Source organism: Pseudomonas sp. PMCC200344, from assembly GCF_030053095.1.
In the GTDB taxonomy this organism is placed as follows: Bacteria; Pseudomonadota; Gammaproteobacteria; order Pseudomonadales; family Pseudomonadaceae; genus Aquipseudomonas; species Aquipseudomonas svalbardensis.
Genome location: NZ_CP125618.1, coordinates 4,586,743 through 4,644,413 on the forward strand (window position 1 = coordinate 4,586,743; position 57,671 = coordinate 4,644,413).

General features: G+C 58.2%; 54 protein-coding genes and 1 pseudogene (2 of these 55 only partly in view). 31 read left to right on the top strand and 24 right to left on the bottom strand.

The window, feature by feature from the left end:
• The 3 genes from QFW87_RS20930 to QFW87_RS20940 form a co-directional block, all read left to right on the top strand.
• On the top strand, positions 1-1,813 hold the 3' portion of the coding sequence (locus QFW87_RS20930; protein WP_283188767.1) for an acetyl/propionyl/methylcrotonyl-CoA carboxylase subunit alpha. It extends 149 nt beyond the left edge of the window; only the last 1,813 of its 1,962 coding nucleotides appear in the window; its start codon lies off the left edge, out of view; it ends in the stop codon at positions 1,811-1,813.
• 71 nt (positions 1,814-1,884) lie between these two features.
• On the top strand, positions 1,885-2,427 hold the full coding sequence (locus QFW87_RS20935; RefSeq protein ID WP_283181125.1) for an exonuclease domain-containing protein: 543 nt from the start codon (positions 1,885-1,887) through the stop codon (positions 2,425-2,427).
• Between the two features lie 69 nt (positions 2,428-2,496).
• Complete coding sequence (locus QFW87_RS20940) at positions 2,497-2,781, top strand: pyrimidine/purine nucleoside phosphorylase (protein ID WP_283188768.1); 285 nt, start codon at positions 2,497-2,499, stop codon at positions 2,779-2,781.
• An 85-nt stretch (positions 2,782-2,866) separates the two neighbouring features.
• Here the strand turns inward: QFW87_RS20940 and QFW87_RS20945 are convergent, their stop codons facing one another.
• Together QFW87_RS20945 and QFW87_RS20950 are read right to left on the bottom strand one after the other, a co-directional pair.
• On the bottom strand, positions 2,867-3,673 hold the full coding sequence (locus QFW87_RS20945; protein ID WP_283188769.1) for an MOSC domain-containing protein: 807 nt from the start codon (positions 3,671-3,673) through the stop codon (positions 2,867-2,869).
• A 91-nt stretch (positions 3,674-3,764) separates the two neighbouring features.
• Positions 3,765-4,700, bottom strand: a complete 936-nt coding sequence (locus QFW87_RS20950; protein ID WP_046049189.1) for a chemotaxis protein CheV — start codon at positions 4,698-4,700, stop codon at positions 3,765-3,767.
• A gap of 461 nt (positions 4,701-5,161) precedes the next feature.
• Here QFW87_RS20950 and QFW87_RS20955 point away from each other — a divergent pair, with 461 nt between their 5' ends.
• The 3 genes from QFW87_RS20955 to QFW87_RS20965 all read left to right on the top strand — a co-directional run bounded on the left by QFW87_RS20955 (position 5,162) and on the right by QFW87_RS20965 (position 7,524).
• Positions 5,162-5,632, top strand: coding sequence for a hypothetical protein (locus tag QFW87_RS20955; protein ID WP_283181128.1), 471 nt, complete (start codon positions 5,162-5,164; stop codon positions 5,630-5,632).
• Positions 5,633-5,974: 342 nt separating this feature from the next.
• Positions 5,975-6,868 carry a sensor histidine kinase gene (locus tag QFW87_RS20960; RefSeq protein WP_283184608.1) on the top strand — a complete coding sequence of 298 codons (894 nt, stop codon included), beginning with the start codon at positions 5,975-5,977 and terminating at the stop codon, positions 6,866-6,868.
• Entirely contained in the window at positions 6,865-7,524 is a 660-nt protein-coding gene (locus tag QFW87_RS20965; RefSeq protein ID WP_283188770.1) for a response regulator transcription factor, read from the top strand. Before QFW87_RS20960 ends, QFW87_RS20965 begins: the two co-directional genes overlap by 4 nt.
• Here QFW87_RS20965 and yegS read toward each other — a convergent pair.
• Complete coding sequence (gene yegS, locus QFW87_RS20970; protein WP_283188771.1) at positions 7,508-8,425, bottom strand: lipid kinase YegS; 918 nt, start codon at positions 8,423-8,425, stop codon at positions 7,508-7,510. The two genes, QFW87_RS20965 and yegS, sit on opposite strands and share 17 nt — an antisense overlap.
• 229 nt (positions 8,426-8,654) lie before the next feature.
• Here yegS and QFW87_RS20975 point away from each other — a divergent pair, with 229 nt between their 5' ends.
• Entirely contained in the window at positions 8,655-8,963 is a 309-nt protein-coding gene (locus QFW87_RS20975) for a hypothetical protein (RefSeq protein ID WP_283181131.1), read from the top strand.
• A gap of 66 nt (positions 8,964-9,029) precedes the next feature.
• Here QFW87_RS20975 and glp read toward each other — a convergent pair whose 3' ends face one another.
• Both glp and moaB read right to left on the bottom strand, forming a co-directional pair.
• Complete coding sequence (glp, locus tag QFW87_RS20980; protein ID WP_283181132.1) at positions 9,030-10,256, bottom strand: gephyrin-like molybdotransferase Glp; 1,227 nt, start codon at positions 10,254-10,256, stop codon at positions 9,030-9,032.
• Positions 10,240-10,779 carry a molybdenum cofactor biosynthesis protein B gene (gene moaB, locus QFW87_RS20985; protein WP_149629239.1) on the bottom strand — a complete coding sequence of 180 codons (540 nt, stop codon included), beginning with the start codon at positions 10,777-10,779 and terminating at the stop codon, positions 10,240-10,242. Before moaB ends, glp begins: the two co-directional genes overlap by 17 nt.
• A gap of 81 nt (positions 10,780-10,860) precedes the next feature.
• Here moaB and mobA point away from each other — a divergent pair, with 81 nt between their 5' ends.
• The gene (gene mobA, locus QFW87_RS20990; RefSeq protein WP_283188772.1) at positions 10,861-11,463 is read left to right on the top strand and encodes a molybdenum cofactor guanylyltransferase MobA; all 603 of its coding nucleotides are present in this window, start codon (positions 10,861-10,863) and stop codon (positions 11,461-11,463) included.
• Positions 11,464-11,539: 76 nt separating this feature from the next.
• Complete coding sequence (locus tag QFW87_RS20995) at positions 11,540-11,761, top strand: YgdI/YgdR family lipoprotein (RefSeq protein ID WP_282380102.1); 222 nt, start codon at positions 11,540-11,542, stop codon at positions 11,759-11,761.
• Between the two features lie 87 nt (positions 11,762-11,848).
• Here the strand turns inward: QFW87_RS20995 and QFW87_RS21000 are convergent, their stop codons facing one another.
• The 3 genes from QFW87_RS21000 to QFW87_RS21010 all read right to left on the bottom strand — a co-directional run bounded on the left by QFW87_RS21000 (position 11,849) and on the right by QFW87_RS21010 (position 13,533).
• Entirely contained in the window at positions 11,849-12,739 is an 891-nt protein-coding gene (locus QFW87_RS21000) for a pseudouridine synthase (RefSeq protein ID WP_283181134.1), read from the bottom strand.
• A gap of 71 nt (positions 12,740-12,810) precedes the next feature.
• Entirely contained in the window at positions 12,811-13,128 is a 318-nt protein-coding gene (locus QFW87_RS21005; protein ID WP_008145883.1) for a hypothetical protein, read from the bottom strand.
• A 168-nt stretch (positions 13,129-13,296) separates the two neighbouring features.
• A complete protein-coding gene (locus tag QFW87_RS21010) occupies positions 13,297-13,533 on the bottom strand; it encodes a glutaredoxin family protein (protein WP_111452360.1) in 237 nt (78 codons plus the stop codon).
• A 209-nt stretch (positions 13,534-13,742) separates the two neighbouring features.
• On the opposite strand from QFW87_RS21010, the gene QFW87_RS21015 reads away from it, so the two are divergent.
• Positions 13,743-15,455, top strand: a complete 1,713-nt coding sequence (locus QFW87_RS21015) for a monovalent cation:proton antiporter-2 (CPA2) family protein (RefSeq protein ID WP_283188773.1) — start codon at positions 13,743-13,745, stop codon at positions 15,453-15,455.
• Here QFW87_RS21015 and QFW87_RS21020 read toward each other — a convergent pair.
• A complete protein-coding gene (locus QFW87_RS21020; protein WP_283188774.1) occupies positions 15,452-16,660 on the bottom strand; it encodes an ammonium transporter in 1,209 nt (402 codons plus the stop codon). The genes QFW87_RS21015 and QFW87_RS21020 overlap by 4 nt on opposite strands.
• 306 nt (positions 16,661-16,966) lie before the next feature.
• On the opposite strand from QFW87_RS21020, the gene QFW87_RS21025 reads away from it, so the two are divergent.
• The 9 genes from QFW87_RS21025 (at position 16,967) to QFW87_RS21065 (ending at position 28,805) form a co-directional block, all read left to right on the top strand.
• Complete coding sequence (locus QFW87_RS21025; RefSeq protein ID WP_283188775.1) at positions 16,967-17,281, top strand: YqjD family protein; 315 nt, start codon at positions 16,967-16,969, stop codon at positions 17,279-17,281.
• Between the two features lies 1 nt (position 17,282).
• Entirely contained in the window at positions 17,283-17,672 is a 390-nt protein-coding gene (locus QFW87_RS21030) for a phage holin family protein (protein ID WP_008145878.1), read from the top strand.
• Positions 17,669-18,010, top strand: a complete 342-nt coding sequence (locus tag QFW87_RS21035) for a hypothetical protein (RefSeq protein ID WP_046054409.1) — start codon at positions 17,669-17,671, stop codon at positions 18,008-18,010. Before QFW87_RS21030 ends, QFW87_RS21035 begins: the two co-directional genes overlap by 4 nt.
• 123 nt (positions 18,011-18,133) lie before the next feature.
• Complete coding sequence (locus tag QFW87_RS21040) at positions 18,134-19,297, top strand: EAL domain-containing protein (RefSeq protein WP_283188776.1); 1,164 nt, start codon at positions 18,134-18,136, stop codon at positions 19,295-19,297.
• A gap of 69 nt (positions 19,298-19,366) precedes the next feature.
• Positions 19,367-20,695, top strand: coding sequence for a deoxyguanosinetriphosphate triphosphohydrolase (locus QFW87_RS21045; RefSeq protein ID WP_283188777.1), 1,329 nt, complete (start codon positions 19,367-19,369; stop codon positions 20,693-20,695).
• Between the two features lie 183 nt (positions 20,696-20,878).
• Positions 20,879-21,271 carry a response regulator gene (locus QFW87_RS21050; protein ID WP_056742438.1) on the top strand — a complete coding sequence of 131 codons (393 nt, stop codon included), beginning with the start codon at positions 20,879-20,881 and terminating at the stop codon, positions 21,269-21,271.
• 256 nt (positions 21,272-21,527) lie between these two features.
• Positions 21,528-22,154 carry a response regulator transcription factor gene (locus QFW87_RS21055; protein ID WP_046049241.1) on the top strand — a complete coding sequence of 209 codons (627 nt, stop codon included), beginning with the start codon at positions 21,528-21,530 and terminating at the stop codon, positions 22,152-22,154.
• Between the two features lie 8 nt (positions 22,155-22,162).
• Positions 22,163-25,807, top strand: coding sequence for a transporter substrate-binding domain-containing protein (locus QFW87_RS21060; protein ID WP_283188778.1), 3,645 nt, complete (start codon positions 22,163-22,165; stop codon positions 25,805-25,807).
• A 49-nt stretch (positions 25,808-25,856) separates the two neighbouring features.
• Positions 25,857-28,805: an HD domain-containing phosphohydrolase gene (locus QFW87_RS21065; RefSeq protein ID WP_283188779.1), complete on the top strand. Its 2,949-nt coding sequence runs from the start codon at positions 25,857-25,859 to the stop codon at positions 28,803-28,805.
• Here QFW87_RS21065 and QFW87_RS21070 read toward each other — a convergent pair whose 3' ends face one another.
• Together QFW87_RS21070 and QFW87_RS21075 are read right to left on the bottom strand one after the other, a co-directional pair.
• A complete protein-coding gene (locus QFW87_RS21070) occupies positions 28,806-29,288 on the bottom strand; it encodes a GAF domain-containing protein (protein WP_283188780.1) in 483 nt (160 codons plus the stop codon).
• Positions 29,285-30,175: an ATP-binding protein gene (locus tag QFW87_RS21075; RefSeq protein WP_283181143.1), complete on the bottom strand. Its 891-nt coding sequence runs from the start codon at positions 30,173-30,175 to the stop codon at positions 29,285-29,287. Before QFW87_RS21075 ends, QFW87_RS21070 begins: the two co-directional genes overlap by 4 nt.
• Before the next feature lie 166 nt (positions 30,176-30,341).
• Between QFW87_RS21075 and QFW87_RS21080 the strand changes: the two genes are divergently transcribed.
• On the top strand, positions 30,342-32,663 hold the full coding sequence (locus QFW87_RS21080; protein ID WP_283188781.1) for a response regulator: 2,322 nt from the start codon (positions 30,342-30,344) through the stop codon (positions 32,661-32,663).
• Here QFW87_RS21080 and QFW87_RS21085 read toward each other — a convergent pair.
• From QFW87_RS21085 to msrB, 3 genes are all read right to left on the bottom strand, one after another.
• Positions 32,647-33,108 (bottom strand): MarR family transcriptional regulator, encoded by a 462-nt coding sequence (locus QFW87_RS21085; protein ID WP_008145868.1) that lies wholly within the window; start codon positions 33,106-33,108, stop codon positions 32,647-32,649. The genes QFW87_RS21080 and QFW87_RS21085 overlap by 17 nt on opposite strands.
• On the bottom strand, positions 33,105-33,590 hold the full coding sequence (locus QFW87_RS21090; RefSeq protein WP_093224886.1) for a glutathione peroxidase: 486 nt from the start codon (positions 33,588-33,590) through the stop codon (positions 33,105-33,107). Before QFW87_RS21090 ends, QFW87_RS21085 begins: the two co-directional genes overlap by 4 nt.
• Before the next feature lie 104 nt (positions 33,591-33,694).
• A complete protein-coding gene (msrB, locus tag QFW87_RS21095; protein ID WP_283188782.1) occupies positions 33,695-34,090 on the bottom strand; it encodes a peptide-methionine (R)-S-oxide reductase MsrB in 396 nt (131 codons plus the stop codon).
• Between the two features lie 226 nt (positions 34,091-34,316).
• Here msrB and QFW87_RS21100 point away from each other — a divergent pair, with 226 nt between their 5' ends.
• Both QFW87_RS21100 and htpX read left to right on the top strand, forming a co-directional pair.
• Positions 34,317-35,528 carry a pyridoxal phosphate-dependent aminotransferase gene (locus QFW87_RS21100; protein WP_046056560.1) on the top strand — a complete coding sequence of 404 codons (1,212 nt, stop codon included), beginning with the start codon at positions 34,317-34,319 and terminating at the stop codon, positions 35,526-35,528.
• Positions 35,529-35,843: 315 nt separating this feature from the next.
• Positions 35,844-36,731, top strand: coding sequence for a protease HtpX (htpX, locus tag QFW87_RS21105; protein WP_008145865.1), 888 nt, complete (start codon positions 35,844-35,846; stop codon positions 36,729-36,731).
• Positions 36,732-36,797: 66 nt separating this feature from the next.
• Here the strand turns inward: htpX and QFW87_RS21110 are convergent, their stop codons facing one another.
• On the bottom strand, positions 36,798-37,451 hold the full coding sequence (locus QFW87_RS21110; protein WP_283181146.1) for a thiopurine S-methyltransferase: 654 nt from the start codon (positions 37,449-37,451) through the stop codon (positions 36,798-36,800).
• Between the two features lie 103 nt (positions 37,452-37,554).
• Between QFW87_RS21110 and QFW87_RS21115 the strand changes: the two genes are divergently transcribed.
• The gene (locus tag QFW87_RS21115; RefSeq protein WP_283188783.1) at positions 37,555-38,322 is read left to right on the top strand and encodes a class III extradiol ring-cleavage dioxygenase; all 768 of its coding nucleotides are present in this window, start codon (positions 37,555-37,557) and stop codon (positions 38,320-38,322) included.
• A 37-nt stretch (positions 38,323-38,359) separates the two neighbouring features.
• Here the strand turns inward: QFW87_RS21115 and QFW87_RS21120 are convergent, their stop codons facing one another.
• The gene (locus QFW87_RS21120; RefSeq protein WP_008145862.1) at positions 38,360-39,073 is read right to left on the bottom strand and encodes a UTRA domain-containing protein; all 714 of its coding nucleotides are present in this window, start codon (positions 39,071-39,073) and stop codon (positions 38,360-38,362) included.
• Between the two features lie 349 nt (positions 39,074-39,422).
• Here QFW87_RS21120 and QFW87_RS21125 point away from each other — a divergent pair, with 349 nt between their 5' ends.
• The 6 genes from QFW87_RS21125 (at position 39,423) to QFW87_RS21150 (ending at position 44,779) form a co-directional block, all read left to right on the top strand.
• Positions 39,423-40,490, top strand: coding sequence for an ABC transporter substrate-binding protein (locus tag QFW87_RS21125; RefSeq protein WP_283181149.1), 1,068 nt, complete (start codon positions 39,423-39,425; stop codon positions 40,488-40,490).
• 179 nt (positions 40,491-40,669) lie between these two features.
• On the top strand, positions 40,670-41,476 hold the full coding sequence (locus tag QFW87_RS21130; RefSeq protein WP_283188784.1) for an alkaline phosphatase family protein: 807 nt from the start codon (positions 40,670-40,672) through the stop codon (positions 41,474-41,476).
• A gap of 5 nt (positions 41,477-41,481) precedes the next feature.
• Positions 41,482-42,318, top strand: a complete 837-nt coding sequence (locus QFW87_RS21135) for an ABC transporter permease subunit (protein ID WP_283190939.1) — start codon at positions 41,482-41,484, stop codon at positions 42,316-42,318.
• The gene (locus QFW87_RS21140) at positions 42,305-43,105 is read left to right on the top strand and encodes an ABC transporter permease (RefSeq protein ID WP_283181151.1); all 801 of its coding nucleotides are present in this window, start codon (positions 42,305-42,307) and stop codon (positions 43,103-43,105) included. The genes QFW87_RS21135 and QFW87_RS21140 overlap by 14 nt, the downstream gene beginning before the upstream one ends.
• Entirely contained in the window at positions 43,102-44,091 is a 990-nt protein-coding gene (locus tag QFW87_RS21145; protein ID WP_283188785.1) for an ABC transporter ATP-binding protein, read from the top strand. The genes QFW87_RS21140 and QFW87_RS21145 overlap by 4 nt, the downstream gene beginning before the upstream one ends.
• 34 nt (positions 44,092-44,125) lie before the next feature.
• Entirely contained in the window at positions 44,126-44,779 is a 654-nt protein-coding gene (locus tag QFW87_RS21150) for an HAD family hydrolase (protein WP_134102893.1), read from the top strand.
• Positions 44,780-44,888: 109 nt separating this feature from the next.
• Here QFW87_RS21150 and QFW87_RS21155 read toward each other — a convergent pair whose 3' ends face one another.
• On the bottom strand, positions 44,889-45,851 hold the full coding sequence (locus QFW87_RS21155; protein WP_283181153.1) for a zinc-binding dehydrogenase: 963 nt from the start codon (positions 45,849-45,851) through the stop codon (positions 44,889-44,891).
• Positions 45,852-45,990: 139 nt separating this feature from the next.
• On the opposite strand from QFW87_RS21155, the gene QFW87_RS21160 reads away from it, so the two are divergent.
• Both QFW87_RS21160 and QFW87_RS21165 read left to right on the top strand, forming a co-directional pair.
• Complete coding sequence (locus QFW87_RS21160) at positions 45,991-48,072, top strand: carboxy terminal-processing peptidase (protein ID WP_283188786.1); 2,082 nt, start codon at positions 45,991-45,993, stop codon at positions 48,070-48,072.
• Between the two features lie 149 nt (positions 48,073-48,221).
• Positions 48,222-50,012 (top strand): bifunctional diguanylate cyclase/phosphodiesterase, encoded by a 1,791-nt coding sequence (locus tag QFW87_RS21165; RefSeq protein WP_283188787.1) that lies wholly within the window; start codon positions 48,222-48,224, stop codon positions 50,010-50,012.
• Between the two features lie 307 nt (positions 50,013-50,319).
• On the opposite strand, the gene QFW87_RS21170 is transcribed toward QFW87_RS21165, so the two are convergent.
• The 7 genes and pseudogenes from QFW87_RS21170 to QFW87_RS21210 form a co-directional block, all read right to left on the bottom strand.
• Positions 50,320-50,643 (bottom strand): hypothetical protein, encoded by a 324-nt coding sequence (locus QFW87_RS21170; protein WP_283188788.1) that lies wholly within the window; start codon positions 50,641-50,643, stop codon positions 50,320-50,322.
• A 351-nt stretch (positions 50,644-50,994) separates the two neighbouring features.
• Complete coding sequence (locus QFW87_RS21175) at positions 50,995-51,303, bottom strand: contact-dependent growth inhibition system immunity protein (RefSeq protein ID WP_283188789.1); 309 nt, start codon at positions 51,301-51,303, stop codon at positions 50,995-50,997.
• Positions 51,300-55,964: pseudogene (locus tag QFW87_RS29870) on the bottom strand (RHS repeat protein). Before QFW87_RS29870 ends, QFW87_RS21175 begins: the two are co-directional and overlap by 4 nt.
• A gap of 237 nt (positions 55,965-56,201) precedes the next feature.
• Positions 56,202-56,609 carry a sel1 repeat family protein gene (locus QFW87_RS21195; protein ID WP_283181157.1) on the bottom strand — a complete coding sequence of 136 codons (408 nt, stop codon included), beginning with the start codon at positions 56,607-56,609 and terminating at the stop codon, positions 56,202-56,204.
• A complete protein-coding gene (locus QFW87_RS21200) occupies positions 56,610-56,981 on the bottom strand; it encodes a hypothetical protein (RefSeq protein WP_003223109.1) in 372 nt (123 codons plus the stop codon).
• Complete coding sequence (locus QFW87_RS21205) at positions 56,978-57,319, bottom strand: helix-turn-helix transcriptional regulator (RefSeq protein WP_123369006.1); 342 nt, start codon at positions 57,317-57,319, stop codon at positions 56,978-56,980. Before QFW87_RS21205 ends, QFW87_RS21200 begins: the two co-directional genes overlap by 4 nt.
• 113 nt (positions 57,320-57,432) lie before the next feature.
• Positions 57,433-57,671 carry the 3' portion of a YkvA family protein gene (locus tag QFW87_RS21210; protein WP_283181158.1) on the bottom strand. 217 nt of this gene lie beyond the right edge of the window, so 239 of the gene's 456 nt are visible here — the last part of the coding sequence; its start codon lies beyond the right edge, outside the window; its stop codon occupies positions 57,433-57,435.

Here is a 57,671-nt window from a genome sequence, read left to right on the forward strand (position 1 = left end):
CTTGAACGTCGGCCCGGCCCCGGTGCAGCAGTCGTATCTGAATATCCCGGCAATCCTCGACGCCGCCCGGCGCACGGGCGCTGACGCAATCCATCCGGGCTACGGCTTCCTCTCGGAAAACGCCGGCTTCGCCCGCGCCTGCCAGGATGCCGGCATCACCTTCATCGGCCCCAGTCCCGAAGCCATCGAACTGATGGGCAGCAAACGCCTGTCGAAACTCGCCATGCTCGATGCCGGTGTGCCGTGCATCAAGGGTTATCAGGGCAAAGAACAGGACGACGCAACCCTGAGCCGCGAAGCCGCACGCATCGGCTATCCGCTGATGATCAAGGCCAGCGCCGGCGGTGGAGGGCGTGGCATGCGCCTGGTGAACGAGGCCAATGATTTGCTCGAACAACTGCGCACCGCCCGCTCCGAAGCGCTGCATGGGTTTGGCTGCGACGAACTGATTCTCGAGCAAGCGCTGATCGACCCGCGTCACGTCGAAGTTCAATTGTTTGGCGACCAGCATGGCAACCTGATCTACCTTGGCGAGCGCGACTGCTCGATCCAGCGTCGCCATCAAAAAGTCATCGAAGAAGCGCCCTGCCCGGTGATGACCGCCGAGTTGCGTCAGGCCATGGGCGAAGCGGCGCTCAAGGCGGGTCGCGCAGTGAATTACGTCGGCGCTGGCACCGTCGAGTTCCTGCTGGATGCGCGCGGGCAGTTTTACTTTCTGGAGATGAACACCCGACTCCAGGTGGAGCACCCGGTGACCGAATTGATCACTGGCCTCGATCTGGTGGCCTGGCAGTTGCACGTCGCCGAAGGACTGCCTTTGCCGTTGCGACAGGAGCAGGTTCAGCTCAGCGGCCATGCCATGGAAGTCCGTTTGTACGCCGAAGATCCGGCACACGGTTTTCTCCCACAAACCGGCCGCATCACCGCCTGGGAGCCTGCGTTGCAGCGCGGCGTGCGGATCGATCATGGCTTGATCGAAGGCCAGACAGTCGGCCCGTTTTATGACCCGATGCTGGGCAAGATCATCGCCCACGGCGCCACCCGCGAAGAAGCCCGGCGTAAGTTGCTGCGGGCGGTGCAGGACAGTGTGCTGCTTGGCGTGCAAAGCAATCAGCGCTTGCTCGCCAGTCTGCTGGAACATCCGCAGTTCATCAGTGGCGAGTTCAACACCGGGTTCATCCCGACGTATTTTTCCGACCATGCCTGCCTGCACACCCGAGTACCCGACGCCGAAGAACTGGCAATCGCCGCAGCGTTGTTCTATCAGGCCTCGGCGCAGGTTCATCCCGCGCCACTCGCCGGTTGGCGCAACAACGCCAGCGTGCCGTTGCACTATCGAATCGGCCTTGATGATCAGGATTGGTCAGTGGAATTGAACGCTGTGCCGGGGGAACCGTATCGGATTCAAGTCGCTGAGCAAAACGTTGAATTAACGATCATCCAGTGCGACGGACACTGGGCCAGCCTGGAAATCAACGGTATCCGGCGACGCCATGCCTACCGTCTTGAGGCGGGACAACTCTGGCTGTTCACCCGGCCTGGCAGTTTACAGCTAGTGGATCGGACCCAGGCCTTGGTCGGCAGCCAGGTCAGCGTCAGTACCGGCACCCTCAAGGCTCCGATGGACGGGGCGATCGTCGACGTGCTGGTCACTGAGGGCAGTCCGGTCAGCAAAGGCCAGTTGTTGGTCGTGCTGGAGGCCATGAAAATGGAGCATCCGCTCAAGTCGGGCATCGACGGCGTGCTCAAACGCTTGCAGGTCAGGGTCGGTGATCAGGTGAAAAATCGTCAGATTTTGTTGGAGGTCGAATAAGCCGCTAGGCGGATCCGCTGGCTTTGGCTACGCTCAAGCCCTATCAGGACGCGGATACCAGGAACCCTGCGATGCCTCACTGGCTGGTCATTGATCTCGAAGCCACCACCGATGAAGGTGGTTGGCCAGTAACTGAAATGGAAATTATCGAAATCGGCGCCACCCTGGTGGACCGAAAAGGTCGAGAACTGGATAGCTATCAGTGCTTCGTGCGCCCGACGCGTCGACCTTTGCTGACGCCGTTTTGCCGGGAACTGACCCACATCACCCAGGCCAACATCGATACTGCGCAGCCTCTGAGCGAGGTCTGGGCATCGTTCGAATGCTGGCTCGGCCAGCATCACTCGCGCCTCGAAGGCTGGGCCAGTTGGGGCGATTACGATCGTAAACAGCTGCTTCAGGAATGGCAGAAACTGCAACTCGACAGCGCCCTGAGCCGAGTGCCGCACATGAACCTCAAGCAGCGCTTTGCCAAGGCTCGTCGGCTGGAACGCCCGCTGGGGCTCAATGGCGCTCTGCAACTTGCGGGCATGCAGTTTACCGGGCAGCAACACCGGGCGCTGGAAGACGCGCGCAATACAGCGCGTCTGTTACCACTGGTTCTCCCCGTCTAGAGAGGTGACGGCGCCAAGGGCCTTGTGCATACTGGCGAGCCCTTTTTAGCCCTTTTCGAGGAATCGCCCATGTTTAAAGTCAACGAGTACTTCGACGGCACCGTCAAGTCGATCGCCTTTGGCACCGCTGAAGGTCCTGCGACCATCGGCGTCATGGCACCGGGCGAATACGAATTCGGCACCAGCCAGCGTGAAATCATGCACGTGGTGTCCGGCGCCCTGACCGTCAAACTGCCGGACAGCGGCGACTGGGAAACCTTCGCCGCCGGCAGCCAGTTCAACGTGCCCGCCAACAGCAAGTTCCAGCTGAAAGTGGCCGTCGACACCGCTTACCTGTGCGAATACCGCGGCTAAAACCCTGGGTTTTCACAGCGACAAAAAATTGCCCGCGTCCTTGGACACGGGCACTTTTTGTTCAAGGGCAGTCATTCAGATTGCCTTATTCCAGAACCGTCACCGGCATACCGACTTCAAGCTGGCCATTGCTGTCGTTGACCAGGTTCTGTCCGAACATCGCACCATCGGCCTCGGTACGGTATTTCTGCAACGTAGCCAGAGGTTCGCGATCTTCGCTGCGCTCACCGGTTTGCGGTTCGATAGTGGTCAGAATGCAGCGTGAGCACGACTTGACCACGCGGAACTCGACATCGCCGATGCGGATACGCTTCCAGCCATCTTCGGCATACGCTTCGCTTCCCTCGATCACCAGATTCGGCCGAAAGCGCAGCATTTCCAGCGGGCGGCCGACTTTTTGCGACAAGTCCTCCAGTGAGGCCTGTCCGATCAGCAACAGCGGAAAGCCATCGGCGAAGGCCACCTGATCGTCGTCCTTGCCGTAGCCGGCCTGGGTGGTGCGTGCACGATCAAGAGGGACTTGCACCAGGCGAGTCGGTTTGCCCATGAATTCACTGACCCAGGCACCCGCCTCGTCGCCGGCATCCGGCACACGCAGTGTGTCGCGCCAGATGGTCACGCCACGCAGTTCCGCGTCGCTGGCGGGCAAGGCGATATCGATTGGTGAGCGGCCCGGCGCACTGAGGGTCAAGGCACCGTCGGCATTCCACAACGCCGACAGCTGACTCATCTGCGCCACTGCACGTTGAGTCAGAAAGCGCCCGCTGGCCTCGTCCACCAGCATCCAGCGTCGATCACCGTCCAGGCCCAGCTTGTCGAGGCTGACCTGCTGCAGGATCTCGCCCTTGCCGGATTTCAACGGATAACGATAAAGCGCGCTCAGACGCAACATGGCCAGCTCCCTGGTGGGCAAAAAACGCCACCCTATACGAGCTTGATCGCCGAATCAAAGGCTGACTTCAGGCCAGCCTCTGCGTGGGGTGTCAGGCAGGCACTTCATCGAGCATCAGGCGCTGGCGCACCACATCGACGAGTTTGTCCGGCTGGAATTTGGAGAGGAAGTTGTCGCAGCCGACCTTCTTCACCATCGAGTCGTTGAAGCTGCCGGACAACGAGGTATGCAGAACCACATAAAGGCCACGCAGACGCGGGTCGTTACGGATTTCGGTGGTCAGGCGATAGCCGTCCATTTCCGGCATTTCCGCGTCGGTGAAGATCATCAGCAGTTTGTCGGTCATGTTCACACCGGTATCGGCCCAGGCCTTGAGCATATTCAGTGCCTTCAAGCCATCGCTGGCGATGTGCATCTTCACGCCCAGCTGACCCAGGGTGTCACGCAATTGCGACAGCGCCACATTCGAGTCGTCCACCAGCAGCACTTCACGGCCACGGGCACGTTCCAGAACCGGATCGTCGAGTTTGTCGCGCGAGACCTTGGCGTTGTACGGGACGATTTCCGCGAGGACTTTTTCGACGTCGATAATTTCCACCAACTGGTCGTCGACCTTGCTGATGGCCGTCAGGTAATGCTGACGACCGGCGCTGGCCGGTGGCGGCAGAATGGCTTCCCAGTTCATGTTGACAATACGGTCCACACCACCGACCAGGAACGCCTGCACCGAACGGTTGTACTCGGTAACGATGATCGTACTGGTCGGGCTTGGCACCAGCGGACGCATACCGATGGCCTGGGACAGGTCGATCACCGGCAGGGTCTGGCCACGCAAATTAACCACACCGCAGACAAACGGATGACGCTGGGGCATCAGGGTCAGCTTCGGCAGTTGCAGCACTTCCTGCACTTTGAAGACGTTGATCGCGAACAATTGCCGTCCGGCCAGCCGGAACATGAGAATTTCCAGGCGATTCTCACCCACCAGTTGCGTGCGTTGGTCTACCGTGTCGAGAATGCCGGCCATCAATGACTCCTGGGCTTGTTCTGATGAATTCACTAAAGGGGGTTATCGGCTGTTTTCGCCGGACCTTGACCCCCTGTAAAATGCCATGACCAAACATTGATGTCACATTAACATCATGCTTTACTGGCCAGGTGATTTCATCTGCATCATTGCCTGCCGCGAGACCTCGTTTCGTTCGGTTGGCTCCCCCGTGTAAGGGATTCCCCTAGTAGCAATCAGGCCCAACCTGATATTCGCAATATCCAATAGCCATTAATGTGACGCCATTCTCATTGCATGAACGGAGTCAGGCTTTTGTGTGCGATCGCAGGTAAGTGGCCATCCACCCTATCGAGTTCCCCAGCCTGCAGCCAGACAGGCCGGCGCGCGATCTCACGACAGCATGGCAATGCGGGGACTCTGATCGTCCCCGTCGACACACACGACATTCCCGCATTTGACATGACGTTTTGGAGATAAGCATGCCGAACGATCGTAAAGAGTGGGCTCAACGGCTCCCGGAGTTTCTCGTCGAAGCAGAGACACTCCTGGTTAAAACCGAGGAATGCCTGAGTCATTTGCAACTGATCAGCAATGACAAGGATGCCATCGACTGCATGCTGAGCACCCTGCTCAAACTGGCCAACAAGGCTGATGCCCTCGCTCTGGCAGCCGTTTCGGAGTTTTCGTTGCACATTCATGGTTTGCTGAGCCATGCTCAGAATCACATGGATTTACACGACCACGCCCTGAGCGCGCTGAAAGACTGCCTGACGTTGATCGCCTGGCAACTCGAGCTTATCGATCAGAAGACCGGCCAACTCAGCCTTGATGACAGCGAACAGACATCCCTGATCGAAGCCTTCGCCTTTCAGGTCGGACAAAGTCAGTTTCAGCCCCCCGCTAATTCCAAACCGCTCACACTCGTTTCCTTTGCAGGTCGGCAAGCCTGAATTATCGGGCCCCTATGCCGTGCTGGGAATTTTTATTGCCATGACTGCCCTTCTAACTTTAGCGGGTTCATGTCGCATTTGAATATTCCATACCTGCTTACGACAACTCAAAACAAATAAACCACTCTTGCCACCCAACTTTTTCCATTATGGAACTGCTGTCCATAAACACTTATTTGCTGACTCGGCAGACCTATATACCAATTGCGACCAACGGTATCTTAAGTGGTATTATGCCGCCCATTAGTTGACGTCAATTAATGGCAGAGTGACTCCAGACAGAGACCCGTCATCCACGATGCCCGGTCTTCCCGCAGCGAACATCCATTGGCTCCATCCGCTATGTACGCCAGCCTCAAGTCGATCACCCTAAAGCCACCCTCCCGAAAAAACGCGCGTCTGGTCACGCTTGTGTTGTGTACCTGTTCGGCGCTTGGCTGCCTGCTGATTTATAGCCTGTCCACTCCCCTGCCGCTGAGTCTTCTGGTACTCAATACTGCGGCATTGACCTGCGTCTGGGTGCAGTATTGTCTTTCGCGCACGTCGATAAAATTTCAACCACAGGAGTTGGCTGACCGGCTGCTGGAGGTTCAGGAAAACGAACGTCGCCGGCTCAGTCGGGAACTGCATGACGACATAGGCCAATTGCTGACCGCGGCAAAACTTCAAAGCGACTGGCTCAAACGCCGAATGCCCGAAGAACTTCAGGGCCAGTGTGCGGTGCTCTGCGACACGCTGGAAGAAACCCTGGCCAAAGTGCGAGACGTATCGGCCATTCTCAATCCGAGGCAACTGACCAGTCTCGGGCTGGAAGCCAGTCTGCGGGCCCATTTACTCAAGACGCTGGCCAACACGCCAGTGCACTGGAGCCTGGAATGCCAGCAGCGTTTGGCCGGTATACCGGAGGAAATGACGCTGGCCGCCTTTCGAATCACCCAGGAAGCGGTGACCAATATGTTGCGCCATGCCGAAGCGAAAAATCTGTTGGTCCGCCTGCAACGTCTGCCTCAGGGCCTGACACTGTTGATCAGTGACGATGGCCAGGGATTCGCGCCAGCGACCGATCCAGGTCGTGAGGGGCAACGCGGAATGGCGGGGATGTCGGAACGGATCAATCAGTTGGGCGGCACACTGAGCGTGACCAGCGAGCCGGGCAAAGGCACTCAAATCGAAGCACTCTTCCCCTGGGCGCCTCGTGCGCTCGAACGGGCCAGTACGAATAAGGTTATGCGTTGACTTGTAACTTACTTCTGGTGGATGACCACTCGCTTATCAGGGCAGGCGTGCGCGCTCTGGTGCTGGATATTCCCGGCTACGCGGTAATCGGTGAGGCCAATGACGGCTCGCAGTTGCTCGAGATGGTCGAGCAGCTGTCCCCCGACATTATCCTGCTGGATATTTCCATGAAGGAAACCAGTGGCCTTGACGCATTGCAGCGACTCAAGCGAGTACGCCCGCAGAGCAAGGTGCTGATCCTGTCTATGCACACCGATCCAGCACTCATCATGCAAGCACTGGAATCCGGTGCACATGGCTACCTGCTCAAGGACACCACGGCTACCGAGCTCGAACATGCCCTGGATGCCTTGCGTAACAACGAACGCTACCTGAGCCCGGCCATCGCCCACACCGTCATCAACCAGGCGCTGACCCGAACTCAGAAAAACCAACCGGAACCTGCAGAATCGCACAACCTGACAGCGCGTCAGCTGGAAATCCTTCGGCTGATCGTTCGCGGAAAATCCACCCGGGAAATTGCCAATGGCCTGGGCCTCAGCATCAAGACCGTTGAAACCCACCGCTCGCAGATCATGAAGCGCTTGCAGATTTACGATGTGGCGGGTCTGGTGCTGTTCGCCGTGCGCGAGCAGATCATCAGCCTGGATGATTGATCAATTGCGATGACCCCAGCAGCGGCGAGTTTTCAGGTAAATGCACGCGCAGTGCCGCTGGACGTGTCGAGAAACGCATGTTGTCACCTTCCAGAGGTTCGCCATCGAGGTTGATGTAGAGGCCTTCCGAGACCTTGATTTCGACCCATGGCAACCGGACTCGCACAAACATATTGTCGATGCCGAAGCCATCGGCGAGCAGGGTTTTCAAGGTGCCGACGACTTCCTGCGGCGCAGGCAGAATACTGATATCCAGCAGACCGTCGTCAGCCAGCGCTTCTGGACACAACACATGTCCACCGCCTGCCTGCCGGCCATTGCCGATGCCCAATGCCAACAGCTCGCCACTCCACTGGAAATCAGGCCCCTGCAACTCGCCATAGGCTGCGTGCAATTCACTGAAGCGTGATAAACCGGTGAACAGGTAAGCCGCGCCCCCAAGGATTTTTTTCAAGTCCTCCGAGGTGTTTGCCGTGACCTGACTGCCAAAACCGCCCGTGGCCATATTCAGGAACACCTGCCCGCCGACCTCCCCCAGATCAATGGCGCACGGTGCAATGTCGAGAAGCTCCAGCGCCTGCGCGGGCTCCAGAGGCACGCCGGCGGCACGCGCAAAATCATTGGCGGTCCCCAACGGCAGCAGTACCAGACTGGCCTGCGTCGAATGCGCCGCCATGGCTTCGGCAATATCGCGCAAAGTACCGTCACCGCCACCGGCGATGATCTGCATGTAGCCTGCCGCCAGTGCTTCATCTACCAGCCGCTGTGCGTCACCCGCTTCCCAGGTCACTCGAACGGCCAGCTCCCACCCCTGTTTGCGCTTGTCCGCAACGGCAGAACGAACCGCCTCATTGAGCGCTTGCTTGCCATGCAGAATCAACAGCGCTTTGCGTTCGCTCATTAGTTGTCACTCCCATGATTGAATTCCGTATGGGAGATGTTGACCTCATCTCGCCACATAAAAGTCGCAAAAATTTGAATTATTTGAAGTCGAGCAGCATGGCGTCCTACAAGGCGGGACTTTTTCTTACAAGATGTGAGGAATCGGCTCAATTGACCGACCCATGCGATTGGTACACCTTGGCGCCTGCAGTTACCAAACATCAGCAGGAACTACACAGGGACGTGCCATGCAAAGCCAAGAGATCAGGTCACCGGTCATTCCGGTTGTACCGTTCGCAGAAAAACGCGCCAATCATCAAGCTGAATTCAAAAACAGCGCAAAGCCCATTGGAGAAGCTGCTATGGAATCTCGCGTCGTTGAATTGGAGACACACCTCAAATACATCCGACGAGACATGGATGAAGTCCGTAGTGACGTCAAATCCATAAAACACAGGCTTGCCTATTCGGCTATCGGAACAGCCGTCGTCATCGGGGTTCTGGCCTGGATCGCCAATAGCCGTTTCGACCAGGTCGTAACACTCCTGGCTCACTAAGGGTAAGCCATGAACGCAAAACCCGGTTCGATCAACCGGGTTTGCGCAGTAAGCCAGCGACAGGAGTCAGCTCAGGACTTCGCTCAGCGGGATGAAGCCCACGTAGTCACCTTCGATCAGCGTGCGATCCTCCATCACCTCAACCAGACCATCAGCCCAGGCAGCGCTACGCAGTACACCCGAGCTCTGATTCCTGTAGATAATTGCCCGGCCATTCTCCAGACGACCGCGCAAGTACTCGCGTCGATTGCCTGCTTTTGGCCATGCAAACCCTGCAGGCACCTGAAACTTCAGGGGCTCAACCTCTTTTACACCCTGTCGGCGCAGGAGATAGGGCCTTGCCAACAAAGCGAAGGTCACCAGCGTTGAAGCCGGATTGCCAGGCAAACCAATCACAGGTACGCCGCGAAAATGCCCAAATGTCAGCGGTTTGCCGGGTTTGATGGCGAGTTTCCACAACGTCAACTCGCCCTCTTCACGCAAGGCAATGCCCAGAAAGTCAGCCTCTCCCACCGAGACACCACCGGTGGAAAGGATCAGGTCGACATCTTTCAATTCACTAAGGCGAGTGCGGGTGGTCGCTAAATCATCCGGAAGAATTCCGGCATCGATCACCTCACAGCCCAGGCGCTGCAACCAACTGCACAGCAACACTCGATTGCTGTTGTAGATCTGTCCCGGCCCCAGAGGCTGACCTGGTTCAATCAGTTCATCCCCGGTGGACAGAACAGCAACACGAACCTTGCGAATCACGTCCAGCTCTGCACATCCCAGCGATGCGGCCAGCCCCTGTTCGATCGGCCCGAGGCGCGTGCCGGCTGGCAGAATCAATTCACCAACAGTAGCTTCCTGGCCTTGAGGACGAATGTTTTGTCCTGGGGCCATGGTTTCGGTGAAACGTACTCGCTCATCCGCCTGAACCTCGGTGTTTTCCTGCATCTCGACGCAATCTGCACCAGCGGGCACTGGCGCACCGGTGAAGATTCGTGCACAGGTGCCAGGCTTCAAGGGCTCTGGAGCCTGACCGGCAAAAATCTTCTGGCTGACCACCAGTGGCTCTCCAGTCCAGTCGGCCACGTGCAAGGCATAACCATCCATGGCACTGTTGGGCCAAGGTGGCAGATCAAGCGTCGAGATCAGATCATCGGCCAGCACCCGGCCATGAACCTGCCCCAATGACAAGCGTTCACGCTCACGAATCGGTGAGGCTTCGGCCATTGCCAGCAAGCGTGCCAGTGCCACTTCGACAGCCATCAGACTGCCAGTCTTGCCTGGCTTACCCGCGGGATTCACAGGGTGCCGCCTGTTTGAGATGAGCGACGAAGTTGCACGGGCGGTGCCGCGAATCCAGTTGCTCGGCAAGAATGCCATCCCAACCGGTGCGCACGGCGTTGGTCGAACCCGGTAAACAGCAGACCAGCGTGCTATTGGACAAGCCGGCCAGGGCACGGGACTGAACAGTAGAAGTGCCAATATCCGCCACCGATATCTGCCTGAACAGCTCACCAAAACCGTCGACCTGTTTATCCAGCAGGCAACTCACCGCTTCCGGAGTGCTGTCGCGTCCCGTGAAACCGGTACCGCCAGTGATCAGCACCACCTGCACGACATCGTCGGCAATCCAGTTGGCGACTTGCGCGCGAATTTTGTAGAGATCATCTTTGAGCAGAACCCGGGCCGCCAGGTTATGGCCGGCAGCGCTCAAACGGTCGACGAAGACCTGGCCTGAGGTATCGGTTTCCAGGGTACGGGTGTCGCTGACCGTCAGCACCGCGATGTTGAGCGGTGCGAAAGGTACATCAGCCTTGGCTTTCATAGGCTCATCCAGTTGTAGGAGAAACAGCCCGGTGTTATATCACAGCGCCTCATTTTTTCGCCGCCCCCATGGAGACCTGCCATGACCTCGAATACACATTTTCCGCCCTGCTCCATTCTGCTCCTGGCAGGTGGTCGTGGCCAACGCATGGGCGGTCAGGACAAAGGGCTGCTGGAATGGCACGGCGAGCCATTGATTGCCCACTTGCACCGCAAGACCCGTTCACTGAGCGATGACCTGATCATCTCCTGCAACAGAAACCTGGAAAAATACGCGCCCTACGCCGACCAGCTGGTTCATGACGATGAAGGCGACTTTCCTGGCCCCCTGGCCGGTATTCGCGCAGGCCTGAAAGCCGCCCGCCATACGCATCTGCTGGTGCTGCCTTGTGATGTACCGCGCATCGATGCCGCGCTGCTCGATAACATGCGCGAAGCAGCCAGCCAGCACCCAGACCTACCGTTGATACTGCGCCATGGTCAACACTGGGAACCCTTGTTGTGCATTATCCCCGTGGCACTCTTGGCAGATTTCGACAGTGCCTGGAACGAAGGCGAACGCAGCCCGGGTCGCCTCATGCGCAAACTGGGCGCTACTGCCCTGCAATGCCCCGACAATGACCCGCGCCTGGCCAACCTCAACACACCAGAACTATTAAGTGCACACAACACTGTGTCAGACTGACAGGAGAAGGAACTTGCGCGCGCTGCACACGTCTCAAGCTCAGTAACCAAAAGAATTCATATTCGGAGACACACTCATGACTCAACGGACCCTCGCCACTTTCATGCTCGCACTGGGCCTCGCTACCCTCGCCGGTTGCGCATCGCCTACAGTGATCACCTTGAATGACGGTCGAGAAATCCAGGCTGTCGACGCACCACAGTTCGATAAAGATTCGGGTTTCTACGAATTCGAACAACTGGATGGCAAGCAGACCCGCATCAACAAGGATCAGGTTCGTACCGTTAAAGAGCTGTAATTTTTGCGGTGACAACCGGATATGGAAAAGCCCGCTTTATGCGGGCTTTTTCGTGGCTGAAGATCAGCAGATTTGCTGAACTCGAGATCACCACTGCAGAGTAATGGTACTTTCGAATACTCTTTCCTGGCCGGTGACCGGATCCACAAACCGTAGCCCCTGAGCGAGCAGTTTCAAAGGGTTGGCGTAGTCATCCTCAACATCCTTGAGTACCTGCGGATAAAACGGATCGTTGCAGATACTGGCGCCCAAGGCGGTCATGTGCACCCGCAACTGATGTTTCTTGCCCGTCACTGGGTAAAGCGCATAACGCCAGAGGTCACAGTTCTTCTCCCTGACCTCGACTGCCGTCTCGGTATTGCTGACGCCCGGACCTTCCTGCATGCGGAAGAAAGGCTCACCATCAATGAGCCGGCTCTTATGGACCAATGGAAAAGAGAGTTCAGGCAACGCTCGGGCAATTGCTTCGTAGCGCTTTTCGATCTGCCGCGTAGGAAACAACGACTGATAGGCAGAACGGCTCTGAGGGTTGGCGGAAAACAGCACCAGCCCCGCTGTGTGCCGGTCAATGCGATGCAAAGGCACCAGATGCGGGTTATCGAGTCGACGGATCAGCCGTCGCAACAGGGTCTGCTCCACGTATTCACCCGCCGGAGTCACTGGCAGAAAATGCGGCTTATCCGCCACGACCAAATGCTCATCCGCGTACAGAATCGACTCAACCACCGGGATCGGCTTTTCGTCCGGCACCTCACGGAAATAATGAATCCGCAAGCCTTCCTTATAAGGCAGATCAAGGGCGATCGGCATGCCGTGACCGTCGAGGACACGACCGCGAGCGATTCTGTCCAGCCATTGTTCACGACCGATGGCGCTGAAGTGTTCGCACAGACAATCGAGTACGGTCTGCCACGGACCAGGCGGCAAGTAGAGCGTGCTGGCCTGGTTGTGTGCAGCAGAAAAAGATGAAGTGGACATACGAAAGCTCTAACCCTCAATACAGGGCAGCATTATCCAACAGCGGCCGGAACGAACCTAGAAGAGAATCCTCAAGCCGGTATCTGCGTGCGCGCTGCCGCTTCGGTGAACTCCTTGAGCCAGCGCAGCACATCGACTGCCTCCCAGCGACCAGGGTCATAAAGCGCATACAACAAACCCTGATAGCCCACGACATCTAGCTGCCGGTGATAGCCCGCACGCTGGAACAAGGCTTCGATTTCGGCGAAACAGGTATTGAAATGCAGTTTATTGAAGGGAGTTTTTCCTTCTGTCACCAGACCATCCAGACGCAATTCGAGGACAGCCTCGCGTACCACGTCGGCCGACATCCGGTTCACGCTGTTCTTCAATTGTTCGACATTGACCACGATTCATCCCTCTCACGCCCGGACCGCCTGCCCAAACCCGAGAACCAGAGGAGCAAGGCAGGCATCACGAATAACTGTATACGCATACAGTATCCGATCAGCACCGGTAAAGCCAAGGGGATCCATCGCAAAGTTCGACAGGCGGAACATCGCCACCGCAACAACCGCTTAACGCAGGAACGCTACTACCTGATCGGCACTGAACGGCCAGCCCAGCTCAGCACCAGTATCGACCCGCCGCAATACCGGAATACGCAGACTGTAAGCTTCGAACCATGTTTCGTCGTCCGCGATATCCACCAGTTCCACCAGCAGACCGCGCTCGACAAATTCCATCAGCATGGCTTCGGCGACTTCACAGAGATGACACCCAAGGGTGCCGAACAGCTGACATTCAGGAAGCATGAGCGCTCAACCGAAAAAATTAAGTCATCATTCTAGGCCTGCCCCGAAAAGCCGTCGAGCCATTGAATACTCTACCCTTGAGCCATAACGGCAACGGATCGCGGCAATACGCTGACGCACATCATTCGTCTTCAATACCCATTGCGCGATGCTCACGGATTATTTGCCTCTACGCTTGAATTGCCCGCGCCCATCACCGGAGTTTTTTTGTGTTCGCCAACCTGCTGATCATCCTCGCCTCCTCCCTGGTGATGATTGCACTGTTCCAGCGCCTGCGATTGCCACCGGTGCTGGGTTACTTGTGCGTGGGACTGATGATCGGGCCGACAGCATTCAACTGGGTGGATGAAAGCGAAGAGCTGCCGGACCTCGCCGAGTTGGGCGTGGTGTTTCTGCTGTTCTCCCTTGGACTGGAGTTTTCCCTGTCGAAAATGCTCGTGTTGCGCCGAGTGGTGTTTGGGCTTGGCAGTCTGCAGGTGCTGTGCTCCGGGATGCTGCTAGGTGGTTTGCTGATACTGCTCGGCATGCCGATCACGCCTGCGCTGTTACTCGGCGCCGGCCTGTCGCTGTCTTCCACGGCCATTGTCAGTAAAGAGCTGAGCAGTCTCGGCGAGATTTTCAGCAGCCACGGCCAGAATGCCATCGCCGTGTTGCTGTTCCAGGACGTCGTGGCGGTATTGCTGCTGACCCTGGTGCCGGTGTTCGCTGGCAGCAGCGACCAGGCCTGGTATTGGGCGCTGCCACTGACGCTGGGTAAAACCGTCGTATTGTTCGTCGGCCTGCTGCTGGCCAGTCGCTGGTTGCTGCCGCGGCTGTTCCATGAAGTGGCGGCTGCCCGTTCCCCGGAACTATTCGTGCTACTGGCGCTGGTCATTGTTCTGCTGACGGCGTGGCTGACGCACCTGCTCGGTCTCTCCCCTGCCCTGGGTGCGTTTCTCGCCGGCATGCTGCTGGGGGAAAGCCATTACCGGCACCAGATCGAGGCCGACATCCGCCCGTTCCGCGACATCCTGCTCGGGCTGTTCTTCGTCAGTATCGGCATGCTGATCGACTTGCAGTTGTTCGTCAGCCACGGCCTGCTGATTCTCGGCCTGACCCTGGGGTTGCTGCTGCTCAAGGGCAGCGTCGTTGCGCTGCTGGTCAAATGGCGTGGCAGCGATGGCGAAACCGCCTGGCGCAGCGGCCTGGCATTGGCCCAGGGCGGCGAGTTCTGCTTTGCGCTGATGGCACAGATGCAGCAGAACAAACTGATGCCCGCGGATTTTGGCGGCCTGTTGCTGGCGGCGACCTTTTGTTCGATGCTCGTCACGCCGTTGTTGCTGCGCGCCGCCCCCCACATCGCTACACGCCTGCATCGCAAACCCAACGAAGAAGCAAAACTTGAAGAAATCAGCGCGCTCAATGCCGGGTTACACAACCATGTCGTTATATGTGGCTACGGTCGTGTAGGTCAGTCAATCGGACGCGCACTACGCAACGCGCAGCAACCCTACATCGCACTGGATACTGATCCAGTGCGTGTGCACGAAGCCGCCGCTGGTGAAACCTGTGTGCATTATGGCGACTCACGTCGCGGTGAACTGCTGGTCGCGATAGGGCTGGAGCGCGCCAGGCTGTTGGTGATCGCCGTGGATCAGGCCGACATCGCGTTGCTGATCCTCAGGGAAGCGCGGCGACTCAACGCGGCCGTGCCGATTCTGGTGCGCACTCGCGACGACAGCCAGTTGGCCGAGTTGAAGGCAGCCGGCGCCAGCGAAGTCGTGCCTGAACTGCTGGAGTCGAGCCTGATGCTCGCCTCCCATGCGCTGATCATGCTGGGATTACCTGCGCATCAAGTGCAGGAGCGGGCTGACCAGATACGGCACGACCGCTATCGTCTGCTGCACGGTTTCTATCCAGGCGCTGACGACGAAGAGACCTAGTCGTGGCTCACAGCCCCAATCTTGTGCACCGACAAGTCAGCGCCGTAATACTCTTCTTCCTGACTCAGACGCAGACCATGGAACGCCTTGATCGTGCCATACACGGCAAAGCCACCAGCCAGCGCCACAACCACCCCCAACGCAGTGCCGATCAACTGGCTGATCAGACTCACGCCGCCCAGCCCACCCAACGCGCTTTGGCCGAAAATGCCGCAGGCGATTCCGCCCCAGACGCCACACAAACCATGCAACGGCCAAACCCCCAGCACATCGTCGATGCGCCATTTGACTTGAGCCGCAGTGAAGCACCAGACAAACAATGCGCCGGCGATGACGCCAGTGATCAGCGCACCCACCGGGTGCATCAGATCGGAACCGGCACAGATCGCCACCAGTCCGGCCAGCGGGCCGTTATGCAGAAAGCCCGGGTCATTACGCCCGACGATCAGCGCCGACACGGTACCGCCGACCATGGCCATCAGCGAGTTCACCGCCACCAGTCCGCTGACACCTTGCAGGGTTTGCGCGCTCATCACGTTGAAACCGAACCAGCCAACGATAAGGATCCACGACCCCAGCGCCAAAAAGGGAATACTCGAGGGCGCGAACGCCACCAGTCGCCCTTCGCGATAACGACCATTGCGCGGCCCGAGCAACAACACCGCCCCCAGGGCCAGCCAACCGCCCATGGCGTGAACCACTACCGAGCCGGCGAAATCATGGAAGCTGGCGCCAAAGCGCTCAAGCAACCAGGCTTGCAGGCCAAAGTTGCCGTTCCAGATCATGCCCTCGAAGAACGGATAGATGAACGCCACGATCAGTGCCGTTGCACACAACTGCGGGGCGAAGCGGGCACGCTCGGCGATGCCACCGGAAATGATCGCGGGTATCGCCGCAGCAAACGTCAGCAGGAAGAAAAACTTCACCAGCCCATAGCCATGATCCGCATTGATCACGGCCGCCGGTTGCATGAAGGTCACCCCATAGGAAATCCAATAGCCAATAAAGAAGTAGGCCAGGGTCGAAATGGCGAAATCGCTGAGGATCTTCGACAAGGCATTGACCTGGTTCTTTTGTCGAACCGTGCCGACTTCAAGAAAGGCGAAACCGGCGTGCATCGCCAGCACCATGACCGCGCCGATCAAAATGAACAACGTATTGGAGCTATGGACCAGACTGTCCACAGCGCTTTGCAGATTATCCATGGGGTTGGCAGACCTGAAGGCTAAAAAAGCACCAAAGCAGTTCGCGCAGACAATTCATGCACCAAGTTGCGACTTGCCGGGATCCGCAGATTGATCCCGGTGAGCCGCTTTGGCGCACAAGGTTGGAACCTTTGCGCGAGTTTTCATTATTTGAGATAAGGTTTTGCTCGAATCCTGCCCAGCAACAGCGCAACGGCGCAGGCAGGCGCACCACGACGTAGCAAAAGTTGTACCAGTCATTTGTACTGAACCTTCGCGCAAGGCTCATACTCGAACGTTTCAGAAGCCACTTACGGAGATCCACCCATGGCCAGTATCAAGGCAAAGACTGCTCAAGAAATTCTGATGAACGATTTTCAGACTCTGGTCAGCGACACCGAACGCTTGCTCGAACACACCGCAACGCTGGCCGGCGATCAGGCTGATGAGTTGCGCGAGCAAATCCACCACAGTCTGCTGCGTGCCCGCGAAACCTTGAAATTGACCGAAGACTCCCTGCGCGAACGCAGCAAGGCCGCCGTTACCGCCACCGAAGACTACGTCCAGGCCAACCCATGGCAATCGGTCGGGATCGCGGCCGGCGTGGGTTTCCTGCTTGGCTTGCTGGCCACTCGGCGCTGATATGGCGATCGGCGAATCCGGCTCGTCCGCGACGGGCCCAAGCTCCTCACCGCGGCGCCTGGGTGCCGCTTTTCTTGGACTGTTGCACAGCCATGTCGAACTGTTCGGCATCGAATTGCAGGAACAAAAAGCCCGCACGGTAAGCCTGTTGCTATTCGCAGGCCTGGCGCTGGTTTTTGCCTTGCTGTTGCTGGTGGGGTTGTCGACGCTGGTGTTGATCCTGTTTTGGGACACCTATCGCCTGGCGGCCATCATCGGGCTCTGTGTTTTCTACACACTCGCGGCCATTTTCTGTGCGATGCGCTTGAGAGCGGCGATTTTCGATGAATCCTCGCCCTTCCACGGCACCTTGGAAGAGTTGGCCAACGATCGGGAGCGCCTGCTGCCATGAGCCTGCCTGAACTGCCTCACAACAGCTCACGCACCGAAATGCGCAAGGCGCTGATTCGCCTGCGCATGGAAATGCATCGCCAGGAAATCCGCCACGAATCCGCGCAACTGCTGCAACCCTTGCAGCGCGTGCGCGGGATGACGCAAAACCTGCAGGATGGCTTCGGCATCAAGCACGCTCCACTCTGGGGCGTGGCAGCCGTTACCTTGCTGGGCTTTCTGACGGGTAAGGGCGCCAAGAGCGGTGGCGTCAGCAGCCTCACTCGACTGGTTCGTCTGGGCGCCACGCTGGGGCCATTGATCAAGCTGGTCATGCAAGGCTCTTCGCGTAACCACTAAGGCCGTTATCTGGCTGCATTCTTGCAACATCGGGATTGGACCTCTTTATCGAGGGGTTCAATCCTGCGTGCCTACCCGGTGAACAGGTTTTATCCAATAACAAGACCTGACCAAGGAGGCCTCGTGATCGACGGGCAACCGCTCGCCTGTTTTCAACCATTCATCGATACCGCCACCGGCCGTATCGCTGGTGTCGAGGCACTGGGAAGATTGCGCCAGGCCGACGGTCAACTGGCCTCGGTGGGGCCGCTGTTCGCCGACCCGCGAACGCCCGCCATCGCGCTGCGTCGTCTGGATCGCCAGATCCGCGATAACGCGCTTAGCCGCCTGCATGAAGCGCCCTCGGACTGGTTTCTGAGCCTGAACATATCGCCACGCTGGATCAACCGCTTGCGGCAGGGCCAGGCTCTACCGAGCCTCAAGCAATTGAGCAGGCACAACGTCGACCCGAAACGCATTGTCTTCGAGATCACCGAACTGGGAGGCGATATCCAGCGCCTGACCGACGTCGTGGCACGCTACCGACAGGCCGGCGCGAGGATCGCCATCGATGATTTCGGTGCCGGATACTCTCAACTTGATCGCGTACTCGCGCTGCAACCGGACATTCTCAAACTCGACATGCGCTTGTTCCAGGCCGCTGCGCTAGGTGGACCGAGCAGCGAAGTGGTCAAGGCTCTGGCGCAAATGGCGGAGAAAACCGGTTGCTGGATCATCGCCGAAGGGGTGGAAACCGAAACTCAACTGAGTTTTGCCCTGGAGTGCGGTTCGCGCTACGTTCAAGGTTTTCTGTTTGCCCGGGCACAAGCCGGTTTCTTTGCCACGGACGCCTTTGTCGAGCGCTTCGCGCAACTGCGTCAGCGCTATGTTCAGCAGAAGCTGGATGAGCGCGGTCGCCTGATGATCATGCGCCAGCAACTCAGCGAGCTGATGACCATCCTGCAAGCATGGGCTCAGGCCCACGCGCCGCTCAGCGCCTTGCCACAACTGGATGCATTTCCCTGCCTGCTGCGCTTCTACCAATGCGACCGCCACGGCACGCAGCTGACGCCCAACCTTGAATGGCGCAACAACGGCTGGGAGGCCGACAATCGCTACCTGGGCCACAACTGGTCATGGCGCCCCTACTTCTATCACCTGCTGGCAGAGGGTTGGGATGAGCGAAGACTGACGCTCTCCAATACTTACCGCGATGCCACCAGCAATCAGTACTGCCTCACCGCCGGGCAATTTTTCGACCACGGCGAGCGACTGCTGCTCATCGATATCGACGCCGCCGGGCTGTAGTTCCGCTTGCAGGTCCGGACGCGAACCCGGAAGCTTAAGCAATCAAACACCTGACGGAGAGAACCCGCCTTGGATTGGCAAACCCTGCTTACCCGCGAACGCCTCGGAAAGCCTCTGCACAGCCCGGAAGAACTCGGCCGCAGTCCTTTCCATAAAGACCACGACCGGATCATTTTCTCGGGCGCGTTTCGCCGCCTCGGTCGCAAGACCCAGGTCCATCCAGTCACCAGCAACGATCATATCCACACGCGCCTGACCCACTCGCTGGAAGTCAGCTGCGTCGGCCGTTCGCTGGGCATGCGCGTTGGCGAAACCATCCGTAGCGCCCTCCCTGACTGGTGCGAGCCCAGCGACCTGGGCATGGTGGTGCAATCGGCTTGCCTGGCTCATGACATCGGCAATCCGCCCTTCGGCCATTCCGGCGAAGACGCGATTCGCCACTGGTTCCAACAAGCCGCCGGCCGTGGCTGGCTGGATGCAATGAGCGAAGTCGAACGCAATGACTTCCTCAATTTCGAAGGCAATGCCCAAGGCTTCCGGGTACTCACCCAGCTGGAATATCACCAGTTCGACGGCGGCACCCGGTTGACCTACGCCACGCTGGGTACTTATCTGAAGTACCCATGGACGGCAAAACACGCGGATTCTCTGGGCTACAAAAAACACAAGTTCGGCTGCTATCAGAGCGAATTGCCGCTTCTGGAACAAATCGCCCATAAACTCGGCCTGCCGCAACTCGAGGAACAGCGTTGGGCGCGCCATCCGCTGGTGTATCTGATGGAGGCTGCCGATGACATCTGCTACGCGCTGATCGATCTGGAAGACGGTCTGGAAATGGAGTTGCTGGAATACACCGAAGTCGAGTCCCTGTTGCTGGACCTTGTGGGTGACGATCTGCCGGAAACCTATCGCCAGCTCGGCCCGCAGGATTCGCGCCGGCGCAAACTGGCGATCCTGCGAGGCAAAGCCATTGAACACCTGACCAACGCCGCAGCCCGGGCCTTTGTCGAGCAACAGGACGCGTTGCTGGCCGGCACGCTGCCCGGTGATCTGGTGGAGCACATGCACGGCCCTGCCAAGCGTTGCGTCCTGAATGCGAAGGACATGGCGCGGAAAAAAATCTTCCAGGACAAGCGCAAGACCCTGCATGAAATCGGCGCCTACACCACGCTGGAAATCCTGCTCAACGCCTTCTGCGGCGCGGCACTGGAACAGCATAACGGTCGAACGCCGTCCTTCAAGAGTCGCCGAGTCCTCGACCTGCTGGGTAACAATGCGCCCGATCCTCACGGCTCATTGCACGCCTCGTTTCTACGGATGATTGATTTCATCGCCGGCATGACCGACAGCTATGCAAGCGAAATGGCGCTGGAGATGACCGGTCGTTCGAGCCACTGATGAGACCTGGGTGATCAGCCATTACGCCGCCTGCAATGGTTGATTTGCCTCTCAAACCCCAAGTGCACTCAACGTTCGCCGAATCCCCCTACAACACGCGCTGAGCTAACTGATCGATTATTCGGTAACCTCGCGAAATAATCTCGCTTCCTTCAGTTCGACAGAAGAAGCGTGAATACTCCTATGTTCAAAGACGATCTGCGCATCTTGCTGGTGGAAGATCATCCCTTCCAACTCCGGGCGACTCAATATCTGCTTGAGAGTTACGGTTTCACCCAATTGACCACCACCGACAGTGCCGATGGCGCCTTGCAACAAATGCTCAAGGCGGTGCAGCCATTTGATATTCTTTTGTGCGATCAATGTCTGCCCGACCTCTCCGGTCTTGATCTGGTCGAATTCGCCAGCCACCGGGGGATGATTAGACAGGCAATACTGTTAAGTAGCCTGACATCCGCTGAACTGGATGAACTTGAAAAAAAGGCCAACGAACACGGACTGCCCTTATTGGGGTACTTGATCAAACCGCTGAAACAATCCGAATTTAGAAACTTGTTGACCTTGGCTTCATTGTAAAAAAACGCACACCAAACGCACTAAAAAATCCAGGTCAAACACAACTCAGAACTTACAATTAAATACTTCCAACCTCTCGACTAACGATCAACAACCTTTACCCTTCTTCATAAAAAACCTAGTTGATACGTAGTCCCATTCTTCTTCAGCTGTAGGATTGTTCCTATATTGCCGCTGCAGGTCCGTCAGCTCATGCGTCGCCTCAACTATCTGAGCTAAGGTGCGCGCTTTATTAGAGCTCGTATGGGATTTGATTATGAACTCCGTTTTTATTGTCGACGATCACCCGGTCATCCGCCTTGCCGTCAGAATGTTGCTTGAACATGAAGGTTACAAAGTCGTCGGCGAAACTGATAATGGGGTCGACGCCATGCAGATGGTTCGCGAATGCATGCCTGATCTGGTCATTCTCGACATCAGCATTCCCAAACTGGATGGACTGGAGGTTCTCGCCCGTTTCAACGCAATGAGTACCCGCCTGAAAACATTGGTATTAACAGCACAATGCCCGACACTTTTTGGTATTCGTTGCATGCAATCCGGCGCATCGGGATATGTGTGTAAACAGGAAGACCTGAGTGAACTGGTCAGTGCTATAAAGGCCGTATTGTCAGGTTACAACTATTTCCCAAGTCAGGCCTTGAATCCTGTTCGCTGTGATGACGCGCGGTTCGCCGACCTGGAACTGTTCAAGTCAGTCAATGACCGGGAACTGATGGTATTGCAACTCTTTGCCCAAGGCCGCACCAACAAGGAAATTGCCAAAGGCATGTTTCTGAGCAACAAGACTGTCAGCACTTATAAAAAACGCCTCATGCAGAAACTCAAAGCCAAATCCCTGGTTGAACTCATCGATATGGCAAAACGTAACGCGTTAGTGTGAGAGACAGGATGCCCAGTCGTATAAAGGATTATCTGACACTCATGGCCGCAGGTTTATGCCTGAACACCTCAGTGGCCGCTGCGCAGACCGTCAGCGAGAACTACACCCTGATGAGTCGCTCGATGGCCGGATACCAGGAAGTCCAACTGGATAAATCACAACGACAATGGATTGAGAGTAAACGAGAACTGATCCTTGGCACGTCAGCCCCGGACTACCCCCCTTTCGACCTGACCATCAGTGGTCACGACTACGAAGGTTTTACCGCCGATTACGCAGGTATCCTTGGCAAAACCACCGGTTTGCCAATCAAGGTTCTGCGCTTTGCGTCCCGGGAGGACGCGATCGAGGCACTCGAAAACGGCGAGATCGATTTGCTGGGGACCGCCAATGGATTCGAAGCTCACAACGCTGACATCGTACTTTCCACCCCCTACGCCGTGGACCAGCCGGTTCTGGTGACACGCGAAGGAGAAACCAGATCCTTGACCGATGGCCTGTCCGGTCTCCGGCTGAGCATGGTGTATCACTATTTGCCGCTGAAGGAGGTCAAGGCCATGTATCCGGGGGCGATCATCACGTCCTTTCCGTCCTACCAGAATGCGATCAATGCCGTTGCCTTCGATCAAGCCGACGTTTTTCTGGGTGACACCATTTCCACCCATTACATGATCAACAAGGGGTATCTCAACAACATCCGCATGGCCAACTTCGGTAAACACGAAGCCCACGGTTTCAGCTTTGCGGTGCACAAGGCCAACCCGCAACTGCTCGGGATCATCAACGCAATACTCATGGCCATCCCCACCAACGAACGAGACAACATCGCCAAACGCTGGAGTGCCGGCAGTGACATGCTTCTCACCGATCAAAAACTGCAACTCACCGACAACGAAGAACGCTGGCTGGCACAACACCCGGTAGTGCGGGTGGTGGTCAATGAGGCTTTTGCGCCGCTGACATTTTTCGACAGTGATGGCAACTTTCGTGGGGTTACCGCCGACTTGCTCGAGCTGATCAGATTGCGCACCGGTTTGCGCTTCGACGTCCGTCGCAGCCGCAGTGATGACGAGATGATCGAGCAGATCAGGGACAATAAGGCCGACTTGATCGCCGCCCTGCTCCCCAGCGCCCAACGTGAATCGACGCTGAACTTCACCCGCCCCTATCTGCAAAACTCCTTTGTCCTGTTGACTCGCAAAGCCGCCGACAGCCCGACAAGCCTTGCGCAGTTGCAGGACAAACGCCTGGCAATCGCCCAAGGCAATCCCCTGGTGGATTACCTGCGCAGCGAGTTCCCGCGGATCAGGCTGATTGAAACGCCTGACACGTTCAGCGCCGTGGAGTTGCTGGCCGAGGGCAAGGCAGAAGGTGCGGTGAATTCACTGGTGATTGCCAACTACTTCATCTCATCGCAGCTCTTCGAGCAAACACTTCAAATCAGTACCACCATCGGTACCCAACAGGCCGCGTTCTCCCTGGCCACAGGCCGAGATTCCAAAGAACTGAACGCCATCCTCAACAAGGCACTGCTGAGCATTGCGCCGGAAGAACTGGGCATCATCAACAGCCGCTGGCGCGGCTATTCGGCGTCCTCGCAAAGTACCTGGCGCAACGTTTACCGAGTGTTCTATCAGGTCGTTATCGGTGCCGGAGTGTTATTGCTGATATCCGTTGCCTGGAACGCTTACATGCGTCGCCAGATAAAGCAGCGTCAGGCGGCCGAGCGCGCGTTGAACGATCAATTCGAATTCATGCGATCACTGGTCAACGGGACGCCTCATCCCATCTACGTCCGCGATCGCCAGGGACTGCTGCAAAGCTGCAACGACAGTTACCTGGAAGCTTTCTGCACGAGACGTGAAGACGTCATCGGCAAAGGCGTCATGCAAGCCAACATGAGCAATGCGTTCGAAGCCCGGGAATATCAGGCCGATTACCAGCGCGTCGTGGCCGAGGGCAAATCGCTGATTCTCGATCGCGCGCTGCATATCGGCGACCGCAGACTGACGATTTACCACTGGATTCTTCCCTACCGTGATTCGAGCGGTGAAGTACAAGGCATCATTGGCGGCTGGATCGACATCAGCGAACGGCGGCAACTGTTCGATGATCTGCGCTATGCCAAAGAGCGTGCCGATGAAGCCAACCGAGCCAAAACCACTTTTCTGGCGACCATGAGCCATGAGATCCGCACCCCGATGAATGCGGTCATTGGCATGCTCGAACTCACGCTGAAACGCATCGATCATGAGCACCCGGATCGCCCGGCCATCGATGTGGCGTACAACTCGGCTAAGGACCTGCTGGAGCTGATCGGGGACATTCTCGACATTGCACGGATTGAATCCGGACGGCTGAGCCTGAGCCCTGAACGGGTCAATCCAAGTGAAATCGTGGCCTCGGTGGTGCGGGTCTTCGATGGACTGGCGCGCCAGAAAAGTCTCCGGCTGCTGCTGGAATTTCGCCCTGCCAATCCGGGGTTTGATGTCCTGTTGGACCCGATGCGCTTCAAGCAGGTCTTGTCCAATCTGGTCAGCAATGCCATCAAGTTTACGGAGCAAGGCCAAGTCAGGATCATTGTCGACTTGCACCCGACCGCCGGGCCTGAGCGGGTCCGGATGCTGTTGCAGGTTCACGACAGCGGCATAGGGATCAACGAACAGGATCAGCGGCGGCTGTTCGAACCTTTCGCCCAGGCCGATCACTCCGGGCAGTCAGCCAGAGGCGGTGCGGGGCTTGGACTGGTGATCAGCCGCAGCCTGTGCGAAATGATGGGCGGCAGCCTGCAATTGAGCAGCCAGCCGGGTGTCGGCACTCAAGTCGAGGTGTCGTTGCACCTGGCAACACTGCCGCTCAAGCAGAAGCCAGAGACTGTTGAAGCGCAAATCCGCACCACGACGCCCCCCTTGAATGTTCTGGTGGTCGACGATCACCCCGCCAATCGCTTGCTCATGTGCCAGCAACTGGAGTTTCTGGGCCACCGATTCAGCGTCGCACCGGACGGCCAGGCGGGATTTCAGGCATGGGAAGCCGAGCCGTTCGATCTGGTGATTGTCGATTGCAACATGCCGATCATGAACGGATACGAACTGGCCCGCGCCATTCGCCGACATGAACAAAAAACGCACCGCCCGCCCTGTACCGTGCTGGGTTTTACCGCCAACGCACAACCGGAAGAAATACAACGCTGCAAACAAGCCGGGATGGACGATTGCCTCTTCAAGCCCCTTACCCTGACAGCCTTGAGTCAGTGGTTTGAAGGTATCAGGCCAACCGTCCGCGATCCCGCGTTCAGCCTGCAAGGACTGCGTCTTTTAACCGGGGGCGATCCGGTATTGGACCAACGATTGTTAACTGAACTGTTGAACAGCAACCGTCTGGACCGACAAGAACTGCTGGCGCTGTCCCCCTCCAAAGAGCCTCAGCCATTTCTCGACGTCGCCCACAAAATCAAGGGCGCCGCCCGAATCGTCCAGGCGTCCCGGGTGATCGACAGCTGCGAGGCGCTGGAAAAGGCCTGCCATGAAGTGTTTCATCACGACGAAGTGGCCGATTGCAGCAAGGCTATAGAGCGCGCCATGCTCGAATTGGAGCAAGCATTGCAGCAACAGATCGGCCAAAACGACAAAAGCAGAATGACAGAGCCTTAACTATGCTTGGACGCTGAGCAGTGTGTTAACCATCATGGAGAGACCCGCAATGCCCAGCCCACTGCGCCCGGATCAACGGCGGTTTCCCCTGCACGTCCATATCAGCGTGATGTTCACTTTCCTGCTGTTGCTGACTGGCGTGGTGCTGGGCGTTTTCAACTACCAGCAAACCACGCAGATCATTCTTTCCAGCAGTGAAAAGCTCTTCAACCGTATCGAGCAGGACGTCCGTCTCGACCTGCACTCTACCTATGAGCCGATTCGCCATCTGCTGACCCTGCTGGCGGAATACCCGGCGACCCAGGCACCTGACCTTGCGCAACGCCTGGCGCTGCTCAAACCCTTCAGCCAGTCGCTCAAGGACAACCCCGACCTGGCCTCGTTGTATCTGGGCTATGGCAACGGTGATTTCTTCATGGTTCGGCCCTTGCGAACCCCCAACCTGAAAACGCTCCTCAAGGCACCGGATACTGCGGCTTATCAGGTGTGGAGCATTGAGCGAACAGGCAACAGCGGTCAGGTCCGCTCCCAATCATTGTTTTTCGATCAGGATCTGGCCCTCATCAGCCGCCAGGACAATCCCGACGAAACCTACGATCCGCGAACCCGCGCCTGGTATGCCAGCGCCCGCAGCGACAACGATCAGATCACCACCGAACCCTACCTCTTTTTCTCCACCCACAATGTCGGCACTACCCTGGCCCGGCGCAGCGGCGAACAGGCCATCATGGGTGCCGATCTGACCCTGGAGGAACTCTCCGCGACCCTGGCCAAACATGTTGTGACCCCCAGTACCGAAATAGTGCTGTTCGATGCTGAAGGGAACGCCATCGCGTATCCCGACAGCAGCAAACTGATCATCGACGATCAGACTGCCCGCCTGATCAAAGCCACCGACCTGAGCCCCAGCCTCGGCGCATTGCTCAACAATCCCCCCGCAGGTAATCGCCTGGATGTCGCCGGTCGTCAATGGATCGTTGCCCGCAGCCGCATGCAAGAAGGCGGCCCCCAAGGACTGCAACTGGCGCTGCTGGTGCCGGAAGATGAATTACTCGTCGATGCCTACCGCATGCGCTGGCAAGGCGCACTGATTACCCTGGCCACGCTGTTGCTGTGCCTGCCGCTGGGCTGGCTGACCTCGCGGATTCTGGTTAAACCCCTGCGCGCGCTGGTACGGGAGGCCGATGCGGTTCGCAGTTTCGACTTCAACTTTCCGGCCTCACGTCGCTCTCCCGTGCTCGAAGTCGACCAACTGAGCGTGTCGATGACGCGCATGAAAGACACCCTGGCGAGTTTTTTCCAGATCACCGACAGCCTGAGCGCCGAGACTCGCTTCGCCCCCTTGCTCGAACGGGTGTTGTTTGAAACCGTGAAAATCGGCCAGGCCCAGGCCGGTCTGATCTACCTGCGCGAAAGTGATGGCGATCGCATGGAGCCCCATGGTCTGGTCGTCAACGGCACCTCACGGGCATTGCCGTCATTTGATCTTCGAGGACACGAACTCCAGGCTCCGCAAAGCCCTGCATGGCTACAACAGCTGTCAAATGCGGACAACATCGTCACCACGCTTGGTTTTGAACAGGCCGGGGATTTGCAGAAGGTGTTGCTTGCGCTGGAGTGTCCCCGCGTTCACCTGATCGGCATTCGGCTGCACAATCGTCATAACGAAACCGTGGGCCTGCTGGTCCTGCTGTTGGCTGATACCGGCAACCAGAGCGATCTGGAAAAACTTCGCCCGGACCGTATCGCGTTCCTCCAGGCCGTGTCCGGCGCGGCCGCCGTGAGTATCGAAAGTCAGCGTCTGCAAGCCAAACAAAAACAACTGCTGGATTCCTTCATTCAACTGCTGGCGGGTGCGATTGACGCCAAAAGCCCCTACACCGGCGGTCACTGCCAGCGAGTGCCGGCGCTGACCCTGATGCTCGCCCAAGCCGCCGCTGCCAGCCAGGACCCGGCCTTCAGTGGCTATCAACCCACCGAAGATGAATGGGAAGCGCTGCACATCGCCGCCTGGCTGCACGATTGCGGCAAGGTCACCACTCCGGAATACGTGGTCGATAAAGCCACGAAACTGGAAACGCTTAACGACCGCATCCACGAAATCCGCACCCGTTTCGAAGTGCTCAAGCGCGATGTCTGGATCAACTATTGGCAAGCCATGGCCCTGGGCGGTGACGAGCAGCACCTGGCCGAACTGCGCAACGCCACTCTGGCGGGACTGGACGATGACTTCGCGTTCGTTGCCCGATGCAACCTGGGTAGCGAGGCGATGGCCGAATCCGACCTGCAACGCCTGCACAGCATGGCCCAGCGCACCTGGACCCGAACACTGGATGACCGGCTGGGCGTTTCCTGGGAAGAGAACCGACGCCAGGCGCGAACCCCAGCACCGACACTGCCGGTCAGCGAGCCATTACTGGCGGACAAACCCGAGCACCTGTTCGAACGGCCCGAAGCCGAACTGATTCCGGAGGATAATCCCTGGGGGTTCAAACTCGATGTGCCGCGCTACAAGTACAACCGGGGCGAACTCTACAACCTGAGCGTTGCCCGAGGCACCCTGACCCGCGAGGAGCGTTACATCATCAATCACCACATGGTGCAGACGATTCTGATGCTCAGCCACCTGCCCTTCCCCGGCCACCTCACCAACGTCGCGGAGATCGCCGGCGGCCACCACGAGAAGATGGACGGCACCGGGTATCCCAAACAGTTGAAGCGCGAAGAAATGAGCCTGCCGGCGCGGATGATGGCGATTGCCGATATTTTCGAAGCGCTGACCGCCGCCGATCGCCCCTACAAGAAAGCCAAGTCGTTGAGCGAAGCGCTGGGCATCATGGCCACCATGTGCCGGGACGCCCACATCGATCCTGAGGTGTTCGGGCTGTTCATCAAAGCGCAAATCTACTTGCAGTACGCCGATCGATTCCTCGCCCCCCAACAGATCGATGCGGTTGATCCGACAAGCCTGCTGGTCAAGGCAGGCTTGCGGGCATGATCAGCAGTCGGTCAGGCGCAGGAAAATCGCCGCCAATTGCTCGATACCGGCCTGATCTTCAGCGGTAAAACGCGCCAGTTTCGGGCTATCGAGGTCCAGCACGCCGATCAGGCGACCGCCCTTGACCAGGGGCACGACCAGCTCGCTGTTCGACGCGCTGTCGCAAGCGATGTGCCCGGGGAACGCGTGCACGTCCTCGACCAACTGGGTCTGCAAGGTCGCCGCCGCAGCCCCGCACACGCCCCGACCGAATGGAATCCGCACGCAGGCGATCTGCCCTTGAAAAGGGCCAAGTACCAGTTCTTCGTTGCGATTGAGGTAGAAACCGGCCCAGTTCAGGTCATCGAGCTGGTTGATCAGGAACGCCGAGAACTGCGCGGCGTTAGCGATGAAATCCCGCTCGTCCGCCAGCAATGACTCCAATTGCGCCCACAGCATGCCGTAGCCTTCGAGGCCCTGGCCGCTCTTTTGTAAATCGATCATGCCTTGTGCTCCAACAGCTTCAGCCCGACCCAATAGCGGGCAAATTGATACGCGCAACGTCCGTTGCGATTGCCCCGGCCCGTGGCCCAGCGCACCGCGAGGATGTCCAGTTCTTCGTCTCGCTGCCACTTAAGGCCCGCCTTGTCGGCCAGTTGACCGATCCAGTGTTCGACGACGTTGAGGAAGTGCTCCTGGGTAAACGGATAGAACGACAGCCACAATCCAAACCGATCCGACAGCGCAATCTTGTCTTCCACCGCCTCGCTGGGATGGAGTTCGCCGTCAACGCGTTTCCAGTTTTCGTTATCGCTTTCCTTTTCCGGCACCAGGTGGCGACGGTTGGACGTGGCGTACAGCAAAACGTTATCCGGCGCCTGTTCGAGAGAGCCGTCGAGCACGCTCTTGAGCACCCGGTAATCGCCTTCTCCCGACTCGAACGACAGGTCATCGCAGAACAGCACGAAACGCTGGGGCAGCCTGGCGATCTGTTCGACCACTCGCGGCAAGTCCGCCAGGTGATCGCGTTCGATCTCGATCAGCCGCAGACCGGCCTTGGCGTGTTCGGCCAGCAAGGCGCGCACCAGCGACGATTTACCGGTGCCGCGCGCGCCCCAGAGCAATGCGTGGTTGGCCGGCATGCCATCGAGGAACTGCTGGGTATTTCGCCCCAGTTGCTCCAGTTGCCGGTCGACACCGATCAGGTCGGACAAACGCATGTCGAGGCTGACTTCCAGCGGCAACAGAAACCCGCTGCGCCCCTCGCGCTGCCAGCGCGCGGCAAGGCAATGATTCCAGTCGATAACTTGCCGAGGGGCGGGCAGCAGCGGTTCGATACGGGCCAAAACGGCATCGGCGCGTTCAAGAAAAGCATTTAATCGGGAATCCACGTCTTCTCCTCGGGCACGTTCACAGTAATGATGGCGATACAGCGACGAAACACAGCGTTCGGTGTCCGGTTCATCCCTTTGCACAAGGGCTCGCGAGAACATCGGTATCCATGCATGATCGACTATGCTTGAGCAGCGAAGGGAAACGGAAGTGGTTCGACACCCCATGGATATCAAGTTCACCAACCGGCTGTCCTACAAGCAAGCCAGGCTTACTGTGCTGGTCGGTTTCATTCTGGGCACGCTGCTCAGTCTGCTGCAAATAGGCATCGATTATGCCAGCGAAGACGCCTCCATCAACCGCGAAATCCTGTCTTTGCTGGAAATCAGCCACAACCCCGCGTCCCGTATCGCCTACAACATCGACGCCGAACTCGCTCAGGAACTGACCCTGGGCCTGTTGCGCTCGCCGGCGATCATCGGTGCGCAATTGACCGACAACAACAATACCGTGCTGGCCAGCGTCAAACGCCCGGGCGTGCAAAGCGGTTATCGGGTGATCAGCGACTTCCTGTTCGGCGCCAACCGGCAGTTCGAAGACCGTCTCTACCTGGATCACTTGCCGACCGAATCCCTCGGCACCCTGAGCCTGGACGTCGACACCTATTCATTCGGCAACCGGTTCCTGCGCCGGGCCGAGGTGACCCTGCTCAATGGCTTCGCTCGCAGCCTGCTGCTGACTGGCATCCTGCTGGCGCTGTTCTATGTAATGCTGACCAAGCCGTTGGTGCGGGTCATCCGTGAACTCAGCAGTCGCGACCCGCGCAGCACGGAGTCAACGTCGCTGGAGTGTCCGACGGCCCATGAAAACGATGAAATCGGTGTACTGGTCAAAGTTGCCAATCAACAATTCGAAAACATCGCCACCGAAATCCAGCAGCGACGCAACGCCGAAAACCGCCTGACCGACTACCTCGGGCAACTGGAGAACATCGTCTCGGCCCGCACTGCGGAACTCAAGGCAATCAATTCGCGGCTCAGTCAATCCAATCAGGAACTGGAAGTCGCCCGCGGCACCGCCCTGGACATGGCCGAAGCGCGCTCGGTGTTCCTGGCCAACATGAGCCACGAGATCCGCACGCCGCTCAATGGCCTGCTGGGGATGATCGCGCTTTCCCTGGACGGCCCGCTCAATGCCGAGCAACAGCAACAGCTGTCCATCGCCCATGACTCGGGCAAAGTACTGGTGGAACTGCTCAACGATATTCTCGATTTATCGAAGTTCGATGCCGGCCAACTGGAGCTTGAACATATTCCGTTCGACCTCGGCTCGCTGATCGAAGACACCGCCAACCTGCTATCGCAAAACGCCGCGCCGAGTGTCGAGCTGAGCTGCCTGATCGACCCGCACTTTCCGGCCCTGGTGCTCGGGGATCCGACCCGGGTCCGACAGATCGTCAGCAACCTGTTGTCCAACGCCCTCAAGTTCACCCGTTTCGGTCGGGTCGATGTGCGCCTGTCGACGTTCGGGGACGGCGTCAGAATCGAAGTCTGCGACACCGGCATCGGTATCGCCCAGGACGCCCAGGTCAAGATCTTCCAGCCCTTCACGCAGGCGGGTGCCGGCATTACTCGGCAATTCGGCGGGACCGGATTGGGCCTGGCACTGACCTACAACCTCTGCGAAGCCATGCAAGGGCGCCTCACCATCAGCTCGGAAGCAGGCTTCGGGAGCCAGTTCTGTGCGGATCTGCCGCTGCCCAGCCACACCCGCGCCCTTCCCCCGGCCTCTTTACAGGGCAAGGTCATCGCAATCACCGCCGCCAGCAGTGGTCTGGCAGAACTGTTGAACAGTGTGTTGCCCGGCTGGGGGCTCGACTATGAGCAGCGTTCCCTCGATGACTCGTTGCTGGGCCTGAACCCCGATGTACTGATTACCGATTGCCCCGAATGCCTGTTTGGCCTGCGTCCTTCGTGTACAGCGCCCATTCTGCTGGTCACCGCTTATGGCAGTTTCATGCCCAGCGAAGAAGCCCTCGCCCTCGCCCCTTTGCAACAACAGGCGCGGCCTCTGGCGCGCAACGCGCTGTACCAGACACTGCGGCGAACCCTGCAGCCGGAACTCAACACGATCAACGGTGCCCGGCTCGACACCCTCTCCCCACAACGACGCGGACGCGTGCTGCTGGTGGAGGACAATCCGGTCAACCAATTAGTGGCCAAGGGGATGCTCGGAAAACTCGGTTGCGAGGTGATTGTCGCCGGTCACGGTGGCGAGGCGCTGGATCAGCTGGAGCAGAGCGAATTCGATCTGGTGCTGATGGACTGCAACATGCCGGTGATGGACGGCTACGAGGCCAGTCGGCAAATCCGTCGCAGCGGACGCTGGCCACAGCTGCCCATCGTCGCCCTGACCGCCAACGCCATGTCCGAAGAGCGCGAACGTTGTCGTGCGGCAGGCATGAGCGATTACCTGGCAAAACCCTTCCGCCGGGAAGAGTTGGCTGCCCTGCTGGACTTGTGGGTGCCTACTACGACAGTGCTTTGATTTGCCCCAAAAGGTGATCAAGACCATCGCGCAGATCGTTCAGGCGATCCAGATCCACACCGCTGTCGCATAACAGACGGGCCTTGAGCGGCCCGACCTGATCGCGCAAAGCCTTGCCGGTTGGCGACAGGCTCAAGTGCACTTCACGCTCGTCCCGCGCCGAGCGCTGACGCTGAACCAGTTGCAGTTGCTCAAGACGCTTGAGCAACGGCGTCAGCGTGCCGGAATCCAGTGCCAGGCGTTCACCCAACGCCTTGACCGTCGGCTGCTCCGGGGCTGCCTCCTGCCATTCCCACAACACCAGCATCGCCAGGTATTGCGGGTAGGTCAGGCCGAGCTGATCGAGCATCGGCTTGTAGGCGCGGATCACCGCCCGGGAAGCGGCGTACAGCTTGAAGCACAGTTGACTGTCAAGCTTCAGGGAATCGACTGACAAGGTGTTCATTTGAGCAGGGCTTCGATCTCGCGGGTCAGGTCCTGCGGCTTGGTCGCGGGGGCGAAGCGCTTGACCAACTGGCCATCCTTGCCGATCAGAAACTTGGTGAAGTTCCACTTGATGCCTTGGGAACCCAGCACACCCGGCGCGCGCTTTTTCAGTTGAACGAACAGCGGATGGGCGCCGGCGCCATTGACTTCAATCTTTTTGAACAGCGGAAAACTGACGCCGAAGTTCAACTCGCAGAACTCGGAAATCGCCCCTTCGTTGCCTGGCTCTTGCTTGCCGAACTGATTGCACGGAAAGCCCAGCACCACCAGACCTTGATCCTTGTAGGTCTGCCACAACTCTTCAAGGCCTTTGTACTGCGGAGTGAAGCCGCATTTGCTCGCGGTATTGACCACCAACACGGCCTTGCCGGCGAAATCCGCCAGGGTCTTTTGCTCACCCGTGATGGTGGTGCAAGGGATGCTCAGCAGGTTGTCGCTCATGGTTCTGACTCTAAATGAGGGAAGATGAGACAAACATAGCGAGCAATTGAATTGCGTGCAATTTAAATATCCGAAGGGCGATCATCGGATCGCCCATTGGCTTATTACCCGCGGGGTACCAGGTCCAGACACACCGAGTTGATGCAATAACGCAGGCCGGTCGGCGGCGGGCCGTCCGGGAACACGTGGCCCAAGTGCGCATCGCATTTGGCGCAGACCACTTCGGTGCGGATCATGCCGTGGCTGACGTCACGGATCTCGACCATGGCGCTGTCACCGATCGGAGCATAGAAGCTCGGCCAGCCGCAGCCGGAGTCGAATTTGGTTTTGGAGTCGAACAGCGGCTCGTTGCAGCAGATGCAGTGGTAAATGCCGGCGACCTTGCTGTCGTTGTATTTGCCGGAGAACGGTCGTTCGGTGCCTTTGAGGCGGCACACGTTGTACTGCTCCGGATCGAGCATAGCCCGCCATTCTTCCAGGGTTTTTTCCAACTTTTCCATCATCACACCTCAGCAGCTGAAAAAGCCCGATCTGTACCTTTTCCACGGATCGGGCGGCACGTATGATTGCGCCTCGTCAAACGCCAGTCTGGCAGCCAGACCACGCGCATTCAAACGGATTTATGGGTGCTGCCTCTCAAGGCGCCAGGCCTGTGTGAATACGCAGGATTCCCAGCACGGTCGTTCATACGCCGCCTGGATCGTTCATTTTCGGGAACACATCGCCATGCAGGTCAGCAAATCGAACAAGCTCGCCAACGTCTGCTACGACATTCGCGGCCCAGTGCTCAAGCACGCCAAACGCCTGGAAGAGGAAGGCCATCGCATCCTCAAGCTGAACATCGGCAACCCGGCGCCTTTTGGTTTCGAAGCGCCGGATGAAATCCTTCAGGACGTCATCCGCAACCTGCCGACTGCTCAGGGCTACAGCGATTCCAAAGGTCTGTTCAGCGCCCGCAAGGCCGTGATGCAGTACTACCAGCAAAAGCAGGTAGAAGGCGTCGGCATCGAAGACATCTATTTGGGTAACGGCGTTTCCGAGCTGATCGTGATGTCGATGCAGGCCCTGCTCAACAACGGCGACGAAGTGCTGGTGCCGGCCCCGGACTACCCGCTGTGGACCGCCGCGGTGAGCCTGTCGGGCGGCAACCCGGTGCATTACCTGTGCGACGAGCAAGCCAACTGGTGGCCGGATCTGGCCGACATCAAGGCCAAGATCACCCCGAACACCAAAGCACTGGTGATCATCAACCCGAACAACCCGACGGGCGCGGTGTATTCGAAAGAAGTCCTGCTGGGCATGCTGGAACTGGCCCGTCAGCACAACCTGGTGGTTTTTTCCGACGAGATCTACGACAAGATTCTGTACGACGATGCCGTGCACATCTGCACGGCTTCCCTGGCGCCAGATCTGCTGTGCCTGACGTTCAACGGTCTGTCAAAGTCATATCGCGTGGCGGGTTTTCGTTCCGGCTGGATCGCCATTTCAGGCCCGAAACACCACGCCCAGAGCTACATCGAAGGCATCGACATGCTGGCCAACATGCGTCTGTGTGCCAACGTGCCGAGCCAGCATGCGATCCAGACCGCCCTCGGCGGCTACCAGAGCATCAATGATCTGGTATTGCCCAACGGACGATTGTTGGAACAGCGCAATCGCACCTGGGAACTGCTCAACGACATTCCCGGCGTGAGCTGCGTCAAGCCAATGGGCGCGCTGTATGCGTTCCCACGGATCGACCCGAAAGTCTGCCCGATCCATAACGACGAGAAATTCGTGCTCGACCTGCTACTGTCGGAGAAGCTGCTGGTGGTTCAAGGCACCGCCTTCAACTGGCCATGGCCGGACCACTTCCGTGTGGTGACCCTGCCGCGCGTGGACGACCTGGACATGGCCATCGGACGTATCGGCAACTTCCTCAAGTCCTATCGCCAGTAACCTGCCTGTCACCGTGCGACGCTTGCGCAAGTCGCACGGTGATTGATTCAGCAACATTTCTTTGCGCCCTGCCGAACATCGCTGCTTCAAGCGCTAACTGATGACCGTTGAGTGCTCGCGTCTAACAACGGCGGGGCTTATGACGCTAATTGCCTGACAAACGCTTCCCGCATCGACGTCGGAAATGCCCTTCAAACAGCTAGACTGTTGCCGTAGGACACAGTTTGAAATAGTCACTTGGTTGAATAGCCTGGGTCAGCACCTTATATACCCCGCAGTACGCTACATCTTTAGCATGAGGAGATTTCTACAACCATGATGCGCATCCTGCTGTTTTTGGCCACTAACCTGGCGGTCGTGCTGATTGCCAGCATCACCCTGAGCCTTTTCGGCTTCAACGGGTTCATGGCGGCCAACGGGGTTGATCTCAACCTCAATCAGCTGCTGATTTTCTGTGCGGTCTTTGGTTTCGCCGGTTCGCTGTTCTCGCTGTTCATCTCCAAGTGGATGGCGAAGATGAGCACCAGTACCCAAATCATCAGCCAGCCGCGCACACGTCACGAGCAATGGCTGCTGCAAACCGTCGAGCAATTGTCCCGGGAAGCCGGGATCAAGATGCCCGAAGTCGGTATTTTCCCGGCCTACGAGGCGAACGCCTTTGCCACCGGCTGGAACAAGAACGACGCGTTGGTCGCGGTCAGCCAAGGGCTGCTCGAGCGTTTCTCGCCAGATGAAGTGAAGGCCGTTCTGGCCCACGAAATCGGCCACGTAGCCAATGGCGACATGGTCACCCTGGCATTGGTCCAGGGCGTGGTGAACACCTTCGTGATGTTCTTCGCACGGATCATCGGCAACTTTGTCGACAAGGTGATCTTCAAGAACGAAGAAGGCCAGGGCATCGCCTACTACGTGGCAACCATCTTCGCCGAACTGGTTCTGGGCATTCTGGCCAGCGCCATCGTCATGTGGTTCTCGCGTAAACGCGAATTCCGTGCAGACGAAGCCGGTGCACGTCTGGCCGGTACCGCCGCAATGATCGGCGCCCTGCAACGCCTGCGTGCCGAACAGGGGCTGCCGGTGCACATGCCGGACACCCTGACGGCTTTCGGCATTAACGGTGGCATCAAACAGGGGTTCGCCCGCATGTTCATGAGCCACCCGCCGCTGGAAGAGCGCATCGACGCGTTGCGTCGTCGGGGCTGATAGCTCTGCGGTGATGCAAAAAGGGGCGATCATCTGATCGCCCCTTTTTTGTGCCTTGCTGTTCCATCAACTCATCAAGCGATAAATCCGCTCTTCAAGCCGCGTAACACCGCTTTCCAGGAACTTCCAGCTCTCGCCCAGAACGTCCTGGTCCTCCAGAATCTTCAACTCCCACGAAACCCCGAACAACCGTTGCACTTCGTCATCCAGCACTGCAAAGGGCGGCCCCTCCATTTGTGCCTGGTCGTAATCCAGGGTAATCAGCAGCCCCAGCGAATCTTTCGGCACAATCCGCTTCAGATGCTCGGCGTATTGCTCCCGCATCTTCGGTGGCAAGGCGATCAACGCAGCGCGGTCGTACAGCGCACTGCAATCGGCGACATCGCCGGCCGTCAACGCGAAGAAATCACCACACCAGATCTCGATCGAGCCCGCTCGATAGACGGTGAAGGGGCCTTGGTCGCTGACGTCCGGGTCAAATTGATGCTCGTGGAAAAAGTCTTCCACCGCTTTTTCCGACAACTCGACGCCCAGCACCTCGTGACCGCATTTCGCCAGCCACAGCAGATCCAGGCTTTTGCCACATAGCGGCACCAGTACGCGCGCACCCTCCTCCAGGCCCAGCTGCGGCCAGTACCGTTGCAGATATGGATTCACTTCCGGCAGGTGGAAGCCGATCTGATTCGACGTCCACCGCTTGTGCCAAAACTCCGGCTGCATAATTAATCCCGAAAATTCGATCAAAAGACCCTAAAACTTATATTAGATTTAGATCAATGATCTGACTGAAGATGATGCCATCTTACCCCTCAGGAGCTCATTCATGTTCCCCAGCCTGTACATATCCCATGGCTCGCCCATGTTGGCACTGGAACCGGGCGCCAGCGGGCCCGCCCTCGCTCGCCTGGCCGCAGAATTGCCGAAACCCAAAGCTATCGTAATTGTTTCTGCGCACTGGGAAAGCAACGAGTTGCTCGTCAGCGGCAATCCCCAGCCTGAAACCTGGCATGACTTCGGCGGGTTTCCGCAGGCGTTATTCGACGTGCAATACCCGGCGCCCGGCAATCCACAATTGGCCGCAGAGGTTGTCGAACTGCTGAAGAGCGATGGCCTGCCCGCACGCATCGAAGCCGAACGGCCGTTCGACCACGGGGTTTGGGTGCCGCTGTCATTGATGTATCCACAAGCCGACATCCCCGTGGTGCAAGTCTCGCTGCCCACCCGCGGCGGCCCGGCCCTGCAGACCCGCGTCGGTCATGCCCTGTCCAGTCTGCGCGAACACGGCGTGCTGCTGATCGGTTCCGGGAGCATCACCCACAACCTGCGCGAACTGGACTGGCACGCCGGCCCGGAAAGCGTCGAACCCTGGGCCCAGGCATTTCGTGACTGGATGATCGAAAAACTCGCTGCCAACGACGAAACCGCGTTGCACGATTACCGTCAGCAAGCACCGAATGCCGTGCGCAACCATCCAAGTGATGAACATTTGTTGCCTTTGTATTTTGCCCGCGGTGCCGGAGGAAACTTCAGCGTGACTCACAAGGGATTCACCATGGGGGCCTTGGGCATGGACATTTACCGCTTCGGATAATGTCGCAGTACAAGCGCTCAACCTGTGGCGGCCAGGCTCAGACCACATCGACCCCGACATGAATCGCGTCGTGCCGCCAAAACTCCAGATCACAATCAATCAACCGCTCATGCTGATCGTAATTGACCCGAGCGATGCGCAACCCCGGACTCCCCACCGACACCCGTAAAGCCGCCGCCGCATCCACCGACAACGCCGTCGGCACAATCTCGAAACGCACCCGCCCATAGTGCAAGTCGTAATGTCGCGCATACAGCTCGGTAATTGACTGATTCAAATCGAAATCCAGAATCCCCGGGAAAAACTGCGGATTCAAATAGTGCTCCACATACAACACCAGCCGCTCATCAATCCGCCGCGCCCGGCAGATCTGAATCACGCTGGACAACGCCGGTAACTGCAACCAGGCACAGACCGCCGCCGACGCCGGTTGCAACCGCGCGGAAATCACCTCGGTGGATGGCACCCGCCCCTGTGCACTGACCATTGCGTGAAAGTGACTGCGCTGCATCAGGTTGTAGGCCAGGCGCGGTGGCGACACGAACCAGCCACGGCGCTCCTCCCGATAAATCTGCCCCTGGGCTTCCAGCTGCAACAACGCTTCACGCACGGTGATCCGGGTGGTACCGAACAACTCACTGAGCTTGCGCTCGGCCGGCAGTTTGCTCCCGGGCGCCAACAGGCCATGGTCGAGCTGTTCCTGCAGAACCTGCCCGATGGCTGTCACCGCTTTGGTTGTCTCGATGCGCATCAACGTTACCTATCTGGACTAGACCAGCACTGTTTCGGGGCGGAACCGCGATTCAAATTGGTTCCCTCAACTCCCGACAAGCCTAGGCACTGCACATGACTGACAGATGACAAAGCCGTCGAACGGTTGATCCAGACGCCTGCAATTTCACGGCCAAGTCCTTTTATATCAGCCTATTAGCCATGGTCTACGCTTACTCCGAAGCCTGAGCATTGCAGCTCAAAAAATATAGGCCGACCGGTCGTCGACATCAAAATGTCATCAGAGGCGCCTAAATTGGCTCAGGTATTGCTGACCTAGACCAACACAACCGCAATCGCAGCGTTGAAAACGCCCAAAGGAGCTTCGGATGAAACAGCTTTTCCTGGCCTCACTGTTAGGCTCGACCATTGCCATGTGCACCGCCGCGATGGCGGCTGATAGCGATTTGAAAACCCTGGAAGCCGCGGCGAAAGCGGAAGGTGAGGTCAACAGTGTCGGCATGCCCGACAACTGGGCCAACTGGAAAGGCACCTGGGATGACCTGGCCAAAAACTACGGCCTGAAACACATCGACACCGACATGAGCTCGGCTCAGGAAATCGCCAAGTTCAAAGCTGAAAAAGACAACGCCACGGCTGACATCGGTGACGTCGGTGCAGCCTTCGGCCCGATCGCGGTCAAGCAAGATGTGGTGCAACCTTACAAACCCTCTACCTGGGATCAGATTCCAGATTGGGCCAAGGACAAGGACGGCAACTGGGCGCTGGCCTATACCGGCACCATCGCGTTTATCGTCAACAAGAAGCTGCTGCACGGTTCCGAAGCCCCGACCAAGTGGGCTGATCTGAAAACCGGTAAATACAAGGTTTCCATCGGTGACGTGAGCACCGCCGCCCAGGCCGCCAACGGTGTACTGGCCGCAGCACTGGCCAACGGTGGCGACGAAAAGAACCTGCAACCAGCGCTGTTGCTGTTCGCAGATATCGCCAAACAAGGACGCCTGTCCATGGCCAACCCGACCATCGCCACGATGGAAAAGGGTGAAATCGAAGTCGGCGTGGTCTGGGACTTCAACGGCCTGAGCTACAAGGCCAAGATGGCGAATCCGGATGATTACGTGGTGCTGATTCCATCCGATGGCTCGGTGATTTCCGGTTACACCACCATCATCAACAAATACGCGAAAAACCCGAACGCCGCCAAGCTGACCCGCGAATACATCTTCAGCGATGCCGGTCAGATCAACCTGGCGCGCGGCAACGCCCGTCCGATCCGCGCCGACCACGTCAAATTGCCGGATGACGTCAAGGCCCAACTGCTGCCTAACGAGCAGTACAAAAAGGTCACGCCGATCAAAGACGCGGATGCGTGGGAAAAGACCTCCAAGGCGCTGCCTCAGAAGTGGCAGGAAGAAGTCATCATCAACATGCAGTAATGCTGTAGATCCCACATTGGACACCTAATGGAGATCCAATGTGGGAGCGAGCCTGCTCGCGAATGCGGCTGAACATTCGACGAAGATGTTGAATGTCATACCGCTTTCGCGAGCAGGCTCGCTCCCACAGGGGGATTGGTTGCGTACTTGAATTAACTGTTTCGCGGAGTTTTGCCCCTATGAAGCACAACGTCATCCTTGTGGTGCTCGACGGCCTCAATTACGAAGTCGCGCGCCACGCCATGGGGCACCTGCAGGCTCACGTTGGCGCAGGACGCGCAACGCTCTACAAACTGGAATGCGAATTGCCGGCGCTGTCCCGTCCGCTTTACGAGTGCATCCTGACCGGCGTCACTCCGATCGACAGCGGCATTGTTCACAACAATGTCTCGCGCCTGTCCAACCAGCGCAGCATCTATCACTACGCCAGCGATGCCAGCCTTGTAACCGCCGCCGCGGCCTATCACTGGGTCAGTGAGCTGTATAACCGTTCGCCGTTTATTGCCGCGCGGGATCGTCACACCGACGACCCGGACCTGCCAATCCAGCACGGTCATTTCTACTGGAGCGATCACTACCCGGACTCGCACCTGTTCGCCGACGCCGAAAACCTGCGCCTGCGTCATGCGCCGAACTTTTTACTGGTCCACCCCATGAACATCGACGATGCCGGGCACAAGCACGGCCTCGACACCCCCCAATACCGTAATAGCGCCCGCTCGGCTGACATTATTCTGGCCGACTATCTGCAAACCTGGCTCGACGCCGGCTATCAGGTGCTGGTGACCGCCGACCATGGCATGAACAACGACCGCTCCCACAACGGCCTGCTGCCGGAAGAACGCGAAATACCGCTGTTCGTCCTCGGAGACGCTTTCAGCTTCAATGCCAACGCCGCACCGAAACAGACTGAAATCTGCGGCACCGTCTGCGAACTGCTGGGTGTGGCCCACGACAAACCTGTGTGCCGGGAGCTGCTCAAGTGAACACCATGACGCGCGGAAAATGGCTGGCAGCCTTGTGTCTGGTGCCTTTTGCACTGTTCTTTATCGTGTTCCAGATCGCGCCGCTGTCCTGGGTGATGATCAATAGCCTGCAATCGGAAGAGTTCGGTTGGGGCGTGGCGAACTTCAGCAAGATCTTCAATTCGAAGTTCTATTTGCAAGCGATCCAGTACAGCCTCGAGATCAGTTTCTGGTCCAGCGTGTTCGGCATCATCATCGCCGTACTCGGCGCCTACTCCTTGCGCCGGGTCGACTCGAAGCTGCGCAACTTCGTCAACGCCTTCGCCAACATGACCAGCAACTTTGCCGGCGTGCCTTTGGCCTTCGCGTTCATCATTCTGCTGGGCTTCAACGGCAGCTTCACCATCATGCTCAAGCAGGCCGGGATCATTCAGGACTTCAACCTGTATTCGAAAACCGGGCTGATCATTCTCTACACCTACTTCCAGATTCCGCTCGGCGTGTTGCTGCTCTACCCGGCCTTTGATGCCCTGCGCGAAGACTGGCGTGAATCCGCCGCGCTGCTTGGCGCCAATGGCTGGCAGTTCTGGCGGCACATCGGTTTGCCAGTGCTGACCCCGGCGCTGCTCGGTACGTTTGTGATCCTGCTGGCCAACGCCCTGGGCGCCTACGCCACGGTGTATGCCCTGACCACCGGTAACTTCAACGTGCTACCGATCCGCATCGCGGCGATGGTTTCCGGCGACATTTCGCTAGACCCGAACCTGGCCAGTGCCCTGGCGGTGGTGCTGGTGGCGTTGATGACTCTGGTGACCATCGTGCATCAGCTGCTGTTGAAGAGGAGCTACCATGTCTCGCGCTGAACTGGGTCCCGTCGGTGTCTATCACCGGGTGGTGGTGTATTTGCTCTTTGCCATACTCTTGCTGCCGTTGCTCGGGACGCTGATCTACTCGATCTCCAGCAGTTGGTCGGCGACCATTCTGCCCAGCGGCTTCACCGTCAAATGGTACGTGGAGCTGTGGAGCGATCCGCGGTTTCTCCATTCGTTCGGCCAATCGCTGCTGGTCTGCGTCGGCTCGCTGATTCTGTCCGTGGTGCTGATTCTGCCGCTGCTGTTTGTGGTGCATTACCACTTCCCGAAACTCGATGCGCTGATGAACATCTTGATCCTGCTGCCCTTCGCGGTGCCGCCGGTGGTGTCGTCGGTGGGGTTGCTGCAACTCTACGGTTCCGGGCCGTTTGCGATGGTCGGGACGCCGTGGATTCTGATCGGTTGCTATTTCACCGTGGCGCTGCCGTTCATGTACCGGGCAATCACCAACAACCTGCAAGCGATCAACCTGCGAGACCTGATGGACTCCGCCCAACTGCTCGGTGCCAGCACCTGGCAAGCGGCGTTCCTGGTAGTGCTGCCAAACTTGCGCAAAGGTTTGATGGTGGCGTTGCTGCTGTCGTTCTCGTTCCTGTTCGGTGAGTTCGTGTTCGCCAACATCCTCGTCGGGACCCGCTACGAAACCCTGCAGGTCTACCTCAATAACATGCGCAACAGCAGCGGCCACTTCACCAGTGCGCTGGTGATTTCCTATTTCTTCTTTGTGCTGGTTCTGACCTGGGCTGCCAATATATTGAACAAGGACAAAAGCCAATGAGCTTCGTCAGCGTCCAACACCTACTGAAAAGCTACGCGGGCACCACGGTGTTCAGCGACATCAACTGTGAAATCCAGAAGGGTGAGTTCGTCACCCTCCTCGGCCCGTCCGGTTGCGGCAAGTCCACACTGCTACGCTGCATCGCCGGGCTGACCTCGGTGGATGGCGGCAAAATCCTGCTCGATGGCCAGGACCTCGTTCCGTTGAGCCCACAGAAACGCGGGATCGGCATGGTGTTCCAGAGCTACGCGCTGTTCCCCAACATGACCGTGGAGCAGAACGTCGCCTTCGGTCTACGCATGCAGAAGGTCAACGCCGACGATAGCCATAGGCGTGTTACCGAAGTGCTGAAACTGGTGGAGCTCAACGATTTCGCCGCGCGTTATCCGCATCAACTGTCCGGCGGCCAATGCCAGCGAGTCGCTCTCGCCCGGTCGTTGGTGACCCGGCCTCGTCTGTTGTTGCTGGACGAACCGCTGTCGGCCCTCGATGCACGGATTCGCAAGCACTTGCGCGAACAGATCCGTCAGATCCAGCGTGAACTCGGCTTGACCACGATCTTCGTCACTCACGATCAGGAAGAAGCCCTGACGATGTCCGACCGAATTTTCTTGATGAATCAGGGAAAGATCGTACAAAGCGGCGACGCCCAGACCCTTTACACCGCACCCATCGATTTCTTTGCCGCAGGTTTCATCGGCAACTACAACCTGCTGGACGCCGACAGCGCCACAAAACTGCTGCAGCGACCGATTACCCACCGCATCGCGATTCGCCCGGAAGCCATCGAGCTGAGCCTGAACGGCGAACTCGACGCACAAATCCGCAGCCACAGCCTGTTGGGCAACGTGATTCGCTACCGGGTCGAAGCCCGGGGCGTGGAATTGGTGGTGGATGTGCTGAACCGCTCGGCGGCCGATTTGCATCCCGATGGTCAGCGTCTGGCGCTTTCCATCGATCCGACGGCCCTGTGTGAGGTAGCCTGATGCCTTTGCTGATGTTGAAGAGAGAACCGCACTGATGGCCCTGGCAATTTTTGATTTGGACGAAACCCTGATCCACGGCGACTGCGCCACCCTCTGGAGCGAGCAAATGGGCCGCCTGGGTTGGGTCGATCCCGAGTCGTTCATGCGTCAGAACAATGAACTGATGGACGCCTACAGCCACGGCAAACTAAGGATGGAGGAGTACATGACCTTCAGCCTGGAGCCGATGATCGGGCGCACACCGGAAGAGGTCGACCATCTGGTAGGGCCTTGGGTGGAAGACTTCATCGAGCCGATCATTTTCAGTGACGCCACCAAAGCGATTGCGGCCCATCGCAAGGCCGGCGATCGGATTTTGGTGATTTCGGCGTCGGGCACGCATCTGGTGCGGCCGATTGCCGATCGCTTGGGCATTGACGAGATTCTCGGCATCGAGCTGGAAGTTGCACATGGGGTGTATAGCGGCAACACCGTTGGCACGCTGACCTACCGCGAAGGCAAGATCACGCGTTTGCTGGAGTGGCTGGATGCGGAAGAGGAAAACCTTGAGGGCGCCAGTTTCTACTCCGACTCACGCAATGATTTGCCGCTGTTGCTGAAGGTTGATTTTCCGCATGTGGTGAACCCGGATCCGGTGTTACTTGAGCACGCCGAAAAGGCCGGCTGGCCAATCCATATCTGGAAGTAATTTGGCCCCTGTGGGAGCGAGCCTGCTCGCGATGAACGATAACGCGGTCTTGCAGGTAAACCGCGTCGCCTGAATCGCGAGCAGGCTCGCTCCCACAGGTTCACTGTCGTCAAACCAGGCTTTCGTCGATCATCAACACCAACTTTCCCGACACCTTGTTAGTCGCCAACTCCGCAAACGCCGCTTCGGCGTCCTTGATCGGAAAGGTCTTGGCCAATTGCGGGCTCAAACGCCCTTCGGCAAACAGCGGCCAGACATGTTGGCTGAGATCACTGAACAGATCCGCCTTGAACTGCTCGTCGCGACTGCGCAAAGTCGAACCCAACAGTTGCACCCGCTTGGCCAGTACCTGCGCCAGATCCAGCTGTGCCTCACGACCGCCCATCAGGCCGATCAGCACCCAGCGACCATCGCGCGCCATCAGTTTCAGATTCAGCGCGGCGTAGTTGCCGCCCACCGGGTCGAGAATCACATCGAACGGGCCCAGGTCGCTCAAGCTGCCCAGATCCCCGTTGCGCACGACCCCACCTTGGGCCCCCAGCGCTTCGCAGTAAGCCAAACGCTCGGCAGAGCCGACACTGACCCAACACGGGTTACCAAACGCCTTGCACAGCTGAATGGCAGCTGAACCGATTCCACTTGCTCCGGCGTGCAGCAGAACTTTCTCACCCGGCTTGAGCGCAGCCAGTTGAAACAAATTCAGCCAAACGGTCGCATACACTTCCGGCAGCGCTGCTGCCTCAGCCAGAGACAAACCTTCGGGAACCGGCAACACGTGCCGTCCGTCGACAACTACCTCCTCGGCCATCCCGCCCCCGGCCAGCAAGGCGCAGACTCGATCCCCGACTTGCCAGGACGAGCCCGGCCCCACCTCGCTGATCACCCCCGAACACTCAAGACCCAGTACCTGACTGGCTCCCGGCGGTGGCGGATAAAGACCCGCCTTCTGTAACAAATCGGCGCGATTGAGACCCGCAGCCGCCACTCGAATCCGAACTTGTCCTACATCACATGTAGGACTGGGCTCTTCCACCCACTCCACTTGACCTTCAACGCCTTGCAATGCTTTCACAGTGCCTCCATAGTGAGTCTGGACTGAGCCCGTAGCTGTAGCGCCGGGCTTTCTTGCATTTTTGACCGGCCCTTTGTGGAACCGGCGACTTCAAAGACGGCCTAATATGCGTGATCAATTGTCCCCGCGTCGAATCAGCATGAAGCATTTTTTCCCCAGCACCGCCCTAGCCCTGTTCATTGGTATCGGCCTGTTGCCGATGTCGACCAATTCGTTTGCAGCCAATAGCTGGGACAAGCTTCAGCCTGATCGTGACGAAGTGATCGCCAGCCTGAATGTCGTCGAGTTGCTAAAGCGCCATCACTACAGCAAACCGCCTCTCGATGATGCGCGCTCGGTGATCATCTATGACAGCTACCTCAAGCTGCTGGACCCGTCGCGCAGCTACTTCATGGCCAGCGACATTGCCGAATTCGACAAATGGAAAACCCAGTTTGACGACTTCCTCAAAAGCGGCGACCTGAACGCCGGGTTCACCATCTACAAGCGCTACCTGGACCGCGTCAAAGCGCGTCTGGACTTCGCCCTTGCCGAGCTGAACAAAGGCGTCGACAAGATCGACTTCACGACCAAGGAATCCTTGCTGATCGATCGTAAGGACGCCCCTTGGCTCAAGTCCACAGCAGAACTCGACGACCTGTGGCGCAAACGCGTCAAGGACGAAGTGCTGCGGATGAGGATTGCTGGCAAAGAGCCCAAGCAGATTCAGGAAACCCTGACCAAGCGTTACAAGAATCAATTGTCGCGCCTGGACCAAACCCGTCCGGAAGACATCTTCCAGGCGTACATCAATACCTTCGCCATGTCCTACGACCCGCACACCAACTATCTGTCGCCGGATAACGCGGAGAACTTCGACATCAACATGAGCCTGTCCCTCGAGGGCATCGGCGCCGTGTTGCAGAGTGACAACGACCAGGTGAAAGTCGTGCGTCTGGTGCCGGCAGGCCCGGCCGACAAGACCAAGCAAGTCGCACCGGCTGACAAGATCATCGGCGTTGCCCAGGGCAACAAAGAAATGGTCGATGTGGTCGGCTGGCGTCTGGACGAAGTGGTCAAGCTGATCCGTGGGCCGAAGGGCACCGTGGTGCGCCTGGAAGTGATCCCGGCCAGCAACGCGCCGAACGACCAGACCACCAAGATCGTCCCGATCACCCGCGAAGCAGTGAAGCTTGAAGACCAGGCTGTGAAGAAGTCGGTCCTCAACCTGAAACAAGACGGCAAGGACTACAAGCTCGGCGTCATCGAGATCCCGGCCTTCTACCTGGATTTCAAGGCCTTCCGTGCTGGCGATCCGGACTACAAGAGCACCACTCGCGACGTCAAGAAACTGCTGACCGAGTTGCAGAAAGACAAAGTTGACGGCGTAGTCATCGACCTGCGCAACAACGGCGGTGGTTCCCTGCAGGAAGCCACCGAGCTGACCAGTCTGTTCATCGACAAAGGTCCGACCGTTCTCGTGCGTAATGCCGATGGCCGGGTCGATGTGCTGGAAGATGAAAACCCGGGTGCGTTCTACAAAGGCCCGATGGCGTTGCTGGTCAACCGCTTGTCCGCCTCGGCTTCGGAGATTTTTGCCGGCGCCATGCAGGACTACCACCGCGCGTTGATCATCGGCGGCCAGACCTTCGGTAAAGGCACCGTACAGACCATTCAGCCGCTGAACCATGGCGAACTGAAACTGACCCTGGCCAAGTTCTACCGGGTTTCCGGCCAGAGCACCCAGCATCAGGGCGTACTGCCGGACATCAATTACCCGTCGATCATCGACACCAAGGAAATCGGCGAAAGCGCACTGCCTGAAGCCATGCCGTGGGACACCATCCGAGCGGCCATCAAGCCTGCGGTCGATCCCTTCAAGCCGTACATCTCGCAGCTTAAATCCGAGCACGAGGTACGCTCGGCCAAAGACGCGGAGTTCGTGTTCATTCGCGACAAGCTGGCCTTGGCGCAGAAACTGATGGCAGAAAAAACCGTCAGCCTCAATGAAGCTGATCGTCGTGCACAACACGCCGATATCGAAGCCAAGCAACTTGTAATGGAAAATATCCGTCGTAAGGCCAAGGGTGAAGAGCCGCTCAAAGAGCTGAAGAAAGAAGACGAAGACGCGATCGCGGCCGAGCCAGACAAGACCAAACCAGAAGACGATGCCTACCTGAGCGAGACAGGGCGGATTCTGTTGGACTACCTGAAACTCAATACCGCGGTAGCCAAGCACTAAGTTGTTACAAGCAAGATGATGGCAATTTAATACTTACGCACCCCGGAGCGTCATCAAACAGTCATCATTCTGTCGTGAAATACAGGACTGGGAGCCCTCTTTAAACCAAGAGTGTGCTCCCAGTCCTTTTTTTATCGCCAGAGATCGCCATGACCACTACCGAACAGCTGAGTGCCTTGAGTTCCATACTGGCTCAAAGCGGTTTGCACAGCTTGTTCCAGCCGATCATTTCCCTCTCTGAGCGACGCATTGTCGGTTACGAAGCCCTCAGTCGCGGGCCCTCCAACAGTCCGCTGCACTCCCCCCTCGCACTGTTTGCCGTGGCCCGTCAGGCCGGCCGCCTGAGCGAGCTGGAAATCGCTTGCCGTCAAAGCGCCTGCCGACGCTTCAATGATCAGCAACTCCCCGGCAAGCTGTTCCTCAACGTTTCCCCTGAATCCCTGCTCGAAGCCGCCCACCAACCCGGTCGCACCCTACAACTGCTGCAGGATTTCGGCATACCGCCGAGTCAGGTGGTGATCGAACTGACTGAACAAACCCCGACCGACGATTTCGAGCTGCTGCAAACCGCGCTGCATCACTATCGAGCGATGGGGTTTTCCATTGCTCTGGATGATCTGGGTGCAGGCTACTCGAGCTTGCGGCTCTGGTCCGAATTGCGTCCGGACTACGTGAAGATTGATCGACACTTCATCGATGGCATTCACCAAGATGCCCTCAAGCGCGAATTCGTCGGCTCGATCCTGCAAATTGCCAAGGCCTCGCGGGCACAAGTGATCGCCGAAGGTATCGAGCTGCCGGAAGAACTCGCGGTGCTGACCGAGATGGGCGTGGATCTGGTTCAGGGTTATCTGCTCTGCCGCCCCCAGGAACATCCACCTCGTGATGCCCGAGCCCTGATGCCCAAACGGGAAAGCACGGCAGTGGCGTTAAATGATGAAGTCAGCGACCTTAGCGCTTTGCTTAACGACCAACCGGCAGTGGGTCGCGATACACCGACCGCCACGGTGCTGGAAGCCTTTCGCCGCCAGGCCAACCTTAACTCCCTGGCGGTACTCGACGAGCAAGGTCAGCCCTGCGGCATCGTCCACCGGCATTCGCTCTCCGATGCACTGCTCAAGCCTTTTGCCACCGACCTGTTCGCCCGCAAGCCGATCAGCCGTTTAATGAGTGATGACTTCCTCGCCGTTGAGATGAGCCAGTCGTTGCAACAAGTGAGTCGCCTGATCACCAGCCGCGCGCGGCAGCGCATCGAAGAAGACTTCATCATCACCCTCAACGGTGGTTACCTGGGACTGGGCCGAGTGATCGACGTACTTAAATTGATTACCGAACTGAAGATCCAACAAGCCCGTTACGCCAACCCGCTGACCCTGCTGCCGGGCAACGTGCCGATCCAGCAATGCCTGACGCGACTGCTGCAACAGCAACGGGAATCGGTGATCTGCTACGTCGACATCGACAGTTTCAAACCCTTCAACGACATCTACGGCTACGGCCGTGGGGACGAAGTCCTGCTGTGCCTGGCGCAATGCCTGAATGATCGCGTCGACCCTTCCCGCGACTTTGTCGGCCATATCGGCGGCGATGACTTCCTGCTGGTACTCGGCCCGGAAGACTGGCGCAAACGCTTGAACCAGTTGCTGGACGACTTCCAGAGCCAGTGCCGCCGCTTTTATCGCAGCGAACACCTGGAAGCTGGCTGCTTCATCGCCCCAAACCGTCAGGGTGTGCGCCAGGAATTTGCGTTGCTGTCACTATCCATTGGCGTGGTGCATTTACATCCACAGGCCTGTGGACAACTCGATGCAAGCCAGTTGGCGGAGATGGCATCGCAGGCCAAGCATCACGCGAAGAATGTGCCGGGGTATAGCGTGCATGTGATTGATAGTTTGGCGGTGCCAGAAGCTGAGGAAGCGTTGGTTGCCGGGCATCGGTGATCTGATCGTTCCCACGCTCTGGGAATGCCTCCAGGGACGCTCCGCGTTCCAGCCCCACCGCTGGTGTCCAGCCTGACACTGATGTGCCGCAGAGCGTCACGGGCTGCATTCCCACGCAGAGTGGAGCGTGGGAACGATCATCAACCCTATGGCGAGGGGACTTGCCCCCGTTGGGCTGCGGAGCAGCCCCAAAACCTGCAATCCGGTTTTGTCAGGTACACCGCAGGGCTCGGTCTTGCGACTGCTGGCAGTCGAACAGGCGATGCGGCGTTCCGACACCCCACCTCGCCACAAAAGCCGCTCGGTGCTACTCCGAAAGCCGCGCCCGCAACCGCCGGCCAAGCACGTCCAGCACATCACACCCATCCCGCAACGGAATGGCGCAGAGCAAGGCAAAGTCACTGAGAATGAAGGACTGACACTCGATCGAACCGCGCATGGACAGGTTCTCCATCACTTGAGTGACGGCGCGGATTCGGTAGCTGGCAGCGTCATACAAAACATCAAGCGGCGCTTGGGTATCAACGAACAGTGTGGGCATGTCGTCGCAGTTGCTGGTGAGCGCCATGAAGCGGTTTTCGGGGTGGGGGGTTGGTTTTTTGTAGGGTGGGTCGGGGTGAATACTATTCATTTTTGAAACCTCTGGTAGTAAATGGGCGCTACCATCGGCCTTCCTACAGGCTTGGGTGGCAGCTATGCGCGGGGTAGGAATATCGAGACCAGAGCAAACTCGACCACGCCGAAGCGTGCCCGCGCACAGCCGCCGCAACTGATCTTACGGACGCACGTTGATGGCCGCAATTCAGGTGTCGACGCCAAGGCGTCCTCTCTAGTCTTGAAGGGTTCCTACACCCCACCACTGAATCTTCAGTGACCACTAGAGACTATCGATGGAAAACATTTCACACCAGTTCATGAAAGCCGCCGCGGTTTGAAGGAAACTTCCGACGACCTTGCCCATAAATTTCGCTGTCACTTCTCTTTAGGGACGATCAAGTTTACAGGCTAATCTGATAGCAATATGCCGCAGCCAGGACTCGCCTGATTCCCACGCGTTCCAGTAGCAGTAGTAACAGCTCAGCTCTTTCAACAAGTACTCACGCAACTCAACCTCGTCTTTCCGCTGATCAAGCAGTGCATTGAGCTCTGCCCGGACCACCATTAAATCCTCAGGGTCGGATTCATCTAAAAAAGCATCAATCACCAACTCAGCCGTATCATGTTCGACTGTCCAATCTTGATGAAAATACGCTCCAAAAAAATCGTGTAACTCAGGAAACTCTCTACTCATATCTCTGGAAATCCTGTTAATAAAAAGTATCCCTCAGGCCGCCGAGCATCCTTAATCAATACCAACAATACCTTCGATGCTGGCACATAGTCGGTACGTCCGTTCGGCAAGCTGACCCCCACCGGGTAGGGAAATACATGAGTAATTGTCGTCTTCCCTTTCTTACTATTAAGGAATTTTTCGACTTTTACTTTATTTGCATACAATGCTCTAGCGGAAGCTGACTCAGCAGTGGCTCGATCAGGGAACGTTGAAGCAGCAGGAATGTTTGGCTCAGCTTTTAATCTTTCCGCTAACTGCACATCCGTTCTACCCACGTGCTTCTTAATGAGATGCCCTCCCTGAGCTTCATGCGTTGCCAAGCCCCCACCAGGGACAATTTCGCTATACGGCCCATCGGCATCTATATCGCCAGGGCACGGGTTACAAGCCAACCCCAACGGATCAACCCACCCCGTCGGATTCGGCGTGTACTGATACTGGTTCAGCCCACCCGCCAACTTGATCGGGTCCGGCGTCAGGTACCGTCCAACCTCTGGATCATAGTACCGATGCCGGTTGTAGTGCAGACCACTCTCAGCATCGAAGTATTGCCCCTGAAACCGCAACGGCTGATCGAGCTGTTCTCCCCCACCGAACGCGAGGCGCGTGACCTTGCCGTAGGCGTTGTATTTCGCCGACCAAACAATCTCGCCGCCAAAATCGGTCAGTTCCTGCGGCGTACCCAGGTGATCGAGCTGGTAGTAAAACGGGCATGCCTGGCGCGGGCCTTTGCCGTCGAGCATGGCCAGTGGGCGGAAGCTGCCCGGTTCGTAGACGTAGCTGCGGTAATGTTCGCGGCTGCTTTCGGCGACGAGGTTGTCGCCCTGCCAGAAGAACTCGGTGGTGTGGCCGTCGACAGTTTTGGCGATGCGGCGGCCGAAGGCGTCGTAGCGGTAGCTTGAGCAACGACCGTCCGGGGTGGTGACGCCGACCAAGCGGTGTTGGCAGTCGTAGCGGTACTCGGTGACGAGTTTTTGCGCGGTGCCGCGGCGTTCGCGGATCAGGTTGCCGAAGGCGTCGTAGTCGTAGTGGCGATCGCCTTGCATGAGCAGGCGATTGCCTTTGACGGTCGCGGCGCCGGGGCGGTCCTGCATCAGCAGGTTGCCCGCCGGGTCGTGGGCGAAGTTTTCCGGTGGGTCGTCGCGGGTGTGGCGGACGCGGGTCAGGCGGTTGAGTGGGTCGTATTGGTAGCTGCGCTGGCCGTGACGGGTGTCGGCGATGCTGTCGAGATTGCCGTTGGGGCTGTAGGCATAGTCGCGGCGGTACTGCGCTTGTTGCTGTTGGCTGACGGCGTGAGCCTTCAGGCGTCCCTGATCGTCGTAGGCATATTCGCTGAGCAACAGGCCTTGCTGGCGTTGCTGTTCGCGGCCGAAGGCGAATTGGTGGCTGGTGAGTCGCGCACCGTTGAGGTCGATGGCGGTCAGCGCACCGCCCTTGGCGTGGTGGTAATCGAGTTTGCTGCCGTCCGGCAGGCGCAGGCGATTGAGCTGGCCGCAGGCGTCGTAGCCATAGCGCAAGGTGCCCCAGCCTTGATGTTCGGTGATCAGGCGGTCCTGCTGGTCGTACTCGAACTCCAGCGGATGGTCGTGGCCGTCATCGACGCTGATCAGGCGACCGAGGCTGTCGTAGCGGTATTGAACCTTGATGCCGTCGGGCAGGGTTTTGACCAGCAACCGCCCTGCCGCGTCCCGCTGATAAGCCGTCACCAGCTGCGAGTCGTCCTCGCCGAACTCGGTTTTCTCCAGCAACTGGCCGTTGAGGTCGTAGGTGTACGCCGTGCGCTGGCCGTCGAACCCTGTTTCTTGTCGGATCAGGCCGTTGGCCGTGTAGTCCAGCTGATATTTTTCGCCGGATTGGTTTTCAATTTCGGTGAGCAACAGCTGCGCGTTGTCGTAGCGATACTTCAGCTGGGTGCCGTCGGGATTGATCCTGCGGCTGACCAGGTGCAGATCGTCGACGTATTCGTAACGGGTGAAACGCCCCAGTTCGTCGCGTTCGGCGGTGATCTTGCCGTAGGCGTTGTAGCTGAACGCGCGGCTGGCACCGGTGGGCAGCGTCGTCAGGATCAATCGGCCGACGGCATCCCATTGGTACTGGGTGACGGCGCCGTGTTCATCCTGACGGGTAAGCTGCCGCCCCATCGCATCGTAGGAATACCGCCGCTGGCCACCGTCCGGCAAGGTCTCTTCGAGCAGTTGCCCTAAGGCGCTCCAGACGAACACATGCCGGCTGTTGTCCGGGTAACGGATCGACAGCAGCTGACCTTTGTCGTCGTAGTGATAGTGGCTGACATGGCCGTCGGGATCGGTCGCTTCGGTGATAGCGCCCTGAGCATTGCGCTGATAAGTCCAGACCGCTTTACCGCGGTACCGCGCGTGCAGGAAACCGTTGCGGTACTCTTAGGCCGTCGGTTCGTCTTCCGGCGGAATCAGCGCAATAAGCCGTCCGACTTCGTCGTAACGGTATTCGGTGACGGCGCCGAGCGGATCCTGCTCGGCAATCAACCGACCTTTATCGTCGTAGGCCTTGAGGTGTTCGCCACCATCCAGTTCGACCTTGCGCACCAGCCGCGCGCGGTCGTCATGGACGTAAACTTCTTCGCTGCCGTCGATGTTCTGAACGGTGACACTGCCCTGCTCATCCCAGACATACCGCGCGTCCATCTGCGAAAACGACGCCCAGTGGCGGATGCATCGGGCCGCCTTGCCGGACCTTTCCCACGCCCAGAAGAAACTCGCCCCACCGGCCAGCTGGCGCTGCAGGATGACGTGCTGATCGTCGTAGTCGTAGCGCTCGCTTTCGTTGGCGGCGTTGGTGGCTTCGATGAGTTGAGCGCGCTCGTCGTAGCGATAGCTGACCAGCGTTTGCTCGGTGCGCCAGGCCTCATCGAGGGTCTGGGCCGGAACAAAATGCTGGTAGTCGACGGCGACCAAATGGCTGCGGTCATAGCGCAACAGCAAGGCGCGGCCGGCGCCGTTGTCGAGGCGTTTGATCCGGTCTTGTCGGTCGCGGGTGATGCGCAGGCGGTTGTCGTAAGCGTCGCTGATGGTTGTCAGTCGGCCGTTTTGAAAGTGATAGAACCGCGTGTCGTCACCCGCCTGGGCGAGGATCAGTTCTTCGGGTTGATCACCGAGATAAATCGCCGCGCGCGACAGGCTGTTGTGGATCGCCGGGCGTTCGCGGTTGGGCAGCGGGAAGGGGGCGCGACGGTTTTCGTGGTCGATCCAGATGACGTGGTCGCCGTCGATTTCCAGTCGATGCGCGAGGCTGTGACTCCAGCCGAAACCGAGGCCGCCGTCGATTTCGGCGGCGCTGGTGCGATAGAGACGGGTGAAGTCGAACGGCAGGATGCCGTCCAGCGAACCGTCGGTGAGGGTCAGCAGTTCTTCGCCGGTGACCATCGACACCGGGCATTTGTTGGTGGCGGTTTTATCGACGGAGTCGGCGCTGTCGCCGTTGGGGTTTTTCGCTTGATCCGGGACGTCGTCGTGGTGTTCGTCTTTTTTCAGCGTGGTGTTCTTGCGGCCATTCCAGCGCAACTGCATCCGACCCTGTTTCAGACCGGCTGCGACGCCGCGCGCAGCGACTGTTTTGTAGCGATCGACGTAGGTCATGAAGTTGTTGATGATCGTGACCATCGACTTCACGAAGCCCATCGCGGCCTCATAAATCTGTGCGCTGTACTTCATCAAGCGCACCGTGAGCCAGGCAATTCCGACCCCGACCACGCTCAGCACCAGGCCAATCAACAAATCGATAACCAGACCAACCACGACTTTGGAAATGGCTTCAGCCGAGGACCCGGCCAGCTGCGAAGGTGGCAATGCATCCAGCCATAGCACTGCGGTGCGCATCAGCAAACACAGCGCTGCCTCGTCGCTGGCCAGCAACATGGCTTTTTCCATCAGGTCGGGGGCGGAAACCGCCAGTTCGGCAAGCTGCCCGGCACTTTCACCCAGCTTCTCGGCAAAGGCCTTGGGGTTCTTCAGGATGTCGGCGAGTTCACCGATGCCATCCCAAACAGCCTCGACCGCCGCCCAACTTCCCGCGAGCATGCCATTGCCCACCGCCGCCAACGAAGCGGATGCCGACTGCTGCGACCACTGCGGTTTGAATCCTTCCCACTCACTGCGCAGCCAGCCTTCCAACTCTTTGGTCAGGCCGTCGTAAGAGGAGAAAAGATCATCGATTTGTTTCGGGGTGACTTCATTCTGGACATGAACGCGGTAGAACTTGCCGGGAATGCCCTTAAACTTTCCTTTGCCATGTTCATCGAGCGTGACCGACGTCTTTTCACCACCATCTTTAGCAATCACATCGACCTGAATATTCCCCAACGGAATGTCATAGACCGACTCGAACTTGCTCTCGACCTCCAGAATCCCGCTCTTCGGACACTGCGCAACACTGGAGAAAAAGTCCTCATCACGACTGCTCACCGCCGTGCTGGTATTGCCCAGTGTGATCCGCCGCTCCATGCCCATCAGCGATGGCATGTCCGTAGCTCGGCTGACCTTGTCCGCATTCCTGCTCAGGAAGCCGCCGAGTTGTTGGCGATACACACTCAGGGTGTCTTTAAAACTGTCGAGCTCCTGCTCGATGCTGGCGATGTGCGCCATCAACGCACCATTCGGCATGAAGTAGAGTGAAAAATCGGGTCAAACATGAGCAATCCCTCGCGCAGAAATGGGCGCGCGAGACTGTGCGGGGGATCAATCAAGAAAGAAGTCAGGGAAGTAGGATATGGATGTAGGACTAATCCCTAATTAACGATCACCGAATGACAAGCAGGCAGAAACGCAAACGTGGCGGGAGGTTTCCCTCACGCCACGTTTGTTTATCTGACAATCATTGGATTACTGCGAAGAGCGACCGGTCGCCAACTCTTTCAATTTGAGCTCAGCCAGTGGATGCCCGGCCTTCGCGGCCATACCCCACCAGCGAGCTGCTTCGTTCGGATCCGGCGCCTTGCTCGGCGTCCCCGCCAGACTAATCACGCCCACCTGATACGCCGCTTTGCCATCCCCTGCCAACGCCGCCAGGCGCAACAATCGCACTCCCTCTTCGCGAGCGCCAAGGCCGACGCCGCGAAAGGTCAGGATGTGGCCATAGAAGCTCTGGGCGCCAACATCACCCAGGTTCGCCATGCGTGCGAACTGGCCTTCGAGCCAGCTCCAGCCACGGGGCTGACGCACAAACCACGACCAGTGAAACAGCCTACGCGCCAGCCAGTAACTGGCCTTCGCCTTGAGTCGTAGAAACACTCAGGCCTCCGCCGATTCCGGGTACTCGTATTCGAACACCCGCACCACTTCCGAGGCATGCCAGGACGCTGCGGCCACCCCATCGGACGGCCCGGAGAAACGCCCCAGACGCTCGACACACTCAAAGAACCCGGTACGCGGCAGGCGACTGGCGCCCTGGCTGATCACCAGCGAACTGCGCAGTGGCTGCTCGGCCTTGGCGTCCAGCGCGGCCAGATGTTCAAGGGCGGCGGTCAAGGTTTGCATGGCCGGTGTGGGCAGTTGCAAACGTTCAAGCAACGCCCGGTATGTCAGAAGATGACGCTGGCGGCGCGCCTGATCCAGTTCGCCCAGCAACCCGTCCCAATGTTGACGACTGATGCGTACGCTCACGATTCATCCCTCCACCCTGGCACCGTCAATTCCCAGGCCAGGCTGCGGCGAATCGCAGCGTCGGGTAGACGCTCGCCACTTTCGATCAAGGCCAGATAAGACGGGCTGATGCCTACCGTGCGGGCCAGCGCCTCGATGGCGATGCCCTTCCCTTCGCGCAAACTGCGTAGTTGATCCAGCCCCGGAAGAATCTGGTCTGGTGTTGCCGCGTGACGCTCTGGGGCGACACGCGGCGGTTGTTCATTGATGCCTGCTGCTTTTAGTAGAGCCTGATACTGAGCCCATGGCAGAACCGCATACTCGGGCTCTCCTTCGCGTGTAATTATCTGAATATCCATGACTACCCCGTAGGACAACAACACTTAGCGAGTCGGCACTTTTCCCTAGAAGTGTAATCCTAACAGCGGCCAAGGTCGCGGGGGTATCAATCTGTGGATGAGATTGAATTAGTTCAGTTTTTTTTTGGTCCCTGAAGTTGAAGTTGTTCCGGGGTATCGGGCAGGCGTTCGACCACCGCAAGCTTTTCCGGCAACTGACGCTTGCGCCAGGCGCGGAAGGCGTTGAGCTCATCGTCGAGAACTTTCATCAGCCAAGCCAGCACCGCGATGTCATCGAGCATGCCGAACACTGGAATGAAGTCCGGAATGGCATCCAGCGGACTGAGGAAGTACATCAGGCCTGCCACCACCG

Coding starts and splice junctions, on each gene's coding strand:
- QFW87_RS21120 (WP_008145862.1), bottom strand. CDS start 39,073: ATGCGCATCGAGACAACCAAAGCGGTGACAGCCATCGGGCAGGTTCTG.
- QFW87_RS21125 (WP_283181149.1), top strand. CDS start 39,423: ATGAAACAGCTTTTCCTGGCCTCACTGTTAGGCTCGACCATTGCCATG.
- QFW87_RS20955 (WP_283181128.1), top strand. CDS start 5,162: ATGCCGAACGATCGTAAAGAGTGGGCTCAACGGCTCCCGGAGTTTCTC.
- QFW87_RS21025 (WP_283188775.1), top strand. CDS start 16,967: ATGGCCAGTATCAAGGCAAAGACTGCTCAAGAAATTCTGATGAACGAT.
- yegS (WP_283188771.1), bottom strand. CDS start 8,425: ATGAGCGAACGCAAAGCGCTGTTGATTCTGCATGGCAAGCAAGCGCTC.
- QFW87_RS21165 (WP_283188787.1), top strand. CDS start 48,222: ATGACCACTACCGAACAGCTGAGTGCCTTGAGTTCCATACTGGCTCAA.
- mobA (WP_283188772.1), top strand. CDS start 10,861: ATGACCTCGAATACACATTTTCCGCCCTGCTCCATTCTGCTCCTGGCA.
- QFW87_RS21175 (WP_283188789.1), bottom strand. CDS start 51,303: ATGAGTAGAGAGTTTCCTGAGTTACACGATTTTTTTGGAGCGTATTTT.
- QFW87_RS21160 (WP_283188786.1), top strand. CDS start 45,991: ATGAAGCATTTTTTCCCCAGCACCGCCCTAGCCCTGTTCATTGGTATC.
- QFW87_RS21050 (WP_056742438.1), top strand. CDS start 20,879: ATGTTCAAAGACGATCTGCGCATCTTGCTGGTGGAAGATCATCCCTTC.
- QFW87_RS21060 (WP_283188778.1), top strand. CDS start 22,163: ATGCCCAGTCGTATAAAGGATTATCTGACACTCATGGCCGCAGGTTTA.
- QFW87_RS21090 (WP_093224886.1), bottom strand. CDS start 33,590: ATGAGCGACAACCTGCTGAGCATCCCTTGCACCACCATCACGGGTGAG.
- QFW87_RS21205 (WP_123369006.1), bottom strand. CDS start 57,319: ATGGATATTCAGATAATTACACGCGAAGGAGAGCCCGAGTATGCGGTT.
- QFW87_RS21170 (WP_283188788.1), bottom strand. CDS start 50,643: ATGAATAGTATTCACCCCGACCCACCCTACAAAAAACCAACCCCCCAC.
- QFW87_RS21110 (WP_283181146.1), bottom strand. CDS start 37,451: ATGCAGCCGGAGTTTTGGCACAAGCGGTGGACGTCGAATCAGATCGGC.
- QFW87_RS21010 (WP_111452360.1), bottom strand. CDS start 13,533: ATGCTTCCTGAATGTCAGCTGTTCGGCACCCTTGGGTGTCATCTCTGT.
- QFW87_RS21000 (WP_283181134.1), bottom strand. CDS start 12,739: ATGTCCACTTCATCTTTTTCTGCTGCACACAACCAGGCCAGCACGCTC.
- QFW87_RS21020 (WP_283188774.1), bottom strand. CDS start 16,660: ATGGATAATCTGCAAAGCGCTGTGGACAGTCTGGTCCATAGCTCCAAT.
- QFW87_RS20995 (WP_282380102.1), top strand. CDS start 11,540: ATGACTCAACGGACCCTCGCCACTTTCATGCTCGCACTGGGCCTCGCT.
- QFW87_RS21070 (WP_283188780.1), bottom strand. CDS start 29,288: ATGATCGATTTACAAAAGAGCGGCCAGGGCCTCGAAGGCTACGGCATG.
- QFW87_RS21135 (WP_283190939.1), top strand. CDS start 41,482: ATGACGCGCGGAAAATGGCTGGCAGCCTTGTGTCTGGTGCCTTTTGCA.
- QFW87_RS21065 (WP_283188779.1), top strand. CDS start 25,857: ATGCCCAGCCCACTGCGCCCGGATCAACGGCGGTTTCCCCTGCACGTC.
- QFW87_RS21130 (WP_283188784.1), top strand. CDS start 40,670: ATGAAGCACAACGTCATCCTTGTGGTGCTCGACGGCCTCAATTACGAA.
- QFW87_RS20950 (WP_046049189.1), bottom strand. CDS start 4,700: ATGGCCGGCATTCTCGACACGGTAGACCAACGCACGCAACTGGTGGGT.
- QFW87_RS21145 (WP_283188785.1), top strand. CDS start 43,102: ATGAGCTTCGTCAGCGTCCAACACCTACTGAAAAGCTACGCGGGCACC.
- QFW87_RS20935 (WP_283181125.1), top strand. CDS start 1,885: ATGCCTCACTGGCTGGTCATTGATCTCGAAGCCACCACCGATGAAGGT.
- QFW87_RS20960 (WP_283184608.1), top strand. CDS start 5,975: ATGTACGCCAGCCTCAAGTCGATCACCCTAAAGCCACCCTCCCGAAAA.
- QFW87_RS20945 (WP_283188769.1), bottom strand. CDS start 3,673: ATGTTGCGTCTGAGCGCGCTTTATCGTTATCCGTTGAAATCCGGCAAG.
- QFW87_RS20940 (WP_283188768.1), top strand. CDS start 2,497: ATGTTTAAAGTCAACGAGTACTTCGACGGCACCGTCAAGTCGATCGCC.
- QFW87_RS21140 (WP_283181151.1), top strand. CDS start 42,305: ATGTCTCGCGCTGAACTGGGTCCCGTCGGTGTCTATCACCGGGTGGTG.
- QFW87_RS21055 (WP_046049241.1), top strand. CDS start 21,528: ATGAACTCCGTTTTTATTGTCGACGATCACCCGGTCATCCGCCTTGCC.
- QFW87_RS21115 (WP_283188783.1), top strand. CDS start 37,555: ATGTTCCCCAGCCTGTACATATCCCATGGCTCGCCCATGTTGGCACTG.
- QFW87_RS21030 (WP_008145878.1), top strand. CDS start 17,283: ATGGCGATCGGCGAATCCGGCTCGTCCGCGACGGGCCCAAGCTCCTCA.
- QFW87_RS21150 (WP_134102893.1), top strand. CDS start 44,126: ATGGCCCTGGCAATTTTTGATTTGGACGAAACCCTGATCCACGGCGAC.
- msrB (WP_283188782.1), bottom strand. CDS start 34,090: ATGGAAAAGTTGGAAAAAACCCTGGAAGAATGGCGGGCTATGCTCGAT.
- moaB (WP_149629239.1), bottom strand. CDS start 10,779: ATGAAAGCCAAGGCTGATGTACCTTTCGCACCGCTCAACATCGCGGTG.
- htpX (WP_008145865.1), top strand. CDS start 35,844: ATGATGCGCATCCTGCTGTTTTTGGCCACTAACCTGGCGGTCGTGCTG.
- QFW87_RS21085 (WP_008145868.1), bottom strand. CDS start 33,108: ATGAACACCTTGTCAGTCGATTCCCTGAAGCTTGACAGTCAACTGTGC.
- QFW87_RS21080 (WP_283188781.1), top strand. CDS start 30,342: ATGGATATCAAGTTCACCAACCGGCTGTCCTACAAGCAAGCCAGGCTT.
- QFW87_RS21035 (WP_046054409.1), top strand. CDS start 17,669: ATGAGCCTGCCTGAACTGCCTCACAACAGCTCACGCACCGAAATGCGC.
- QFW87_RS21100 (WP_046056560.1), top strand. CDS start 34,317: ATGCAGGTCAGCAAATCGAACAAGCTCGCCAACGTCTGCTACGACATT.
- QFW87_RS20975 (WP_283181131.1), top strand. CDS start 8,655: ATGCAAAGCCAAGAGATCAGGTCACCGGTCATTCCGGTTGTACCGTTC.